Raw genomic sequence first — 56,088 nt, forward strand, 5'->3', positions numbered from 1 at the left:
TTGAGTTCAGCGGTTTGATTTCCAACGGCAACAAGTCATCGATCTTTATCGGCATTGGTGTTAACGAACGCGAATTCGATATGAAAGGACCGTTTTTGGACGTGCGCGAAGGGCAAACGCTGTCCAAAATTCATGCATCGCGTTATGACCCTACAGAGCCAGAAGTGATGCTTGGCGTTGATTTGGCGAACAACCTAAGCGTGCACGTTGGCGATTGGATTACCTTGCTGGCGACCACTACCGATGGCGCATTGAATGCGTATGACTTCAAAGTACGAGGCATCTACTCAACAGGCGTACCTGAGCTTGATAAACGCCAGCTTTACGTACACATCAACAGCGCGCAATCGCTGCTCGGTTCAGACAAAGTCAGCGCGTTATCTGTCTTTCTGTTCGATACCAGTTTAACTAGCCAAGTCGAGCAACAAGTGGCTTCGGTTTTGAGTAAGCAAAAGCAGAACTTTGGCGAGCAAGATATTGAGATTACGCCTTGGCAAGAACGTGCGTTCTTCTATCTCAAAGTGAAAGATTTGTACGACCGCATCTTCGGCATCATGGGCGCAGTAATGGCGTTGGTGGTCTTTGTCGCCCTGTTCAACACCATGACCATGTCGGTCACCGAGCGTACTCGTGAAATTGGCACCTTGTCAGCACTTGGTAGCTACCCTCGCGAAATCATTGCTGGGTTCTTGCGCGAAGCAGGGTTACTTGCGGTGATTGGCAGCTTAATCGGCGCTTTGTTTACTGCGTTAGTCACCGTCTTACTGATGGTCGTGGATGTGCAAATGCCGCCACCGCCAGGACGCACAGAAGGTTACCCATTAACGATTTACTTCTCTTGGGAGCTGGTGGCTATAGCAGGATTCGCAGTATTGATGATTTGTTTGGTTGCGGCGTTTTTCTCGGCACGCAAAGGGGTGAACAAGCCAATTACGGAGGCACTGATTTATGTTTAATTTCAAATCACTATTACCAATTGCATTGCTAACGGTAAATGGCGTTGCAAGCATGAATGTCAGTGCGAATGAAACAGCACTAGATGCACAGCAAGTTGCGCAATTGATTGAGAAAGCCGACAGCTACCGCTTGCAAGATGATTCCTCCAAAGTGGTGTCACTGGTGCGCTTATATCAAGACCAAGAGTTAGATAAAACCCGTCTTTACCACGTGTACACGCGTCCAAATCGAGAATCGCTGGTGGTATTCAAATCGGCGGTTGAAGCAGGGCAAAAGATGTTGATGATGGGCGACAACTACTGGCTACAAATGCCGAAGAGTCGCCGTCCGATTCGCATTACGCCAATGCAGAAGCTGCTTGGTGAAGCGTCTATCGGCGACATCTCAACTCTGACGTGGAGCCAAGATTATCAAGGTGAATGGAAAGCGACAGAAACCGTTTCGGTAAACGGGGAAAGTGTCGCGGCTTATCACCTTGCTTTAACCGCGAAAACCAAAGGGGCGAGCTATCAGAAGATCGACTTGTGGTTGTCTGAGCAAGATGCGTTTCCAATTAAAGCTGATCTTTACCTGCGCTCTGGCAAACTCGCCAAGCAAGCGCAATACGGACGTGCAACTGACAACGGTGAAGACTACGTCAGTGAGATGACCTTGCTTGATAGCATTCAGCCGAGCAAAAAGACCGTTATCGAGTACCAAGAAATCGTGCCTTGGCAGCTGGATAACAAGTTCTACAACCCAAGTTATTTGCCGAAAGCCAACACGACTCAGCTTTAGTCTGAGCTTCGTAAATAGAACCATGAAAACGAGCAAGGAAGTCACATGAAATCGCACCAGCCTAACCTTAACAAAAGCACCAGTTTGCTGATTGCTGCCTCATTGTGTGTGGGTGCGTCAGCCCCTGCTTTTGCCAATGACGAACTGAGTTTTGAGTGGGATTGGGCTGTCAGTTACGAAACTGCCAAGCAGCGTGACAGCGCATTTATGCAGGCGCAGGGCAGTTCTCGTGATTCACTTAATGCACTGTTGGATGTGCAGGTGAATTATCAGAACTTCAGTGGTTTGTTCGCTCTGTACAGCCAAGGTTTGTACCTCAATCAACAAGGAGAGAGTGAGTGGTGGAGTGAAGCTGATAACCAGTTGCTGATTCGTGAGCTGGCTTGGCTAGGGGAGTGGCAAGTCGGTGATACCACTCTTGATGTGAGTTTGGGTAAGTTGCGCGTGGATTGGGGCGTAGGTTATGGCTACCGACCTTTGGATCTGTTTAAGCCTTATCGACAAAACCCGGTTGGCTTAGTCGCAGAAGAGGGCGCGGGCGTGTTTTCACTCTCACACTACGATATGGCCGGCGAGTGGACGGTGATTGCAACTGATTCAAGCTGGGGGCAACAAGACCAAAGTGCACTTGATCAAGCCGCAGAGCAACAAGGTGTTGGTATTCGTCGTTATGCGCTAGTGGGTGACACCGAGTATCAACTTATTGGTTATTACGATGATGTGCGCCGAGGTTTACTCGGAGCCAGTGCCATTGCCGTGTGGGATGAATCCATCGCCATGCACAGTTCCATGCTGTGGCAAAAGCAAAGTGTCGGCTATCAGTTTCAGCAGGATGATCCTTACCAACCCGTTTCGGTTGAGGAGCAGGGAAGCGCATTTCAAGCCTTAGTTGGATTGAACTGGGCAAACCAAGCCGGACACAACGTGATTGCTGAATATTGGTACGACAGCCGAGCATGGTCGAAAAACGAATGGCAACAAGCAATAGAGCGTGGAGAATTACTCTCTCAGATCCCTGATCCTAACAACTCTTTGTTGGCTAACAGCGCTCTACTTGCGACAAGCTACGCCCAAGGGTTTCAGCACGCCAATATCGTTCAGCATAACGTAATGCTGCACTGGAGTTGGGATGTGGAAGCGTGGGCTGCATGGAACGGTAAAGCGGATATGGGCTGGCTAAGTGATGTAACCCCCACGTTGGATGTGATGTTGTCGCCCCAAGATGGTGGTGTGATTGTCACGCAGTGGCTTAACTACCAATGGATTGATACTGGCGATCAAAGTGTAGAAGTGGAAGTTGCCGCACGCTTTTTAACCGGAGACGACCAATCTGCTTACGCACAAATCAATGATAAGCATATGATTGTATTTAACATCAAAGGGAAATTCTAAATGTGTTCAGCAAAATCAGTGGTGAAAAGTGGATGGCCGCGTAGCTTATTAGTGACCACGGCATTTTGTCTCTTTATCGCAGCAATGACTCTCTCGGTTTGGGGCGGTCCATTTTACATTCATGTAGCGGTTAGCTTCGGATTTGGCTATTCGGCTATCTTCTTCTCATGGTTGATTGACCGTTTGTTTCCAACCCTCCCACGTATGATAGAAGTGGTGTGTTCGCTTGTTGCCTGTTTATTGTTTGGGGTGATTAATGCGCAATTTTGGCTCGGAGAGTATTTTGGTATCTCCGATATGATCCCTGTTGGCTTAATGGGATTACTGTTTAGCGGTATGTGTTATTTCTATTTTTACTCGCGTGAGAAAGAGGCGGTTGCTCAACGAGAGTTGGAAGCCATCAAGCGCGAGAAAGCAGAGCAAGACCGTGCGCTGTTGCTGAGTCAGCTTAAGCAGATGCAAAGCCAGATTGAACCGCATTTCTTATTCAATACTTTGGCAAATATCAGCGCGCTCATGTCGCAAGATGTCGATAAAGCCAAGCTGATGCTAGAACAGTTAACCGCGCTACTGCGTGCAACGCTAAAAAGCTCACGCGAAGAACACACCACCATAGACAATGAAACGGCGTTACTTGAGGCTTACTTAGGCATCCAACAAACTCGTTTGGGTGATCGACTCAGTTACAAGATTGAGGTGGAAGAAGGGCTAGGCAGAACCGAATTACCGCCGATGATGCTTCAACCCTTAATCGAAAACGCCATCATCCATGGTATTGAGCCGAAGCGAGAGGGTGGTGAAGTCAGCTTGCTCATCAAGCGCGAACAACAGAACTTGAAGATTGAAGTCAGAGACACGGGTGTTGGCTTGAATCACGTGAGTGGTCACATGGGCTCTGGCGTGGGTCTAAGTAATCTCAAGCAGCGAGTTGAAGCTTTGTTCGCAGGGCAAGGAGAGGTTTCTATCAGTGAGTCTGCTCAGGGGGGCGTATGTGTTCGCCTGAGCTGGCCAATGGAATCGTAATCAAGGAAGAAAGGAATGAATACAGGGTTTACTGCCATTATTGCTGATGATGAACCGCTATTGAGGCGTCATCTTGATAAAAGCCTAGCTGAAGTGTGGCCAGAGCTAGAGGTGATAGCCAAAGTCGCCGATGGTGAACAAGCGTTGCAAGCCATTGAGCAAAACCAACCTGACATTGCGTTTCTTGATATTCGTATGCCAGTTTTGGATGGCATGACATTAGCGCAAAAACTCAATCAACTCGCCAACCCGCCTTTGATTGTATTTGTTACCGCGTACGATGATTACGCCATAAAAGCCTTTGAGCAAAATGCCGCCGATTATTTGCTCAAGCCTATCTCGGATGAGCGCCTCCTGACGACGTGTGAAAGAGTGAAAGCACGCCTTGCTAAGCGAGAGCAAGAAAGCAGTAATGTGCAGATGAGCAGCCTGTTAGAACAGTTGCAGCAATTATCCGCTCCACAAACGCCGCAATATCTTCAGTGGATCAAAGCGACGCAAGGGGAAGATATTCATCTGATTGCTACGTCTGATGTGTTGTATTTCAAAGCGGAAGAAAAATACGTTTCTGTATATGCCCAACAAGGACAAGGCAAAGTGCAGGAGTATTTGATTCGTACATCGTTGAAAGAGTTGATAGGACAGCTTAACCCAGAACAGTTCTGGCAAGTGCACCGTTCAAGCGTGGTGCAAGTGTGCAAAATTAGCAAAGTAAACAAAGACTTTGCTGGCAGAATGTTTGTGCACGTTGGAGAAACTAAGCTCCCTGTGAGCCGTGCATCTCAAAGTTTGTTCAAAGGGATGTAATCGCTAGAACTGCTCACTATTTACACTGTAAACTCTCTACTCTTAACCCAAATTATCAAGGAAGATAAATGAGTTATCGCGTAACCCTGTTAAATGCGACGGGAGAGTTGTCCCCAATCTCTGAGTATTTACATCAGAAACTTGATGATCTGAGCTTACAGCTTTCTAGTTACTTTGATTTAAGTAACATTGACCTCACCGTTAGCCCGTTTGATCGCAATGACGTACCGCAGACGGGGATTGGCGGCTATTGCTTAAGTGCCTATCGTGTAGAGATTCTGCTTGATACTCAACGTGCTGATATTAAAAACGTTATTGAGAATGAACTAGCTGCGGTGTTAGCGCATGAGTTGCATCACCTGTTCCGTATGCGAGCCGGAGAGAATGACGTTGCACTTGGTGATGTGCTGATTATGGAAGGGTTAGCTTGTCATTTCGAACGTAAGATGAATGGCGGCGTCACTCCGAGCTTGTTTGAGCAAATCAAAGATCAAGATTGGCGCCCTTTCTATGCTGAGATGAAAGGCAAGTTGACCAGCTTAGATTACAACTTCGACGCTTACTTTCTTGGTAGCGATGAAAGCCGCTGGCCGAAATACATGGGGTATTGGGTTGGGTACAACCTTGTTGCTGAATATCTGGCTGATTTTCAAGGCTCTGAACTGGATTTAGTCGGAGCAAAAGCCGAGCTTTTCTATCAATAACTCCGACACAAGCCAAACTAATAGGCTGAGTCATAAAAACAAAAAGCGCCTAGGTCATAAGACGTTAGGCGCTTTTGTCGTTTTATAGCGACGATTTCTCCGAAGAGGCGAATGGGCTTATTCGCTGATCGTCACTTTCTCGATAATGATTGGATCGCATGGCACATCATCGTGACCAAGTTTAGAGGTCGTTTTAACTTTCGCGATGCGGTTTACGACATCCATACCCGCGGTCACTTTACCAAACACTGCATAGCCCCAACCTAGGTTGGTGGTTGCGGTGTGGTCTAGGAAATCATTGTCTTCCAAGTTAATGAAGAACTGTGCTGTTGCAGAGTGCGGAGCATCGGTACGCGCCATTGCGATAGTGCCAACAAGGTTCTTTAGACCACGGTTTGCTTCGTTCGCGATAGTGGCGCGCGTTGGCTTTTCTGTCATGTCTTCGGTATGACCGCCACCTTGAATCATAAAGCCGTCGATAACGCGGTGGAAAATGGTGCCGTTGTAGAAGCCATCTTCACAGTATTTTTTGAAGTTCTTTGAGCTAACTGGCGCTCGTTCTAGGTTCAGTTCAATCTCGATATCACCGAAATTGGTGGTCATAATAATCATCTGGTTTGCCCTTATGGGTGCTAAGTTGGCGGCATTATAGCTAAGTCGTATGAGGATAGCAGAAATAAAAACAGCGACGTTTTGGCGTCGCTGTTTGCATGGTGAATGGGTGAGGAAAGCTTTAAACCGTAAAGCGACCGACCAAGTCGTACAGCTCGTTAGCTTTGTGGTTTAGGTTGCCACTACCTGCGCGGTTTTGATTCGCAAGGTGTGCCGATTGGCTGCTTTGTTGAGAGATGACTTCGATGCGTTGTGAAATCTCTTGGCCAACTTGGCTTTGCTCTTCGGTTGCTGTTGCGATCAGGGTGTTCATGTCCATGATGTTAGCAATTGCGGCTTGGATTTCTTGCAGTGCGGCAGAGGCAGCTCGTGCTTCCTCAACCGTTGCTTCACCACGCGCTTGGCTTGAGCCCATGGCTTTCACTGCTGCATCCGAGCCAGACTTCAACTGCTCAATCATTTGGTGAATTTCGCCTGTGCTGTCTTGAGTGCGACTTGCCAGTTTACGAACCTCATCGGCAACGACTGCGAAGCCTCGACCTTGTTCGCCTGCACGGGCTGCTTCAATGGCTGCGTTTAGTGCCAATAGGTTGGTTTGCTCGGCAATGTCTTGAATCACTTCTAGCGAAGAAGAAATGTTTTGTACGTCGCTCTCTAAACGAGAAATTACCGTGCTGGCTTCCGACACCTCTAGCGCGAGCGCTTCGACGGAGTTTGCTGCGGAATCAACAATGTGTTTCGCTTGCTGTGAATTTTCATCGGCGTCTCTGGCTGATTGCGCTGCTTGGTTAGCGTTGTTTGAAATCTCGTGCGCCGTTGCTGTCATCTCGGTCATTGCCGCAGCGACCTGTTCGGTTTCTTCACGTTGACCTGAAGCTAACTCGTCCACTTGCGATGCACGCTGTGACATCTCGTTGGTCTCTGAAACCACTTCTTGTCCGACATGGCTAACACTCTTGATGATGCCTTGCAGGCTTTCAACGAAGATATTGAAGTTGCGGCTCAGCTGCGTGAACTCCGGCACGCTAGATTCTTCCATGCGCGCTGTTAAATCTGCATCGCCTTGTGCGAAAGAGTGGATTGAGGCATCAAACTGCTCAATAGGTTTCATGATGCTGCGGTTAACAAATACGGCAAAGACTGCAACTATCGCTGTTATCGAGGCACAAAACAGGGCTATCGCAGTTAGTGTGGTGTTGAGATCTTCGTGTGCGGCTTTTTCCATGTCTGCCACAATGGCGTCGATATCGTCCGTGTAGAAACCCGTTCCCAACATCAAGTCCCATTCAGGAATAAAGACTGAGTAGCTGAGTTTCGGTAGTGCTTCACTCTGACCGAGTTTCGGGAAGTAATAAGTCGTGAACTCACCAGTTTTGGCATTTTTTAGCAAATCCTGAATCAGGTAATTGCCTTTCTTGTCCTGCAAGTTATAGAAGTTTTCCCCGATGCCTTTGGTGTTTTTACCCACCACGACGCGAACGCCTTTTGAATCATAACCAAAGATGTAGCCGGATTGACCAAACTCTAGTTGTTTCAAGATAGGCAGAGCCTCTTCCAGTGGGGCATTTTGTGCGAGTAGTGGCTCGACAGCGGAACGCGCCATTTGCACGTAACTTTTGAGTTCGGCTTTTTTCATCTCCATCATTCGACTTCGAGTTTGCTCAATCTCGTGCTCGTTGTAGGCAGTGGTTTGTAGGTAGGTGAACCACATCATGCCTATTGCCATAGTTAGAATTGGAATTATTGAAAGGATATATAGTCGTTTTCTGATCGTCAGATTCATAGAGACGTCCTTCTCTCGGCGCAGCGTTACAAGTGACAAGCTGAATAAGCTTACCTGATAAAAGTGTTAATACTTATTGTTGTAATGCTTAGAGATTAACCGAGTTACTCAATCAGAAGTACTGGAAATTTGTAAATCTAGACGAAGGTCGTAGCATTTTTAAGCGGGATCACAATTAACGTGAACAAGACCCACTATTGCAACGAGAAGTCCCTGTTAACCAATATGAGACGCGATACCTATTCTTTGCGAATTTGAGGTAAAGCCAGTCAGCAACAGGTTTAACGAGGCGCCAACGCAGTGGAGCGTAGAGCCAACAGCGACCAACTAATTGCCACGCACGATGAGTCACGTCCAACCCAAGCAGAAGCTCCCCCTTTTCGTTGAGGGCGTGCAAAATGGTGTTGGCTTGTTCAGGATCGATCTGCGGATAATCTGCGAATGTATCACTATAGATATCGACGGTTTTGATGTGCTGCTTGGAATCGCGTTGTTTTAGCGCCTTCATCTCTTTGACACAAAGCGGGCAGGTTCCGTCATAAAATATGGTGAGTTTTGTCATTGCGGTCTTCTTATTTGAGATTTTCTAATCGCTTTTACGTGGCGAATTTTCTTTTGGTTCATTGTTTTGCAAGTAATGCAGCCAATTGTCGCGAATGTTGCCGTAATTGAATTGGCAGAACTCTTTGCGATCACGCAGGTAGTCTTTTTCTACTTCATCGAGTAAGGCTTTGTATTGCTCAGGATCACTACCGTACACCAAACATAACGTTGAAAAGTAACGCTGCAAATCAAAGCTGTGTTCGTCAATGTACTCGCCAAAATCGTAGTAGTCCGGTCTGTCGTCGGATTCGAATGCGAACATGTCGGCGGCGCTAATGGCCATATCTGCGCCATCTTCTAGGAAGTCAATCATTAAAATAGTGGCAAAATTATCGACCGCATCTTCTTCTTTTCCGAGAACAGGGATGCTTTGATCTTCGATGTAAGCATGTCCAGCTTCATGAAGTAAAGTGTGCAATAACGTATCTAGCGCCCCTGTTTTTGGGGATTTTCCGAAGCGTTCTTCATACTGATTATTGGAGAAGTAATTGAGCGACTCCAAATAAAAAGTGTAAGGAACGTATATTGTGTGTGTATCAGGATCATACATTGGACCATCTTCTCCGCCGTAAACCAGCGTGAGAGCTTGATCAAATGGAAAGTAGGCCTGAGACAGCTCAACAAAGATGGTGTTTACATCGCTGCTTTGAATAGATTGTTGGGCGATTTTTTCATGAGTTGTCTCTATGGGAGAATATTGAATACGAATGTTTTCAGCTGCTGTAGCTGATGAGACGATGCTGAGTAATAGCGCAGCGCAAAGCGAATGAATGTTCATGTGGGACTCTTGTTATTGAATAACTTGTATAAAAAATTATACATGTTTTTGTCTGATGCATAGTTGGGGGTGTACTCATTAGCCAAAGTCGGGACGTCGGTCTCGAAAAGCAATCATGATAACATCGCATATTTCGGCTGCTTGGTTCTCTAGGGCGTTTATCAAGACCTCTTGGATAAGAACGGCGGTGAAGTTATTAGCTATGCATCGTATTCTAAGAAGCTTACTGAGTAACTGTGCTTCGATTTTTATCTGTGAAAATGATAATAGGCAGTTAATCATTGCAAGGTTTAACTATGGGGTTGGTGAATGTCACTGAATTGAAGAAAATTATCAGCGATATGTTATAATCCTGCTCCGTTGTGACGAAAACGTTTGTTGCAGCCTGAGAGTTTCCTTGGATTCGGCTCGTTTATACACCATGAGCCAGAGTTGAAAAGCTACGACAGGAACAGGCAAACCCAATTGTTTTGAACGCGCTCTCGGCGTTTAGCGGTTACAACGGGAAGGAACTTTGTTTGATAGTAATTGACACATTCTGTTTAAGTAAGGGAGCCCGAAGTGGTTCAGAAAGTGTCACCCAGAATTTACTCACAACACAACACCCCAAGCGATAACGCACAGGTATTGCGAGGGGCCATTTGAAGGAGCTGTATCAGCTCCTTTCACATTTAAGGGCTTGCTAACAGCGTAAAAACTGACACATCGCTTAAGGAGCGCCCCTTAAACTAGCCTAAGGCGCATCTACACCAACTTTTTGAGTATTTTCGAAACAATAAAGCGAGAAAATTTGCTATTGAACGAAGGTTAAACTAACACTCATTCATTACGGAGAATGAAGAGAACAATAATAAGAGGCGATATGAATCATTTAATATCTGTAGGTGCACTGGAGTCCTTCTTGGTCGCAATTAGTGTGCTTTTCCTGGGGCATTTTATTAATGCTAAGCTACCGATTTTAAAGAAATTCAACATACCTGAGCCGATTGTAGGTGGCCTTATTGTGGCCTGCATGATTACTGCTCTTCATTTCAACGGCATCGATTTAGAGTTCGACTTGCCATTACAAAATACGTTTATGTTAATGTTTTTTGCGACAGTTGGTTTGGCCGCAAATTACACTCAGTTGATGAAAGGAGGTGCGAAGGTTTTTATCTTCTTAGCTGTCGCATCGTTTTACATCATCATACAAAACGGCGTTGGCGTTTCACTTGCGGCGGCGCTCGGTTTAGATCCTTTGATGGGGTTAATTGCTGGCTCGATTACTCTGTCTGGTGGTCATGGTACAGGTGCTGCGTGGTCACAAACCTTTCAAGACGTGTATGGATTGGATAACGTCTTAGAAATTGCAATGGCATCAGCGACTTTTGGTTTGATCATCGGCGGTATCATTGGTAGCCCTGTAGCGCAGCGTCTGGTGGAAAAGAACAGCATAGAGTCTGAGTATGGTCGTGGTGGTCGAGATGCCAAAACTCACGAGAAATTCCCGGAGTTGGTGACTTACAATGAATACGAAGAAGATAAAGTAACGGCGAAAAAAGTGGTGGAGAAACTCTTCTTCCTACTGATCTGTGTTACTGGGGCCAAGTATGTCGAGCAATGGGTAAGCACGTATGAAATCTCATGGCTGATGATTCCAGACTTCGTATATGCGCTATTCATTGGTGTGATCATTACGAATTTCTTGGAAGTGACCAAGATTCGTAAGTTAGATGCCGAAACGGTCGATATGTTAGGTACGGTATCGCTATCTCTGTTCTTAGCGATGGCTCTGATGAGCTTGAAGTTATGGAATATCTTCGATCTAGCGATTCCATTCTTGGTTATTTTAGCTGTGCAGTCTGTCGTCTTAGCTATCTTTACGTACTATGTTACGTTCAAAGTGATGGGAAGCAACTACGATGCTGCGGTTATTGCAGGGGGGCACTGCGGTTTTGGCTTGGGTGCAACCCCAACAGCCGTAATGAACATGGGTTCGATCGTTAACCGATTTGGCCCGTCGCCGCAGGCATTTATGGTGGTGCCAATTGTGGGGGCTTTCTTTATCGACATCGTTAACTTAATCATTTTACAAGGTTACATTTCATTCCTTGGTTAAATTTAAGTTCATGATCTCCTAAGGTCGAAATAAAAACGGTCACAACACAGGTTGTGACCGTTTTTTTATGGCTCGATTTTGGCCGTTTATCGGACGACGGATTATTGAATGGTTCGGCTGAACTTGAGGCTAGCTGTCCAACCAAGAATACCAATGAAGGCGTAAATGCCAACGTTTAACCAACCCGCTTGAGGAATGGTATTGAATGGGTTTGGTGTAATAATGGCGTGCAGCGGAAGGTAAAGCACTTCGGAGAAAAAGTGATCTAGCCCGTAGTAACCAAAAAGTGCGATAGGCATCCAACGTAGCGCATAAATGGCGATAAACAAAATGACCAGTGGTGAGTTCACTTTTTGTGAAATAGCCATCGCAGTTAATGCCAGCGGTAACAGCAGAATACCGGCGAACAACATTCTGATTAAAAACTCTCCCCAATGCAGCAGCACGTAACCTAACGAGGCTTGGCGGTACAATAAAGCCAATTGGTGATCAGTAGAGATGTTCAGCAACCACAACATTAAATTTGCAGCGAGTACGAGCACCGAGCAGACGAGCGGAATCACCAATAAGCCAAACCCTAGCTTCACTAAATGGGTTTTTATGTCACTGACAGGCATACTGCGCCAAAACATAATGCTGCCTTCCGCCCGTTCTTTGCGTAGCGTTCTTGGGAAGTACTGAACGGCTAACAAGATAGACAGCAGCCCTGCTCCTCCGGTAATCAACATATTGACGTCATCACCAAGCTCTCTGTGAATGTCACTGACATCGCCACCAAAGCTCATTTGGAAAAACATATTGTGTTGTAGAGTATCGTTACTCATTAAACTCACAAAGAGAATAACTCCACACGCCAACACAAACAGTGGAATACGTAAAACAAGAGGGTTTTCTAACCACTCTTTTTGCAACATCGCGACAACTGAACGCATTACGCTGCCTCCTTCTGCAATGCTAAAAATAGATCCGCTAACTTCACCCCATGGATGGAACCCATTGTTTCTGCTTGTTGGGCATACTGGGCTTTGAGTAACCATTTCGTTGAACCGAGGCCTTTTTGTGACGAGAGTGGGTTCATCGCTTCAATTTGTGTGCGGTGCTCGTCGTTGGCTTCAAGAATGAAATAGTCTTCACTGATACTGTCCATCGAGGTTTGCAGAACGGGGCGACCATGCTTAAGAATCAGAACATCTGTCAGCAAGTGCTCAATCTCTGATACTTCATGACTGGCGATGATCAACACGCGCTCGCCGTCGTGAAACCATTCCAATAAGTGACGATAAAACGTCTCGCGATACACGAGATCTAACCCGAGTGTCGGTTCATCCAATATGAGGATTTGGGTGTTGGTCGCGATCACAATCGCGAGGTGTAATTGCACCTTCATCCCTTTGGATAAAGATTTGATACGCGCACGAGGTTTGATGTCCGTTTGACGAAGTAGCGTATCTGCTTGGGCGCGATTGAACCCTGGATGCACGCCCTCGGTATAGTTAAGCAGTTGAGCAACGGTCATCCAATCTGGCAGAACGTTGACATCCGAGATGTAGGATAAGCTCTGCATTATCTTGTCGCGTTGCATAATAGGTTCAAATCCGTTGATACGAATAGTGCCCTGATATTCATGTGCACCGAGTAGGGCATTAATAAGCGTTGATTTACCTGCGCCATTATGGCCGAGTAAGCCAAGTACTTGTCCTGCATGTAGGTCGAAACTCACTTCATGCAGTGCTTCTCCTTGTTGCTGATATTGCTTGGAGACGTTGTTTACACTGACTAATGCGCTCATTGGTCACCTTTCAAGTGTGGTTTTAGTTGTTGAATGAATTCGTCGAGTGACATATCCAGACGCTGTATTGTGTCGGCTATCTGCGGAATTTGTTGCTGAAGAAAACGTGCCTTCTCGTCTGCGAGTAATTTGAGCTTTGCTCCTGAAGCGACAAACATACCTTGACCGCGTTTTTTCTCCACTAGCCCGTCATCAACAAGCAATTGATAGCCTTTCATAACGGTGAGGTGGTTAATTTTCATATCTGCAGAGATGCTACGGACGGAGGGCAGAGCATCGCCTTCTTGCCAGACACCTTGCAGTATTTGCTGCGTGATCTGGTCTGCCAACTGTCGAAATATCGGTTGGCGATCATGCCAATTAGTCATGAGTGAATCTCTTGGTTGAGATGGTGTTATATATATGTATAACACCTAGTGCGTTAGAGAGAAAGTAATAATTTAAAACCTAGTGTATCCGCCTGTCTTATTCGCTCTAAATATCCACCTATGTGGTCGTTGTTTTGAGGTTTTGTTTTATATGGAAATTAATTGCTTCTCATAAGTTGAGAAGTGTTGTTTTTCTCTTCCCATCAATACACTTATCGCCTGTTCTAAATGAATATTCTCACTGAATGATAATTAGCATAATTTTAGGTCTGCCTATTTCTTACTTGATGAGAATTGATGGTCAAAGAGGCCTAGAAAACAAAAGTTTCGAGAGGCAATCTGACTGGCTTAGGCACCTATCTCACGTTGAGCGCGTGCTCAATGAATGAGAAAGAGTAGAGTAAAGAGGTCTCATGAATCAGGTAATATCTATCGGCCCACAGGAGTCGTTCCTCGTCGCAATTTGCGTGTTGTTTTTAGGGCAGTTCATCAATACCAAGTTACCAACCTTAAAAAAATTTAATATTCCAGAGCCAATTGTTGGTGGTCTAGTGGTCGCTTGCGTAATCACGACGATGCACTTAAACGGTGTGGATGTTTCCTTTGATTTACCACTGCAAAACGTCTTTATGCTGATGTTTTTTGCAACCGTTGGCTTAGCGGCAAATTACACCCAACTGATTAAAGGCGGTGCGAAGGTTTTCATCTTCCTAGTTGTGGCATCGGTCTACATTCTTATCCAAAATGCGGTCGGCGTGTCCTTAGCAACAGCGTTGGGGTTAGATCCACTCATGGGGTTGATCGCCGGATCCATTACGCTTTCTGGCGGACATGGAACTGGAGCTGCGTGGTCGCAAACTTTTCAAGAAATGTATGGTTTGCATAATGTTCTAGAGGTGGCAATGGCTTCTGCTACATTTGGCTTGGTGATGGGCGGGATTATTGGCAGCCCTGTTGCACAAAAGCTACTAAACAAACACAACTTGGAATCGGAATACGGACGCACCAATCAAAGTCATCAGAGTTTCCCTGAACTGGTGACGTACAACGAACATGAGGAAGATCGTGTCACAGCGAAAAGAGTCGTTGAAAGCTTGTCCATCATTCTACTTTGCGTGACAGGCGCGAAGTATCTCGAGAGTTGGGTAAGCAGTTTTGACATCAAGTGGTTAATGATTCCCGATTTTGTTTATGCGCTGTTTATTGGTGTTGTTATCACTAACATCATGGAAGTGACGAAGGCGCGCAAGGTTGATTTAGAAACCGTTGATATTCTTGGCACGGTTGCACTATCTCTATTTCTTGCCATGGCCTTGATGAGTTTGAAATTGTGGAATATTTTCGATCTTGCGATCCCATTCCTTATTATTCTTGCTATTCAGTCGGCAGTGTTGGCGATGTTCACTTACTACGTAACATTCCGCATGATGGGAGGCAACTACGATGCGGCGGTGATCGCTAGCGGACACTGCGGTTTTGGGTTAGGTGCTACACCGACTGCGGTCATGAATATGGGCTCCATCGTGAGTCGATATGGTCCATCACCACAAGCATTTATGGTGGTTCCAATTGTCGGTGCATTCTTCATCGACATTGTGAATTTAGTGATTTTGCAAGGATGCATCGCTTTTATTAAATAACATTCGCTTTTTTACCGAAATAACAAAGCCAGCACCTATACGCTGGCTTTGCTATTTGTAACACGAAATCTTGTTTGCCTGACTTCAAGCCGTGAAATCAATGCGTTACTATGACGACATAGTGTTCAATTTTGCAGCAGCATGAGGTACCCACATGTCTGAAAAAATATCGACGTCGGCATTAGCGAAAATGCGCAAGGTAGAAGCTAAGCTGCTGTTTGCCGATCTCAAACGTGCAGGCTACATCGTTCGCCAAGATGAAAAGTGGATTTTGACCGAAGAAGGGGCAAAGTTTGGCGGTGAGTATGTGGATCACCCTAAATTTGGCCAGTTCATCGTCTGGCCGACCAACTTACATATTGAGCTGACTCCCAGCTCAGGGAAAACATTGAGCGCGACACAACTGGGTGAAAAGCTGAAATTGAATGCGAAGCGCATGAATCAGCTTTTGAGTGAACTGGGTTGGTTGACCAAATCCGAAGAGGGATGGAGTGTCACTGAAGCTGGTGTGCGCGCTGGTGGACAGCAAAGAACCGATAAAGAAACACAAAATACCTTTGTCGTATGGCACGATGTGGTGCTGCGTAACAAGCGTCTTAAGCAGTCTGTCATTGAGTTTTTAGGGCAAGACGCGGAGTCACATTCTACGGATAAATCGTACTCAAGCTTTCGCCAAAAATTTGAAGCCAAGCACCGAACATTAGATGGACATTACGTGCGCTCTAAGGGGGAGTTGCTCATCGACAACTGGCTGTACTTGGCTGGTGTTGTGCACGCTTATGAGCGTCAGTTGCCGATTGACCAAGATGTCACTAGCGATTTTTACTTGCCAGGTGGCAAAGTCTATTTGCAATTTTGGGGAAGTGACGATGGGGAGATGGCTCAGGCCGACCGTGAGACCATTCGTACTGTTTATGAGCAGCATCATTTCAATCTTATCGAAGTCGAACCGAGTGAACTAGACAAGTTGGATGAAGTGCTTCCTAAGCGTCTTCGTCAGTTTGGTATTAAAGCTTATTGACGACTTAAGCCCGCTGTTCAGATAAGAAAAAACCCGTGTTCAACACGGGTTTTGTATTTTTAGTGTGTTTCTAGGCTGCCATCCTATGGGCTAAAAGCCTTTGATGTTTTCTGCTTCTAGCTCAGAGAAGTACTTCACTGTCTTCACTTTCAGTTCTTGTTGAGCTGGTTCGTCGCATACGATCACCGCTTTAGGGTGAAGTTGAAGAGCAGAAACTGTCCATAGGTGGTTTACACAACCTTCCACGGCTGCTTCAAGTGCCTGAGCTTTGTTATGGCCAGTGACCAAGATCATCACTTCTTCTGAGTCTAGAAGCGTACCAACACCGATAGTCAGCGCGTATTTAGGCACTTGGTTGATATCGCCGTCAAAGAAGCGAGAGTTCGCAATGCGAGTGTCTTCAGTGAGGGTCTTGATGCGAGTACGAGAAGAAAGAGATGACGCTGGCTCGTTGAACGCGATGTGACCGTCGTTACCCACGCCGCCCATGAACAGGTTGATCTTGCCGTAAGACTTAATTTTGTCTTCGTAACGCTTACATTCTGCGTCGTGATCGTCTGTGTTACCGTTCAGTAGGTTGATATTTTCTTCTTGAATATCAATGTGATTAAAGAAGTTGTTGTACATGAATGAGCGGTAAGATTCTGGGTGATCCGCAGGGATGCCAATGTACTCATCCATGTTAAAAGTCACGACGTTTTTGAAGCTGACTTCGCCGGCTTGGTAAAGCTCGATTAGGGCTTTGTAGGTTGCTAGAGGAGTGCCACCAGTTGGTAGACCCAGAACGAATGGACGCTCAGCAGTAGGTTTAAAGTCGTTGATACGCTTAGCGATATGCGCAGCTGCCCACTTACCTACTTGTGCTGCTCGAGTTAACGGGATAAGTCTCATTTTGTGCCCCTAGTTATTGGAATTGACGATGTACTGAAACATTAATTCGCATTATAAAATAAGTAATGGCGAACTGCTATTGTTTTAGGTCAAAATTTTGCTTTTTCTTTAACCAATGTTGGTTTTGTAGACGATTTTTATATCTAAATGCTTTTATAAGACGATTTTTTACAAAGAAATTGCATTATGAAACTGACGAATCAATAGATAAAATTTATGATCTAAATTAAGTTCTGCCTTCGCACTTAACCTTGTTTTTTAACAACCTACAGAGTGCGAAATCGCACACGAACTTCAAATATTATGGGTTAGATATGGCATGGCGCTCATTCTTTAACCATAATTGAAATGTGTAAACCAGTGAGGAATTCGGTATGAAAAATGAGTTAGATCCGAGCAAAGTACTACAGGCTTACGAATGTGTGATGAACAACGGTACGCCAACCGAATTTGGTAAAATGTATGAAGGTGTAGAAGCGTTTTCTGACTACGATGGGTACAACGTTTTCTTGAGAGGAAATGGTGTTGAGCTAAAAATTGGCTTCCACAACACCTATCACTTGGAATATGACCAAGAGCATTTGAAAGAGAGCTTTCTGAAAAAGATTGCTACGCTCGCCAAGTAAACGGTCATCACCCAAATATTAAAAAAGCCCTTGGGAGAATGCCCCCTTGGGCTTTAGGAGAAGAAATGAGCTTGTCTTGCTCGCTCAGTAAAGTCAAACGAGCTTTCGCCTACTGCTAGAAAAAGGCGAGAACTAGGTTATTGGTTATTAATCGTCTTCAACCAAACTCTCTTCAATGTATTCTTCTGTGGCGTCAGGCTTGTTACGACCATTTAGCGTATGGAAGCGCTTGCGACCACGAGCAAGTTGGGTGTACTTTAGCCACGTACGCTCAAGTTTTGTTTTTGCTTTGCCCGGGTTTTCTAACACCTTGATGAAGTGTTTCTCTTCGCTGTTTTCAGGTGTTAATTCGCCTGACTCTAAGCCAAGCATTGTATCCCCATAAATTGTTAGGATTTCCTCTTCTGAAAGAGTAAAATCGCCAGACTTTGCAAAGCCGCGTGGGAATTTTACGTTATCGTAAAAACGTTTTTTGCCATGACGGAATTCAGTGTCAGACATGTCAACAGCCTCTGTAACCGTTATTGATGAATGTAGTGAACTTACGGCGAAAATTAGGCTTAAATCTAACAAAAGAAAAACAAAACTTTTTTGTCGTCATGATTTTAATTAGTTGTTAATCTGGTTTTATATTAACCAGGAGATGGTTTATGGATGTAAAAGTCTTTCGAACATTTTTAGAGCTGGCAAGAGTTCGTCACTTCGGACGTGCTGCTGAGAACCTTTATATTACCCAAGCCGCTGTGAGCGCACGTATCAAACAATTGGAAAGTTACTTCGATACGCAATTGTTTATTCGTGATCGAAATAACATAAAGTTGACCTCTGCAGGTGAGCGCTTAATCAGCTATGCCGAGGTAATGGTCACTACATTGCAACAAGCGAAGCTAGAATTATCGCTTGAAGATGGCAAAGCGCTGCAACTAACGTTAGGTGGCACGCCAAACATTTGGGACGCTTATTTACAGAATTGTTTAAGTGTCGTCACAGATTCGTTTGGTGGTTATGGCTTCATGGCAGAAGTGATGGGACGTGAGATGCTCAGTCGTAGCTTGCTAGAGCGCACGTTAGATATGGCATTTGCGTTCGATCAGATCAAAGCTGATGAGCTTAACTGTAAAAAAGTGGCAGATGTTGTTCTCGTTCTGGTATCAACTGAGAAAGATTCTTTAGACACCGTTTTCGAAAACAAATATGTGTACGTTGACTGGGGGACGCGTTTCTCCTCAGAGCATTCTGAGCGTCACCCTAAGATTCCGGCTCCATATTTACGCACTTCAACAGCGCGTATCGCATTGGACTTTATTTTAGAGAAGGGTGGAGCCGCGTACTTACCAATCTCTCTCGTGGAGCCATTTATCGCTAATGGGCAGCTTCACAAGGTGTCTGGAGTAGAAGATTGGTGTCGCCCTATCTATTTGAGCTATCGTAAAGCTAGCTCGTCTGTAGACGCGATTAAGCAAGTGGAAGAAATTGTCAAAGAGATCGATCCACTGACCGCTTACAGTTTTCAGCAAATTGGTTCTGGCACTTCCGACGAATAGCGTTGAATGAAAAGTCAGAAAAACGAAAAAGCCGCCTTGAGAAATCAAGGCGGCTTTGTTTTTATCTCGATGAATCGATAGTTATGGTAAGTCAAACAACAGGGCTGTTGTGCTTTCGTTTGATGTATTGCGCAAAACAACCTTACTCTGGTGTTCAACCTTCGCGCCGTCGCCAGCCGTCAAAGTGGTATTGTCGACACTAAGGCTCCCAGTCACTTGATGGATGAATAGATTTCGGCCCGACTCAATCTCAAAGTTTAGTTCGCTACTTGGCTCAAGAATTAACTGATGCAAAGTCGCATCTTGCTTAATAAGTAGCGTGCCGTTTTCTCCAGTTGGAGTTGCTATAGTCGTTAACCCAGGATTGCGACCAAAATCTTTTTGCTGATAACCTGGTTTGGTTCCAAATGTGTTCGGTTGAATCCAAATCTGTAGAAACCGCAGCGTATCTTGGTTCGATGCATTGTACTCACTGTGGTAAATCCCTTTCCCTGCCGACATGAGTTGGAATTCACCTGCAGGTAGTGTTTTGACGTTACCTTCACTGTCTTTGTGTGCGATAACACCTTCCAACACATAGCTGATGATCTCCATATCACGGTGGCCATGTGTATCAAAACCCGCGCCAGGCTTGACTACATCGTCATTAATGACTCTCAGCTCAGAAAAGCCCATATGTTGAGGATCGTAGTAGCTACCAAAAGAAAACGTATGTTTGCTATCAAGCCAGCCAAAGTTTGCTCGACCTCGGTCTGCTGCATGTCTTACCGTAATCATAAGGCCTCCTTAAGAGAGCTTTTTGTTTAAAAAGTTATCTAACGCTGCTTTACCTGCGCCAGAGAACGCCAGAGAAACGCTCGCTGCCAGTAATGCCAAGCCAAACTCGTAACCGTTGTTTGCCATGAACAGGCCATTCTCAAAGTGGACAGAGAATATCGCTACCACCATCGTGAACGCCAAAGCAACCGCTGCTGGTCGAGTTAGCAGACCAAGTAAAATGAACAAGCCGCCAAAGAACTCTGCGCTGCCCGCAAGTAACGCCATGAGTACGCCAGGACCTAAACCGATAGATGCCATCCACTGACCTGTGCCTTCTAGGCCGTAGCCACCAAACCAGCCAAATAGTTTTTGTGCGCCGTGCGCCATAAAGATAATGCCGATTGGAACGCGAAGTGATAGTGCGCTGTAACCTGCGTTTGATGTGGTAATTTTCTGTAATAGTGCTTTCATGATTCTGTCCTCTGACTCTTTTCAATGAGTGGGAAGCGTGTGCTCCCGTGCTGTTGAGAACAGTTTAGGTAGAGGCGAACATAAAAATAACGGGAGGATTTTGATAAACTCGTTCTAAAAAATTGAATGATTGGTTTTTATTTATTTAAATCAATGTCTTGATTTTTATATTCGGGTGTTTATTTGCCGATTATTGTCTGTTTTAAATCAAGGTCTGTCATTATTTTCGATAAACATTTTTGCTGTTAAACAAAAAAAGAGCACATGTACTGTGCTCTATTGCTTTCGCTTTTAACAAGGGAGAAAGGTGTGTTAAAGAAAACCGTCAGAGGTTCATTAAGCTCTCTAATGACTCCTCTACATTGTTGTAGTGATAAGTTCGAATATTACGTCCATCCGTCGCATTAATCTGAATTTCTGAGATCTCGTTATCTGAGTCTCTTTCGATAATTCCAATAGAATGATCTACGGATTTACTGGTAATAACCTTTTGGTTTCTTAATACAATTACGCAAGTATGTAAGTCCATGCCAATTCCCTTTAGCCGACGTTGTTGTGATGTTCTGGATCTAACTTTAGTGTACAAAAGCGCTAATGCCAATAAATCTCAATATTGAGTTCCGAAAATGGCTAATTGTGGGCGCTTAAGCAAGCTACAATAACACTATATTGAACGATGCCTATGAACAATAAATGACAAAAGGCATGAGCAAGGAAAGCACTATGTTTATTCACCCCCATACCTCACTGACCTTCGAGCAGTGTCACAAGGCGCGAGTCGCGCGAGACAGTCGTTTTGATGGGCGATTTTATGTGGCGGTAAAAACAACGGGAATCTTTTGCCGTCCGATTTGCCCGGCAAATTTGCCTAAAGAAGAAAATGTTGAGTATTTCGCTGATAAGACGCAAGCCCTTCAAGCAGGGTACCGTCCGTGTTTACGTTGTCGACCTGACAGCGCGCCTGGATCTTGGGCATGGAAAGGTGTCGAGACGACCTTTCAACGAGCGATTTCGTTAATTGATAGAGGGGAGTTGCATCACCATTCGGTGTCAGAGTTGGCTGAGCGTGTTGGGATTTCTGACCGTTACTTACGTATGTTGTTTGAGCAGTATCTAGGTATGTCACCCAAGCAGTATGCGCAATATCAGCAACTAATGTTCGCCAAACAGTTGCTTCACTCCAGCTCTATGTCGGTCACCGACGTGGGGTTTGCGTCAGGTTTTAACAGTACGCGCCGCTTTAACGATGCTTTTCAAAAGTTTCTCAAACTAACGCCTTCTCAAGTACGCCGTAAAGAGTTTGATGGTGCGGGTTGCAATCGAATTGCCTTACCTTATCGAGGTGAGTTGAATTGGTCGCACATGTTGGACTTCTATCGTTTGCGAGCGGTTGAGGGGGTTGAGCTGGTGAGTGATGAGAGTTATCAGCGCAACGTTTTTTTGGATAACAGCAAAGCCTGGTTTAAAGCGACAAAAGGTGAAGGATACTTAGAACTGGCGTTTGAAATTGAAGACGTAACGAAGCTGCAAAACTTGGTGTCTGACATTCGTCGTATGTTCGATCTTGACGCTGATATTTGTACTGTTGAGCAGCATTTGGAGTATGTCGCGCCTGGGCTCGTGTCGAGTAAAGGTATTCGTATTCCTGGTGTATGGAATGCATGGGAAGCAGGGGTTAGAGCGATTTTAGGCCAGCAGGTGTCGGTTAAAGCGGCGATTGGTCAACTTAACTTATTGGTGGCCACACTTAGTGGAGAGTCAGAAAAACGTTTTTTCCCGACTCCCAGTGATATTGCGAACGCCGACGTGAGCTTTTTGCGCATGCCGCAAAGCCGTAAAGAAACGCTAGTGCGCTTCGCCCAGTTTATGCAGGACAACTCAGAAGCTGACCCCCAGCACTGGCTAGCTTTGAAAGGCATTGGACCTTGGACCGTCAGTTATGCTCAACTGCGAGGGCAATCTCAACCCGATTGCTTTCTAGATAAAGACTTAGTGGTGAAAAAGGCGATGCAGCGTTACCCATCACTGAATACGCACACTGCGGCCCCTTGGGGAAGCTACGCGACGTTTCACTTATGGAATCAATCATGAAAACATTTTATACCGAAATGCCGAGTCCACTAGGAACGGTGACTATCCAATCGAACGCTGAGGGCTTACTTGGCATTTGGTTTGAAACATGCACCACTAAGCCGAGTGAGCTGGGGGTGCGAGACGAGCAGCATCCGGTTTTGCGCCAAGCTGTCACCCAACTGGATGAATACTTTGCTGGTCTGCGCAACGAATTCGACTTGCCCCTTGCAGCGACAGGCACTGATTTTCAAAATCAAGTTTGGCAGGCACTAACGACCATTCCATATGGGGAAACGTGGAGCTATCAAGATCTCGCGAATGCGATAGGTAACCCTAAAGCTGTGCGTGCTGTTGGGTTAGCAAATGGGAAGAATCCGATTTCTATCGTGGTGCCTTGTCATCGCGTTATTGGCAAAAGCGGAAAACTGACTGGGTATGCAGGTGGAGTGGAGCGCAAGCAACGTTTGCTCGCGTTGGAGCAAGGCACACCGCTTTAAGTGAGGCGATTCTCATATTGGGATTAAGCGTGCTACACAGGGGTAACGATAGTGTAGAGTTTCATATTCGTTATACGAACAGAAAAAGGACAATAAGGACATGCCTTTCAAAACGGATTTTGATGCCTTCATGAGTGAGTGTTGGCAGCATCACGAGGAAAATCCCGAACAAATTTATGCTCAGCTAGAAACGGCTCTGAGCGAGGTGGAAGACGTTACCCAAATCGAGCGAATATTCGCATTGATGCTGCATACCGCTATTGGGCATCTCCAGAGCCCAGAACAGTTTCTTACTTGTTTAGATCACTTTGATGAACGCAAGGTTGCCGAGAGTTTGGCATTTCAACGCAGTATTGCCGTTGCGCGCTACTTCGTAGATGGCACTGACAATATGGAATTATTGGAAGAGCAAGAACAACGCCGAGTTTACGCTTTGATTTCGAATGAACTTTCTGCACTTGTTCAGCTTGAACTGGCGAGTCAATGGTTGGTGAAGGCAGCGTTAGGAATGACGCCGAACGATGCAGAAGGGCCATTAGCGCGCGCTATCGCGATCACTGCGAACAACTTAGCATGTCAGTACGAAGCGCTGGCTGAGCGCACGTGCATGGAAAAATCGAAGATGTTAGAAGCAGCGACACTCGCGCTAGACTATTGGAAAGTGGCAGGGGGGTGGATGCAAGAAGAGCGCGCAGAGTATCGCTTAGCGATGAGCTTGCTTAAAGCGGATAAACCGCAAGAAGCCAAAGTGCATGCTGAGCGCTGTGAGGCTATTTGTCAGCAAAATGGTAGCGACGCGTTTGAGCTGTTCCACGCACATGACTTGTTGATGCAAGTACACTTCCATCTTAGCCAGAAATATAAAGCTAAATTGGATGAAGAGATGCAGCAGCACTGCAAAACGAGCTCGTTGACGTGATCTTAGCGTTGAATGAAAAAAGCCCCGAGCGACTGGCTGGGGGCTTTAGGGTTGTTGACTATGCAGCGATGATTATGCTGCTTGCGCTTTTGCTTGGTATCGTCCTGGTTTATGGTTCATCGCCAAAATCAAGTTCGTTGCGATGGCACCTAGAACAGATAGAGCGATAAGGTGCACATCTACAATGAACAGTGACATCACCACGATGGCACAATCTAACGCCATTTGAACTTTACCCGCTCGAACTCCAAAACGTTCCTGAAGGTACAACGCTAGAATGTTAAAGCCACCCAAACTCATTTTGTGACGGAAAATTACCAACATACCGATTCCAATCAGCCCACCACCCAAAAGTGCCGCATAGAAAGGTTCGATTCGTGAAATCTCAATCACATGATGCAGATGATCGACCGCAAAAGAGACAATCGAAACCGCAATAAAGGTATTGATAGTGAAGCGCCAACCCATGCGCATCACAGATAAAATATAAAAAGGGAGGTTAAGAGCGAAAAATATCTGACCAAAACTGAAGTCACTCACTTTGGTTAGGAAGATCGCCAAACCAGCCGTACCGCCAGTGAGCAATCCTACTTTGCTAAAAAATATCACCCCAAGTGACACCAACGCACTGCCGAGCGTCAGAGCCAAGAGGTTCTCTCTTAGGCTATGATCTTTGTCCATAAATTAATTTCCTTGGTTTAAAAACCGCGCCGGAGATAACACGTCTCACGGACGCGATAGACAGTCGCCAAAATAGCAACTAACAAATCGGCCAATAAAATGTCGCGAAAAGTGATGGATGTCGAGTTTTTGGACGAGATTATGATGATATTAACCTGTTTAACATAATGTACACAGATAGAAAAACAACAAGGAAAAGTTATGATTAAGAAAGTTGGCAACACCCAAATCAACAGATTACATCGACTGAGTTGTCACTGTGGAAAAGTTGAGTTGGAACTGGCGTTACCCAATGGTATTGAGAAACCGAGACGGTGTGACTGTTCTATGTGTCGACGTCGTGGCGCGATTGTAGCATCTGTACCTTTGAACGGTATTCGTACTGTGCAAGGCGAAGACGTCTTGAAGCAGTATCAATTTAATACACACACTGCGAAGCACTTTTTTTGTGGCGAGTGCGGTATTTATACGCACCATCAGCGTCGTTCTGACCCGAGTGAGTATGGCTATAATGTCGGCTGCTTAGAGGGCGTCAACCCATATGAGTTGGGAGCGATTGAAGTGATGGATGGCGTTAACCATCCATCCGACCGTTAGGTTACATTGCAAGTTAAGTGACTAATTCTAGGTGTTTTTAAGTAAATAAACCGCTATTCATCCACAAGTGTACCGCAATACTGGCGGCATAACCCAAGGCGATGACGGGAGCCCACTTTAGGTGGCCAAAGAAGGTGTATTGTCCACGCGCGGCTCCCATTAAAGCGACGCCTGCCGCGGAGCCAATGGAAAGCAAACTGCCACCGACACCTGCGGTTAATGTGACCAGTAGCCAGTTGCCCATCGACATGCTTGGTTCCATGGTCAGTACAGCAAACATAACCGGAATGTTATCGACGATTGCAGATAGGACACCAACCATTACGTTTGCCCAGACTGGGTTCCATTGCGTGTACATGACGTTTGAAACCAGTTCGAGGTAGCCAAGTAAACTTAAACCGCCAACACACATTACAACACCGTAGAAGAACAACAAGGTGTCCCATTCGGCTCGAGACACACGATGAAACACATCAAACGGAACCACTGAGCCTAAGCGCTTCAATGCCTGATCATCGCCATTGGCAATTGCCATAGCTGCTTTTTTTGCGAGTGAGTGTTTAAGAGTTTGACGCAAAAAATATCCGAAAAACTGTAAGTACGCCAAGCCCATCATCATGCCCATAACGGGTGGGAAGTGCAGCATAGCATGGAAAGAGACTGCGGTGGCAATCGTCAAAATGAACAACGCGACAATACGCCTTGCCCCGCGTTTTAGCTCAACGTGTTGGTGAATCGTATTCGGTTTTGTGTTTGGAACAAACAGTGACATCAAAAACGCGGGAACCAAGTAGTTCACCAATGACGGTACAAACAACGGAATGAACTCAGCAAAGCTGACATGACCGGCTTGCCACACCATCAGGGTTGTAATATCCCCAAATGGGCTGAATGCACCGCCAGCGTTGGCTGCGATAACAATGTTGATGCAAGCAAGATTGACGAACTTAGGATTATCACCAGAGACTTTCATCACTACAGCGCACATCAATAGGGCCGTAGTTAAGTTATCGGCAATCGGTGAAATGACAAAAGCGAGAAACCCCGTCAGCCAGAACAACTTTTTGAATCCAAAACCTTTACCGACCATCCACGCTTGTAAGGCGTCGAAGAGTTTGCGTTCTTCCATTGCGTTGATGTAGGTCATCGCCACGAGCAAAAACAGCAGCAACTCGGCATATTCCAACAAGTTGTGTTCTAGTGCGGATTTGGCGATTTCAGGCTGGTTGTGTTGAGCAAAGGTGTAGCCAATCAGAATCCAAATTAATCCTGCAGCGAGCAGCACTGGCTTGGATTTTCTCATTTTCAGATACTCTTCCAGCATAACCAGTATGTAAGCGATCGAAAAGATAATCAGAGCCGCGTAACCGACACCAGAATTAACAAGGTTCAGTTCATTGGTTGATGCAGCAAAGGTGGCGCTAGAGAACAACAAACAGCAGAAAGCCACAATTGGATAGATTGGCATAGACATTTCTCCTTTGTCTGGTTGGAGAAATATTAGCCACAAATGAATGAGTTAGTTGTGAGAGAGCTCGAATTAACAGTAGGAGTTAGGAAATGATAGTGTGCGCCACTATTTTCTGAGTGACGCAATGCTTGCTGCGCCGAATAAAACCGCAGCGGCATATAAACCGTAAGTTAACCAGTGACTAATCTCTAAAAAAGGAACGAGTCCTTGACCTGCCCACATACAGCCTCCGTTTAATGAGCAATGTTGTAATAGTCGAGCCAATTTAAAGGAAATGAACAATGTTTTTTGTGAGTGAAAGCAAATTCTGAAGGATTAGAAAGTCAAAAATTGGTCAGTGAGAGAGAAATCTCATTTTTAACTGGCTAGCTCTAACCCTTTTGAGTTAAAGCTAGCTATATCTAGAGCTGAATGCATTTAGCGTAGGAGCCATTTTTTCAACGGTGAAGTGTCAATTGCTTTCACAAGCAGTATGGTTGCAACAATCGTTGCAGGATAAATAAACACATCTTTCGCGAGGTGTTGCAGCCCGATAAATCCAGCGACATTCATCATGACAATTATGATAAGCAGATGGCTAACATATATCCCTAACACGCTAGGAGATAGTTTGAAGACCCAAGGCATGTCGCCAAAATGAGGGTGAGCCAAAAGCCACATAAAGACACCTACAGCCCAGATAACGGTACCGAATAGGAAGTCGTGCGAGTTGAAAGCGATGTCATGTTGCATCAGCCAGTAAGCTTCACCAAAATGCAGTGCCATGCCAAGAATAATGCATCGAACCGTATTGTTTCGCGACCACCGCCACTGCGCTTCTCGTGCGAAATAACCCAGAACAACTAGCAACGTGCTGAAAAAAGGCCCATTACGAGTAAAGAAAGGCGCTGGCAGGTCGGTAATGGTCGCGTAACTGCCAGCAAAGACCCCGTATATGTATAGCAATACTGCAGTTGGCAGTATCAGTTGCACCATATTGATATGCACGAGAAAGGCAATTAACGCTATGGCAATGACCAGAGCCGGAATAAACCACAGATGAACGAGTCCGCCTTCGATGAGTGAATTGATCGGGGTTGACATTAAGTACCCCCAATAACCTTGCCTTTCGGCGAGATACCCTGCCTCAGCGACCGTCTGCCATTGGAATGGCATCAGTAAACTGATCATGCTCCAAATGAGCCAAACCTTCATTAACGGTTTGGCGTAGTTCTTAAGAGTATCGATAGGTGAGTGACTCAACTTCGGCTGGATTAGATAACCCGAGATGAGAAAGAACAGCGGAACAGCAAAACGAGCCAGTTGGTTGAGCATATAGCCAACCCATGGTATCCCATTCCACTGCCAGTACGTCAGTGCCATCTGGCAATGCAAACCCACAATCGCAAGCATCGCAATGATACGTGCAAACTCTAAGCTGGCTATTTTTTGTTTCTTTGCCATTACATTGTTTACCTAAATAAAAAACTTAGGTGAAAATAGCAGGTTGTTACTGAAGTAATACGTGAAAAAGTCAACAGACTTGCGCTTACATTGAAGCTGTTTTGAAAATTAAGACTTACTTCAAACTTCTTAATTATTAACCTATTAACGCAATCAATACCTGATTCGTGAGTCGAAAATAGCACTGAATAATGGTTAGACCAGTTAACTCGAGATTGCAAAAAAGAACGATCGTGCTAAAAATAAGACTATGCAAAAAGGAAAAGTGACAAAAGAGTTTATTCTGCAGCGGGCTTTTGAGAACGCCAGCGAAGACGGATTAGAAAGTCTTACGATTGGAGAGTTAGCCAAGCAATGCGGTATGTCGAAAAGTGGTCTGTTTGCCCACTTTAATTCGAAGTTGAATTTACAGCTATCGGTGCTTGATCACGCCAATAAAGTGTTCGCTGATCGGGTTATTGAGCCTGCTCGAGAACTCGGGGATGGCAATATCGAGCGTAAAATTCGAGGGTTGCTCGACTCTTGGATGACTTGGAATCACGCATTCCAAGGCAGTTGTATGTTTCTTGACGCTTGGAATGATACGGCAGATAAAGATTGCCCGCTTCAGGCCGGACTGCGTAAATCCATAGACACTTGGCTGAGTTATTTGGAGATCCAAATAGCGAAAGGCAAAGAGAAGCAAGAATTTGCAGCAGACTTAGATACACGCCAAGCAACGTTTGATTTGTACGGTCTCTATTTGAGTGCGCATGTTTTTTACTCAATTAAAGGTGAGCAAGAAAGCTTGCGTCTGTTTTGGCAAGGGATCGACAACTTATTTTCTCGCTGGAAAGGCTAATATCGGTTATTCGCTTCCCAGATTCGTAGACATAAAATCACAAAGAGCGGCTGAGTTCGCTCTTTCTTATCAGTATAAAAAGCACGACCGTTCTATTTTGTGCAAAGCTGATAGTTAAGGACATGATTATGAGTGAAAAAATTTACTTTAATACATCGCAACGTTTCAGTATTAAGCGCAGTTTGGTGAACATTAGTACTCGGTTACACCATACACTGGCCCCGTCACATGCAAAGAAGACCGCGCGCAAGCTTCTTCTGACACCTGCTCGTACGCAACCTAAAAATATTGAGCCTCAAGGGCTTATCAAAGGTGAAATTAAAGGGCATGCAGGCATCATCAAAACCTATACTTTGGGCTCTGGACCTATTTGGGTGCTAACTCATGGTTGGTCTGGAACGGCAAGTCAGTTTTATCCACTGATGGAACATATTGCGTCGAAAGGGTTTACTGCTTTGGCGTACGATCATCCGGCACATGGTGAGAGTGAGGGGCAGTATGGGCACATTCCGGGGTTTGTCAGAGGATTAGAAGATGTGTTGGATACTGTCGAGGATATTGTTGGTCTAGTTGGGCACAGCATGGGCACCGCTTCTGCTCTTGAGTGTAGGCACAGTAAGTTAGAAAACAAGCCTTTGCTGCTTATTGCTCCGGTATTAAATTACGTAGAGAACTTATTCGGTAGCATTGCACGTTCCGGTTACTCGATGAAGCTTTTTAATGCTGTGGTTTCAGAAGTTGAAGACCAATTTGGTTATCCGTTACAGTCCATTGATCCGATGAAGCGTTTGTCTGAGCGTCCGTCTCACACCATTATTATTCATGATGAGCAAGACAAGTTCACCAAATACAGTGTCTCGGCAAAAGCGGCTGAAGAGATTAAAAACGTTGAGTTAGTGACAACACAAGGTCAGGGGCATGGTCGAGTGATGAAGTGTGAGCAAGTCTTCAGTAGTTTTGACCGTTTGCTCGATAGTGCTTGGTAACCCTTACTTTTACTGATTGATTCGCTCCGTTTTGCGCTAATTCGATTTGAAAGTAACACCTCAGATTTTTTCGTCTCTGGTGTTGCTCTCCTCGTTAAGAGGTTAAATCCAAAAAGGACAGCCGAAGCTGTCCTTTGTTTATTTAGCAGAACGTCTGCAAGGCTGAAATTAGTTACAGTTAGCTACGCCAACTTCTTTCCAAACGCCCCATTCGCCAGATTGGCTAGGATCGTCACCCTGAGTCCACCATTTCGCTTCCCACGTTTTACCTGCGTGAGTCACTTGGTTACCACCTGTGTACACTGCGCTCGCATCCCATGCGTTGTCACAAGTACCAGGGTTCGGATCGGTTGTGTGCTGTGCAACAACCACTGTCGCGCTTGCCGATGAAGACGCTTTACCGTCGCTCACACTTACAGTGAAGCTTAAGCTTGTGTCTTGCGGGTATTCCGCAGCAGTGAACGTGACTTTGGAGCCTTCAACCGTTGCATTCAGACCTTGAGGTAGAGTCCAGTTGAATGTCAGGGTATCGTTGTCTGCATCGCTAGACGCAGATGCATCTACAACCACAACGTCACCAGCGTTTGCTGTTGCTGGAGCAACAACTTGCGCTATTGGTGCGCTGTTCACTGGGTCAACAACACCTGCTGGTTTCACTGTTACTACAACGAGGTCAGATGCCGTTGCACCTTCGTTATCAGACACCGTCAGCTTGAAAGTTAATTGCTCTTCAACAATAACTTCTGCTGCATCAAAGCTTGCTTTCGCTGTGTTTGCACCTGTTAGTACCACTGCTGTGCCAGATACTTGTTCCCAAGCGTAGCTTGCGATGGTGCCGTCAGAGTCTTTTGACAGGCTGCCATCTAGAACCACATTTGCAGGACCTGTTACCGATTGATCTGCGCCAGCGGCTGCGGTTGGTTTACGGTTTGGTTGAGGAACCACACCACCAGCCATACCTTCGTGCATCGCGTTTAGAATGTCACCGTTATCCGCGTCAATTTCCCAAGAGAATAGACCAGCAAGACCAAGAGACTTCGCGTAGCTACCTTTTGCTAGCACTGAACGGTGGTCATCAAATGTGATCAACTCGCCCGTAGTACGGTTCCATACCCATGGTGCTTCTGCTTGTGCATCGTAGCCGTACTCGAAGCCGTTAATACCAGTGTTGTTTGCACCTAGCATGAATGACTTAATGCCTTTGTAGTCAATTACGCCATCTTCCCAAACACCTTGCGCTGTGCTGCCCTTCAGTTTACCTGTAGCAGTACCTGTCATTGGGTCGTTTGGATCGGTTAGTGTATCTGGAGTTACGCCTTCCCAGCCACGACCGTACATTGCTGTACCAAGTACTAGCTTGTTCGCAGGAACGCCTTGAGCAAGAAGAAGTTGGATGCCGTTATCTGCTGTGTAAGCAGGACCTTTGTACGGTTCGCCGTTCTCATCAACGCCACTACCGTCACACTGACCAGGACGCATGAATGAACCACAGTAAAGCGCAGTCTGGTGACCAGGAACGTTGTTCCAACCGCCGTAGAAGTCGTAAGTCATTGCGAAGATGTAATCCATGTACTGCACCGCATCTGCGTAGTCTACGTCTTCAATCTTGTCGTAACCGACACCGATAGCGGACGTTAGCTCGTAAGTACGGCCTGTCTCAGCTTCTAATTCATCAAGCATTACGCGCAGTTCACGCATCAGTGCGATGTATGCTGGGCCATCGTTTACAGGGTCGCCCTTATCGGCTGCTGCACCGCCGCCGCCAGGGAATTCCCAGTCGATGTCAACACCGTCGTAGAATTTCCAAGTTTTCAGGAACTTCTTAACTGATGCGACGAATGTGTCACGGTTTTTCTTGTCCACGAAATCGAAGAATGGGTCAGACAGTGTCCAACCACCGATCGATGGGATGATTTTTAGATCAGGGTTACGTTGTTTCAATGCCATTAGCATTGCGTAGTTACCCTTGATAGGCGTGCTGTATTCATGACCAGCTTGTGGGAAGCTCTTCTGATAAGCAGCCCAAGGGTCATGGATAACGACTTCATAATCAGGCACACCTGTACAAGCAGTTTGTAGCGCGTTGAAACTGTTGCCGCCAACAGACTTCACAGACTCATTTGGGCCACAAATTGGGATAAAACCGTAAAGGATGTGAGTCAAGTTGTCGACCGGCATATTATCGACTGTGTAGTCACGGCCATAGATGCCCCATTCAACAAAATACGTACCCATCACGACGCTTGGATCGGTATTGTAGGTTTTGTTGTTTGGATCAACATTCATCGTTAGTGGCTTCAGGTGAGAACCATCGGTATCTGCAATCGTGATTTCAGCTGGTGCGCTTTTCGCACAACCTGTCGCATCACATGCTTCGATTTCCATTTGGTATAAGCCACCTTGGCCGTATTCAAACGAAGCTGTCGTTTGGCTACCAGTGATAGGGCCGCTTGCTACTTTTACACCATCAAAATAGACGTTGTAAGTGTCACCAGGTGTGCCACTCCACTGGTTAAATTTAACAGTGATCTTCGCTTGCTCATGGTATTTCACCATGTCGTAGTAGCCTGACGTGGTTTCCATCGCGAGTTCAATTTTAGAAAACTGAAGGTTGTTGGAACCGTACATATCGATACTTGGTGCGGTTGGAGCCGCAACTGCAGCACCTGATAGCGCTAAAGCAACTCCAGCTGCACATAGGTTAAATCGAATCATAACTTCTCTCTCAATCCTTGGATTCATGTTCTACCTAGAACATAGGCTGCTCTTGCACCAGATAAGATGATTGGATTTACTCCACGTGCAAAAGCATCACACTCAGCATTTCAGAGAGTTTTTTTTCGTCAAAAAAAATTAAGACGGTTTTCGAGGCACTTGAGAGAACTTAACTAAAACTCGCACTCTGTTACACAGAAAGTGTCAGACTGAGTCAATAATTTATAAAATCTCAGCAGAAACTAAAATTATTGTTTACTCAGTAACGAGTTAGTTAAATGCGATGAAGGCCTTATTTTGTTGTTTATTAAGGTTTTGTTTCATTGATATAGAAAGAGAATTGAAAGGAAAAATAGCCGTGAAGACGTACTAGTCACGGCTGAAGTGTTCACTCAACGCGGCACGACGTTTAGAGGCTGCGCCGGTTTCTGAGCCCTGAACGGTATGCTCAAATCCTTTACGAATGAATCGCTGATCTGGAATAAGAGGCTCAATACGGCGTATTTGAGGTGAAAGATGAGAGCCCGAGATCTGATACGCGGTCTTTCCTAATCCGGTATTCAACGTGATGACCTTGCCATCGAATTCAAATTCCGTCGTAATAAGTCGATGGTTTCGGTATACCCCATCTTCAGTGAAAACGAGACGTTCTGTTTGGTAGGGTGGCGCGCCAATCTCAATCCATTCGCCGTACACCTTTTCCGGATCAATGTGGTCTTGATAGGAGAGGTGGATTTGATAGCCAAAAAACGTCAACAGACCCATCCCGAAGCAGACAAATGTACTCTTGAAGATTTTGGATTGGTGGCGAGCCAAAAGTGAAAGTTTTGGTTCTTGTCGTGCTTTTCGCCTTCGGCGAGTTGAGTCCGTCATAGATCTAATTTTCTCCACTTTTTTAACATGGTGGAAACCTTCCTTTTTAAAAACAAACAATCCCGCCATTGAGACGACGAAACTATGATCTAATGTCCACTTTTACATTCAGATACACATCTTATTGATGGTTTTGTTGTTTGCTCACATTCATTACTTCGCAGGTTTTCTTGCTCGGTTTAGGTCGCCTGATTAATCCTCGCGAAAAGAGGTTCTCGCTCAGTAGCAAAGGATGTGCGTTACTACGTTGAGTTTAATGGCTTTCAAAGCTTGAGTAACGGAAAGAAACAAGGTAAAAAAGAGCGGACTTTTGATAAGGAAACCAATAATGAATATTAAGGAAAATAGCTATTTTGCTGGTAGTGTAAAATCACTAGGCTTTAACCAGAAAGATCAGGATGTTAGCGTTGGTGTGATGCTTCCTGGTGAGTACACGTTTGGTACTCAAGCACCAGAGCGTATGACGGTTGTAAAAGGTGCGCTTGTGGTCAAGCGTGTTGGCGAGAGCGATTGGACGACTTATCAAAGTGGTGAGTTTTTTGAAGTGGAAGGTAATTCTTCATTTGAGCTTCAAGTGAAAGAAGCGACTGCGTATTTATGTGAGTACTTCTAGCGTTCATTTGTTGCTCGTCATAAAACCACCTTCGGGTGGTTTTTTCGTCTATGTGCTTCACTTATAACGCATCTTTTTGGTTATTTGGGTATATACTTAATAAAAATGTACCCATCGACCAGGGAGGAAGTGATGGCAGTACAACGCAAGCATTCTGATATCCCTCCTCGTTACGAGGACAAAGATCTCACCAATGAGCAAAGACAGCGCTTTACCGAAGTTGCCAATGCCGCTCATAAGAGACGTGAATTTTATCGACGTGCTCTAGGAAAGAGCTTAATGGGCAAAATGAAGCGCCGTGCGTTTAAAGATCACCCCACTCGTCAGCAAGACAAGCCGAACAGAACGTTGCAAGTAGTGTGGTTAATCGTATTCCTCGTTGTGGGGCTTTGGGTGATGCATGTGTTCGCTTAGTCATTAGCAAGCTTCTGGTACCGCTGGTGCATCAGATGTTGACTGTTCTTCCGTATTGCAGTGCTCATAAAAGGCGTACTGGTTTTTACCAGTATGTTTAGCTGCGTACATTGCTTTATCTGCACATCGAGTCAATTCAGACAAATCCTTTGCATCTTGCTTATAGATAGCAGCACCTACACTCATCGTTAACTCGTTAATCATATCGTAGCTTCGGTAACCTGTAGGAAACAGATTCACGATCCGTTTTAGGATGCTGTCGAGGTCATCTTTACTTTTTACATCGTAAAGCATGATTACAAACTCGTCGCCCGCAAATCGAGCGATGGAGTAGTCGTGTTTATCTGTTTTTCTGTCTTTGTTGCGAATGTTATTTTTTAATCGAGTGGCGAAGGCTTGAAGTACTTGGTCACCAATATCGTGCCCGTAGGTGTCGTTGATGTGCTTGAAGTTATCGATATCGAGAAAAACCAATGCGGTGATGCTGTCATCAGATGAGTGCTTGATTTCATCGAGCTTTGCGCGCGCCCAAGTCTCAAAGCTCCAGCGATTGGCAAGCCCAGTGAGCTGGTCAAAATATGCTAACTCCTCAATCCCTTCACGATACAGTGTTTGAATGTAATTGAGGACTTTCGTGTAGTAATACGAGAACGTGTGACACACAAACGCGGTCGCTATCAGGGTCAGCATCAATCTCCGCTCTATGATTTCTGTGGCTGTTGGCAGTCGATCTAAAAAAGCGACCCCAAAAAAGATCAGTAAAATGTAGGTGCCACTGAACAACAGACCGACCTTAAACTCATTAATTAATACCAGAGTGGCGACAATAGGATATAGCCATAACATTTTGCCTGACGGAGCATCGTTATACAGAAGTAACAATAACCCTTCGAACATTAAGACAGCACTTAGCCATAAGTCGGCGTATTGATGGTGCCGCTGGACTTTTATTACATAACTGATTGCTAAGCATGCCAAGGCACACAAAGCATGGAAAAAGCTTAAACCCCAGTTATTCTCAAGTGATTGAGCAATGGAACCATAAGTTAAACAGGCAGCGGCGATACTGGAGCATAAAAAGACAATTTTCTTTTTTCTTGTTGAGCGGATGTCCGCCATTTCTTCTAAGCGCGCCCCAGCCAATGTCGACATTACGTATCCTTGCTTAATTAACGTGTACGCTTATTCTAGGCGGTATTTTCGCGATAAATAGAACAACAAAGTTTCCAAATGTGATATCAGTCATTTTTAGTGCAAAGCCATCAGTGTGATTTGGTGCGAGTGTTCAAAGAGGAATGGTGGCGCATGCAGGTTTTCATGACGGTTCTTCATGGCTCTATATGGTTGGACTGATAACTCAAAGTAATGTATCTAGTTGGAGATATTTCTATTGATTATCCTGATTCTGTTCGGTGCTCGTTGATTGAGAGTATTGTTCACCAATCTCTGCTCTACGTATCGTCAAGGCATATGTCGTTTCGAAAATGCATTAGAAATATTTTTCCGAAACAGGGCGAAATATTGTTGTCGTTATGACCAATATGCGACTAGAATCCGCGCTAAATCACAACCTCATATCGAGCTTCGTTCGAGTCACTATTTTTAAACTGCTTCACAAATATTGTGAGGCAGTTTTTAGTTGTAGGAAAGGTTACAAGCATGCCTAAAAGCCAAAACATCAACCAACGAATGTCCATCGTGGCATTAGCTTGGCCAATTCTTGTCGAAATTTTGCTACGGACGGCTTTAGGAACCAGTGACGTGTTCATGCTGAGTGGCTACTCAGACAAAGCCGTATCCGCTGTTGGTGTGATCACGCAGATTACCTTCTTTTTAATCATCGTTTCGACCTTTGTCAGTAGCGGTACGGGGATTTTGATTGCCCAATACAATGGCGCTGGACGCGAGCAAGAGTCAGTGAGCGTTGGTGTTGCGAGTATTGCGTTGTCTGTGCTCGTCGGTGTGCTATTGAGTGTGATTGCCGTGCTTGGTGCGATATATCTACTCCCGTATTACGGCTTGGAAGCGCAAGTCGAGCAGTACGCTCATGAATATCTGCTGATAAGCGGTGCGATGACGTTTAACGTTACGATTGGCGTTGTTTTTACAACTATTCTGCGTAGTCATGGTTATTCACGTTCCCCAATGGTGGTGAATTTGATCTCGGGTGTGTTCAACATCATTGGTAACTATATTGCGCTTTACCAGCCATTTGGTTTACCTGTGTATGGCGTGCAAGGCGTGGCAATAGCAACCGTCGTCAGCCAAGTCATCGGTACGTTAATGTTATGGTTTATTCTCGCGCGCAGCAGCATTGAGCTACCAATGTCGACCATGAAACAAGTGCCCGTAGAGATTTACAAAAAGATCTTAAAAATCGGCGGCATGAACGCGGGTGAGGTGCTGTCTTACAACGTGGCGCAAATCTGCATTGTGTATTTTGTGGTGCAAATGGGGACGGCATCGTTAGCGGCTTTCACTTATGCGCAAAACATTGCCCGTTTCTCGTTTGCTTTCGCGCTGGCAATTGGTCAGGCAGCGCAAATTCAGACTGGTTACTACATCGGTAAAGGTTGGGTGAGCAGCATTTTAAAACGCGTACAAATCTACTTCTTAGTAGGATTTGTGGCATCAACGGCGGCAACCACACTGATTTACCTGTTTAGAGAAGAGATTCTGCGCGTATTTACCGATCAACCAGAGATACTCGCATTGGCAGGTTCGTTAGTCATGGGCTCAATTTTGCTCGAGGCCGGACGTGTGTTTAACCTGATTTTTATCGCGGGGCTCAAAGGCGCGGGTGACATCAAGTTCCCAGTGCAAATGGGGATTTTGAGTATGTGGGGACTAGGTGTGCTTTTCTCTTACATCTTTGGCATTCACATGGGGTATGGCGTTTTAGGGGCTTGGATGGCAATCGCACTCGATGAATGGGTGCGTGGTATCATCATGGCAAGGCGTTGGCGCTCTCAGGTGTGGACCAAGTTTAAGGTGAGCTAACGGTTTTCGGTATCGCGCATCACGCTTATTCTGTTGTTAGAAACCAAAAAAGGCACTGATAGTCAGTGCCTTTTTGTTATTTAAACTCGGGAAGACGTTAGAATTCGCACTCAGCTTTGAACACCATGCGCTCTTTGCTGTATGGATGATCCAGCTCTAGCATCTCAGCATGCAGGTGTAAGCGGTTGGCTTTTTCGCCGTATAAACCATCACCAACCATCGGCATGTTTAACCCCATGTGATGAGCACTGTGTACACGTAGTTGGTGAGTTCGCCCGGTTTTCGGATACATGTATACCTTGCTGCGCCCATCTTTGACTTCAATCAGTTGCCAGTAGGTTTCTGCATGTTTCCCGTGTTCAAAACACACCAGTTGACGTGGGCGGTCGTCGGGGTCACCACGCATTGGCAGTGAAATTTCCCCTTCAGGCTCGTTTAATACGTCTTCGAGCAGTGCCATATAACGTTTTTGTACGCCGCGAGCCATAAACTGTTTTTGCAGACTTTTGTTCGCGCGCTTAGTTAAGGCAAACACCAAAATGCCAGAGGTCGCCATGTCGAGACGATGAATCACAAACGGCCCTTCCACATCAGGGTACATCGCTTGTAGGCGCGTATAAGCAGAGTCCTTGATAGTTTTACCAGGCACTGAAAGTAAGCCCGAGGGCTTGTTGACGACGACCATAGCGTCGTCTTGGTAGATTATCTCTAGTTCTTTGTCTTCTGCCCAATTCTCCGCCAATGGATTAGGTTCGACATCCAGCCCTTGCATCATATGGCCCAAAATCGGCTGACATTTGCTGTTGCACGATGGGTAGAATTTTTTGTGTTGGCGAACTTCAGACTTTGGCGACACACCCCACCAAAATTCTGCCAGCGCCAGCGGTTTGAATCCGTATTTAAACGCGTATTGGAGCAGTTTTGGCGCAGCACATTCCCCTGCACCTGCTGGTGGTATTGGGTTTGTGGTGTCCGCAAAAATGTCCACCAAGTCGCGTGCTTCGCCATGGCTGTTTAGAAAGCGGTACTGTTTATGCAGTTTGTGCTGTAAAGCGTTGGAGAGCGTTTTGCGCTGTTCTTTCAGATGAGCAAGTTGCTGCTCTAACTCAGCCAAGCGCGCTTCTTTGATTGCAAGCTTTTCATCCCACGCTTGCTTTAAGTATTTGAGAACGTTTTTCTCGGCGACACTTTGCTTACCCAACTCATCCAATAAGATTTTGAGGTCATCGGCATTGAGTGTTTGCTCGCCCTGTTGACGCTCTCGTTTGCGTGCGGCGCGGCCGTCAATCATCACTTGGCGCTGTGTTTGCTCCTCTTGCTGATAAGCGGCGCGGTCGGCTTGGATTTGCGCTTTAAGATCCGCCAATTCCGGATTCGCGGCACAGGTTTTGTACTCCGTATTGGCGGCGTTGATGGCATCCGTTTCTGCGCGGAAGAAGCCTTCATCGGTCAGCATGTCGTACACAGGAGGGACAAATCCTGGAATCAAGTTTTGGTCAGCAATTTTGCCAGAAAACGCACTTAAAAAGCCGAGCTCGCCTTGAGGGCTTTCTACCAGCAATACGCCAAACATTTTGCCTCGCCCCGTTTCTTCATTAACCAAACCAAAATCGTGTTCGAAGTCGGTTTGCGCTAATAAGTGCTGTTGCAATTGCTTTGCGGCCATAACGCAAAGAGGATGCGGCGTGTAGTAGAACGGAAACGTAAACTGCGTTGGCAATTCATAGCCAGAAATATCAGCAGTAAAACGAGTAAAACAATGTTCAGGCGAGTGCATGGTGGGTATCCGCGCGAGTAAAAAATCGAGCGAGGATTGTACCTGTTTGAGTCAGGATTGCCATGTCGGTGTTGGCACTCGCTCTTGGATTAAGAACAAGAGCGAGTGGGGAAGAGCTTATTGCAGTTTTTGTAATGCAAGCTTCCACTGTGCCGGTTTGTCGTAGTAGGTCGAGTGCGGCAAGGTCAAGTACTCGCCATTTACTTCTGCAATCAGGGTTGGATAACCACCAACGTGTAACTGTCGCATCAATTGTCGGCTAGAGCGAATTCTCTCATCTAGTTCGGCTTCGCTTAACGCCATGTTTTGCTCCCACGCATCACTTGTTAAACCTAGCGATTCTGCAATGGCTTTGAGCGTCGATGCTTCATTCACTTTTAACCCGAGCTGATAATGCGCAGATTGGATGGCCTTTAGCATGTGCCATGGATTCAGCCCCATTTTTTCCGCACTCAAGATCGCTTGTGTTGGTAGATAAGAATCAAGAACAAACGCACCTTCGCTTTTCACGCGTTGCAGATATGCTTCACCAAACGTCGCTCCGGTTTCGGTTGCAATACGAGCGTCACTGTTGATGACGTGCTGACGAAATTCAGGTTCAATCGCGCGTTTCTCAATCATACCGCCGGGATGAAGCTCTACCTTAAATTGAGAGGTGTCCATCAAGGCTTCGATGAGTGGTGATGCCCCGTAGCACCAACCACACATGGGATCGAAGAAGTAATGCACGGTTACCATGACATTTCACCAGTATGCACTTTCGCACCGATTTCTAGCGCGATTGGCAATTGAGCTTCTGGGTATTTCGCAGACATGGTGTCAATGAGTTGAACGCTGTTATTGCTGTGTTTTTTCGCTTGCTGAAAATCCTGCAAGTATTGTTGCGAGTAGCGAATGGTGTCTGCGTTCAGCTTTGTGCCTGCTTTCATGTGACCAGGAATGACCACTTGAGGTTTAAGCGCAAGCATCTCGCTAAGTTGCTGCTCCCAAGCATTGATGGCGGTCTGGTCAGCGGCATCTGCCATCCACAAATGTACGTTTGAGTACACGGCTACGTTACCTAGAATCGCTTTGTTATCTGGAATCCATAGGTAAGGGCGGTGTGCTGATGTGCCATGGTTACCACGAATTTCAATCTTATGACCTTCTAGCTCCAATGATGCTTTATCGTACGCGACAGGGATCACTGGTTTTACCGGTGCGTTTGCGCCAAGCTTTGGTCCCCAGTACGCCAGCTTTCCAGCCAATTTCTCTTTAATAATTTTTTGAACCGCAGGCGTTGTGATGATCTGCGCATCAGGGAACTGTTGGTGTAAGGCCTCTGCGCCAAAGTAGTAGTCTGGGTCCGCTTGGCTGATAAAAATGGTTTTAAGCGTTTTGCCTGAGTCCAGCACTTTAGCGGCAATGCGCATCGCGTCAGCTTTGGTGAAGCCAGTGTCGATAACCATGGCGTCAGTCTCACCGTATACCAAGGTTGAGTTTACGTGGAAGCTGTTACCGTCGGCGTTGTAAACCTCAAGAGTAAGGGGAGAGTGGTTTGCCGCTAGAACAGGGCTTGCCATTAAAATGGATGCAGCAATCAAAGTGAATTTTTTCATAATAAGCTCCTAAAAAATTTGGGGCCAAGCGACCATGGCTTGGGAACGGGAGCTATATTAGGAAATTGATACGCTCGGAAAAATACACAATAATGTGCATCACTATTTCTTATTTCGAGCAAATGTATGGATAGAGTAACGGCAGCAAGAGTATTTGTAGATGTGGTGTATTCTGGCAGTTTTACCGCGACCGCCGAGCGGTTAGACATGTCTCGGCCAATGGTAACTCGTTATGTAGAGGCGATGGAGAACTGGCTGCAAACTCGTTTGTTACACCGCACCACGCGCAAGGTGTCCCTCACCACCGCAGGGGAGCGCAGCTTGCCTCAGATTGAGCGCTGGTTAAAACAGGCCGATACATTAACGTCGAACATTGCCGCTGATGGTGAGCTGTCCGGAAAAATCCGTCTTGCGTCTAGTACTTCATTTGGATTCTCACAGTTGATCCCCGTAGTAAACAGTTTTATGCAAAAGCACCCCAAAGTGCATATCGACATAGATCTGCAAGATTCAGTGAGTGATCTAACCGAACAACGTATCGATCTGGCGATCCGAATTGCGTCAGATCCCGATCCTTCTTTGATTGGTAAGCCGATTGCGGTGTGCGAATCGGTGTTGGTAGCATCACCGCAATATTTACAAACTCACCACGCGATCGCGCATCCGCGAGATTTATCTTCACACGACTGTTTGGGATACAAAAACTTTGAGCGCCACGTGTGGCATTTGTCTCAGGGCGACCAGTTCGAATCGGTGGGAATTGAGTGTCGCCTAACCAGCAATGAGGCCACGGCGTTATTGCATGGCGCTTTACAAGGCATGGGTATTTCGATGTTGCCAACTTACTTGAGCAATATCTATCTCAAATCGGATCAGCTTGAGTCGGTGTTGCCGGATTGGAAGCCAAATGATCTCAACATTTACGCGCTGTATTCATCACGTAAACACTTGTCTCCTGCGGTGAGAGCTTTCATCGATCACAGTGAAGATTACTTTAAACAGCATCCTTGGTAATAGCGAAAGGCGTCGTCATCCCGACTTGAGATTCATACAAGATCCTGTACCTTACATGGATATATTTTCGCAGCGTCATTTAGAGTTTTAGTTAATGTCACAAGTTCGCATCAAATTTATTGCTTCCGATATGGATGGCACATTGCTTGACCAATACGGTCGTTTGGATCCAGAGTTTTTCGATCTGTTTTTGCAACTGGAAGAGCAAGGTATTTTGTTCTCCGCTGCGTCTGGTCGTCAGTATTACAGTCTGCGAGACACGTTCGCGCCAATCAAAGACAGACTGTTGTATGTGGCTGAAAACGGCACCTTAGTGATGTACCAAGACAATGAGCTCTACAGTTGTACCATTCCTAAAGCGGAAGTGTTGGAGATTGTGAAAGCGGCTCGTGAGATTGACGGGGCGAACATCGTATTGTGTGGCAAGCGCTCGGCGTACATCGAAACGCATGATCAGCAATCGCTGGAAGAATTTCAAAAGTACTACCACCGCTGTGAATATGTGCCGGATTTGCTTGAGGTCGAAGACGAGTTTATTAAGGTAGCAATTTGTCACTTTGATGGTTCGGAAGAGCTCCTGTTCCCGACCATGAACGCAAAGTTTGGCGCAACGCATAAAGTCGTGGTGAGTGCAAAAATCTGGCTGGATGTGATGAATGCCGAGGCCTCTAAAGGCGCGGCCATTCAGCATCTTCAAGAGACGATGAATTTTACTCCGGCAGAAACTATGACGTTTGGTGACTACCTCAATGACCTCGAAATGCTGCAAGTCAGTGAGCATTCGTACGCGGTTGCCAACGCGCACGAAGAGATTAAGAAAATTGCTCGTTATTCTGCGCCAAGCAACCAAGAGGCTGGGGTACTCAAAGTGATTAAAGAGAAAGTGTTAGTGAAGTAACGCTCATTTTTTCGATGTTATTTTCTTCTTCACGTAAAAAGCCCCGCAGTACATGCGGGGCTTTGTTTTTTTTGGGAGAGTAAGGTTCCCGTTTTAGCGTACGTATTTGGCGGTTGCGCTGACTAAAAAGTGTTGCAATTTCCCGTCTGATTTTGGCACCCACAAGTCGTTATGATAATGGTAAATACGGCCATTGACGGTCACAGACAAGGTATTATCACCCGTTTGCTCCATGCGAATAAACTGATCCGAAGTGACCAAAAACGGCTCTTGCTCTTCAATGCTCTGGCCCGTTGCCAATACGAAGTAGCCGAATCGGTTGCCAGCATCCGGATCGGTTGAGTAGATTCGATGTCCAACGAGGCTGTAGTCGTCGTTGAGTGCCTGCTCAAGCGTTTTTTGCCCGATGGTTTCGTGCGATGGAATAAATACCCAAGCCAACACACCTGCCGCAATGACTGCCAGTAGAAGCAGTACTTGCATGAACTTTCTCATCATATATACCGTTTAACGTTGAAATTTCATTTTGTACATGCGCTTATCCGCTATGCTGATAAGAAAGTCAACATTGTCACTGTCTTTAGGGTATTGCGCTAAGCCCATGCTTGTTGAAAGTGTTGAGACTTTATCGGAGTTTAATATTTGTGCATCAAAGACGGTATTTATCTGCTCACGTACGTTCTCTTCATTGAGATGCTCACCTTCAAGGATAACCGCGAACTCATCTCCTCCCATGCGATAAACAGTAAAATCATTGAGTGTCATAGAATTAAGCCGCCTAGCGATTTCCCGCAGTACAGTGTCGCCAACTTGGTGTCCGTGTGTGTCGTTGACTTCTTTAAAACCATTTAAATCTAGAATCCAGAGAGAAAAGGGCCTTTTTTCTTGAGTAAATTTGTTTAGGGTAATGAATAGTGCATTGCGGTTCCCTAGGTTCGTTAAAGGGTCGCTGAGCGCCAATTTTCTATGAAAATGGGATTCACGATAAAAGAAATAAGTTAAAGAGATAATCGACAAAACGAACGTCGCAAACAACATATATTGTGCTTGCATTAAGCGCTGGGTTTGACCTTTTTGTGCTTCATAAGCTTTACTGCTTAGACGGAAGTTTTGATTAACGAAGTCTATTAAGCCTAAATATAGTGTTTGAGTTGAACGATAAAATGCAGCAGCAGCTTGGCTATCACCTGTTCTAGCTTCTACTAGTTGTTTTTCTAGCTCTTTGAACTCTTCAAAAAGGTTAATGAAGTAAAGGTGCATGTTGTTCCGAGAAAAGAACTTATTGGCTTTCGTGCTACTGGTCAATAAGTCAAAGCGACTCCACGCTAACTCGTATTGAAGCTCTGCACCATCAATATTCAATACGTTTTCATCTAACCGTCTGGCCTCGCCGACAAGTTCTGATAGTTCTTTGGAGAGTTGGAATAAAAACCAAGTCGCTTGTTTTTGTTCGTTATTAAAATTTTGTGAGAGTGAACGTGTTTGCTGTAAAAGCACGACATTCGCGAGAAGCAAAGAAACGGCAAACACCACCAGCAGCATTTTGCTGGTGGTAGAATATTGCAATATTCTTTGTTTCTTAGAATAGGGTTCTGATAACTTCATTCTTATTATTTTCTTTTATTTCATTTACTTGCCATACCATTTGCGCATGATATTTATTGTAGTTTAGCTCTGGATAGAGATTGAGTGGATATATCACCCAGAAAGGGCCTTTATTCCTGACTTTTATGTAATTCTGATCTTGTTGATAAGCCAGTATTGGTTTATATCGAAGAATATCTTGTCGGGACAATGTCGAGTGATAGTCGTTTAAGCTGCTGATATCAACCTGCTCTGGTACCTTTCCATAGACGTGTGTAAGAAGCGTGCTGAGTTTAACGCCTAAAAACTCTGACGAGGCAGGAAGCCAAGGCAATGTCATCGTGTAGCTAGTGGTAGGTAAAGCTTGGATCTCTTCCAGTTCCAGTATGACACTAGGCTGCTGGCTACTACTAAATACGATCGTATTTGCAGACAAGAATGGCGCAACAAAAAACAGACCTAGCGCGACTATCTTTTTCATCATATGCCCTTTTGAGTTTTATTCTTTTTTCTTAGCTAGGACAAAGGTGCTAGCGGTAATTTATTTATAATTATAGAGCCAACCGGATGAGATTTTATAATACGTTATGTTTCAAAAATAACTGTCGGTTTACGTCACGTCAAGGTTATTAAGTTGCTTCTTAATTAAAAGCTAAGAGTATTGGGATGATGGTAGAGTTTCGTAATGATTTCGCGGTATTTAATTACTTTTTAGTGCAACTTTGTATCATTTTTAATAAAGATACTGTGTCGGAAATGAGAATTTAATAAGGCGAGAAATGGGACGTCGAATTTGTTCTTAAGTTACATTATTTTACATATTTAAATCATCGATATTCAGATATGTATTTGTTAGTACGTAAAGAAAATAAAGTCACCTAGTTTTGGTGACTTTATTTTTTATTTCATGAGCTTACTTAATTTAACTATGCAAACAAATATTTTGCATGGAAGTTGAGGTGCTCTTCAATAAAGCTTGAGATGAAGTAATAGCTATGGTCATAGCCTGGTTGCATTCTCAAGGTTAGGTTTGAATCGTGTATTTGTGCCGCAGCAATCAGCGCTTCCGGTCTAAGCTGCTCATTTAAAAAGCCATCAGCATCACCTTGATCAACCAAAATTGGTAATGGTGATTGTTGTTGTTTTAGAAGTTCACTTGCATCGTATTGCTTCCAGCTTTCAAGCTCCTTGCCTAAGTAAGCAGTAAAGGCTTTTTGTCCCCAAGGGCATTGCATTGGGTTACTGATTGGACTGAACGCTGAAATAGAACGGTACTGTTCTGAATTTTTCAGACCAATGGTGAGCGCTCCGTGGCCGCCCATGCTGTGACCCGAAATCGACTTCACGTCAGAGACTGGGAAGTTACTTTCGATGATCGCAGGCAACTCCTCAGTCACATAGTCGTACATACAGTAATGCAGTGACCAAGGTGCTTGCGTCGCATTAAGGTAAAAGCCAGCTCCTTTTCCTAGGTCATAGCTTTCGTCGTCAGCGATACCTTCGCCTCTCGGACTTGTGTCTGGTGCAATGATCGCAATGCCAAGCTCGGCCGCCATACGAAATGCGCCCGCTTTCTGCATAAAGTTTTCATCGGTACACGTTAAACCAGAGAGCCAGTATAGCGCGGGTACGGGATTCGATTTCGTTGCGTTAGGTGGCAAGAATATCGCGAAGCGCATGGTGCAGTTTAGGGCATTGGATTCGTGTGTATATTGCTTGTGCCAACCGCCAAACACTTTGGCTTGGCTTACATTTTCAATGGTCATGAATAAACTCTCTAATTAGCAGAAGGAATTCAGGCTCCCCAAAAGGAGAGCCTGAGGCAGCATTATTGATCCATATGGATAACTGTTCGGATGCTCTTACCTTCATGCATCAGATCAAACGCTTTGTTGACGTCTGCTAATCCCATTGTGTGGGTAATGAACTCCTGTAAGCCGAATTCACCAGCCATGTAACGGTTTACGATTTCTGGAAGCTCAGAGCGGCCTTTAACGCCACCGAAAGCGCTGCCACGCCATACACGACCAGTTACCAGTTGGAATGGACGAGTTGAGATCTCTTGACCTGCACCAGCAACACCAATGATGACTGACTCACCCCAACCTTTGTGACAGCACTCAAGTGCTTGGCGCATCACGTTTACGTTACCGATACATTCGAATGAGTAGTCAACACCACCGTCTGTCATTTCAACAATCACTTCTTGAATTGGCTTGTCGAATTTTTGTGGGTTGATTACGTCAGTTGCACCAAGTTGTTTCGCTAGGTCGAATTTGCTTTCGTTGATGTCTACACCGATGATGCGGCTGGCACCAGCCATGCGAGCACCGATGATTGCAGAAAGACCGATACCGCCGAGACCAAAGATTGCCACTGTGTCGCCTTTTTCAACTTTAGCTGTGTTTAATACCGCACCCATACCAGTGGTTACGCCACAACCTAGAAGACAAACTTCTTCAAGTGGTGCTTCTTTGTTTACTTTCGCTAGTGAGATTTCTGGAAGAACCGTGTACTCAGAGAAAGTAGAACAACCCATGTAGTGGAAGATAGTTTCGCCGTTGATAGAGAATCGGCTTGTGCCATCTGGCATTAGGCCTTTACCTTGCGTTTCACGAACGGCCTGACATAGGTTCGTTTTGCCAGATTTACAGAACTTACACTCACCACATTCAGCAGTGTAAAGTGGGATAACGTGGTCGCCAACTTCAACGCTTGTTACGCCTTCGCCAACCATTTCAACGATACCGCCACCTTCGTGACCAAGGATTGAAGGGAAGATACCTTCTGGATCGTCACCTGATAGTGTGAATGCGTCAGTGTGACAAACACCAGTTGCTACGATGCGTACTAGCACTTCGCCGGCTTTTGGAAGTTGTACATCCACTTCTTCCATTTTAAGCGGCTCACCTGCAGCCCAAGCGACCATTGCTTTTGATTTTATGTGAGTTTGACCAGGTTTGATTTCAAGCGACATTGGATGTTTCCTTTATATTTTCAGTATATGGAGTGACGTAATAAGCGTAGTTAAGGTTTGCTTACCGCGCTTCGTCGTTTTGTTGGTGCTCATTTTAGGTGTTTCAGTAAAAATGATAATCCGTCCATTTTGAAAATGATTTTTACATATGCGTAATAATGATAAGGTGAGCGTGTAAAAAGAGTGCGATGCCTCCTTAAAGCGGAAGGGAAATGGAAAAGGTGATTGACCTGAAGTTAGATAGAGGGGCTAAAGTAGAAAACAGTCAAACCATCAGCTAAGTAAGAGTCATTATGAATAAGACGGATCTGAGTGCCTATTTAACCAAGCTAGGCTTGCCTAGTGAATTGCCCGCCGATTTGGAGTCATTGCACAGAATTCACGTGGCGCAGCATCGTTGCCTGCCGTTTGAGAATTTTGACATCGCATTGCAGCGAGGCGTCTCTGTTGAGATTGAAGATATTATTCAAAAAACCGTGTACCACTCTCGCGGTGGTTACTGCTTTGAATTAAATGGTTTAATGCTTGATGTGCTCAACACTCTTGGGTTTGAAGCGCGAAGTTTGCTAGGGCGTGTACATGTGTCTGGTACACCAACAGGTCGTAGTCATCAAATCACGTTAGTGACGTTAGAGGAACAAACATGGATTGTCGATGTGGGTTTTGGCTCCAATACCCCTCGAGCGCCATTGCCATTTATCCTTGACCAAGTGATTCAGACGGATTTACAAACCTTCCGTTTTGTCAAAGATGCTCAGTTTGGTTATTTCCTCCAAGTGCTTTCAACCGATGGAACGGACACGTGGAACAATCTATACAGCTTTGACCTAGAGTTTGTGTTTGCTGGTGACATTGCATGTAGCAACTTCTTTACCTCGACTTCGCCTAATTCGCGTTTTACTAGCGCAAGGGTCGCTGCTAGAGCGACAGAAAGTGGGTTGGTGACGCTGCTTAACTACACACTCAGATGCACAAATCATGAAGCGCTAACAGAAATAGAGCTAGAGCCAGGTCAAGCCTACCTGGATGCGTTGAAAGAATATTTTGGTATTGAGCTTGATGCGCAATACGACGATCTTCGTCCGTTACCTGACGCGTAAAGTTTTCCCGTTTTCAAAGCGTAGCTCGACGAGAACAATGTAATCACTATTTGTCTAGAAGAGGTCGACAGGAATACAGCATGGCGAATTGGGAAGGAGTCAGCGAGTTTGTTGCCGTAGCGGAAACTAACAGCTTTACAGCTGCCGCGGCTAAACTGAAAACGTCAGTGGCACAAATCAGTCGCCGCGTATCGGCACTTGAAGAGCGTCTTGCGGTTAAGTTACTGCATCGCACGACGCGAAAAGTTTCTCTGTCTGAAGCTGGACAGCTTTATTATCAGCAGTGCAAACACTTGGTCGAAGGGCTAGAACTAGCTGAGCTTGCTGTAACGCAAATGCAAACCGAACCGCGAGGTTTGCTGCGTGTGACAGCGCCTGTGACCTATGGGGAAATGAACCTCGCACCGCTCTTGCATCAGTTTTTGGAGAAGTACCCGCGTGTGGACCTCGATTTAGTTCTGACCAATCAAAAACTGGATTTGATAGAGCAAGGGGTAGACGTGGCGATTCGTCTTGGCCGCCTGCAAGATTCCAGCATGATCGCAAAGCGTCTTTCGTCGCGTCAAAATTACGTGTGTGCTAGCCCTATGTATTTGGAGCGATTTGGCGAGCCTCACACATTATCCGAACTGGCTCGACATCAGTGCCTAGTTGGTTCGGTCGATTATTGGCATTTTAAGGAAAATAAACGCGATAAGTCTTTGCGCGTATCGGGGAGAATTAAATGCAATAGTGGTTTTGCGCTAATGGGCGCCGCCAAACGTGGTTTGGGTTTAGTGCAGTTGCCGGACTATTACGTTCAAGAAGCTCTAGATAACGGTGAGCTAGTCGAGGTGCTGACCGATTACCGAGACGACCGTGAAGGCATTTGGGCACTGTATCCACAAAGCCGAAATTTATCGCCCAAAGTGAGGTTGTTAATCGACTTTTTAGCGCAGGAACTAGCGGATTAGAGTTTTCATGAACTTTAATACAACTGAAGTTGCTAAAACGCCCAGTGATGCCGGGCGTTTTTATTAGGATGAGAGCTGGAATCGAAAAGACATGAATCACTATTGGTTGGATTCCGCGTCTTCACGTTTAATCACTTTGTGCCCATCTTCAGACACGCCTTGCTTCCAATAGCTGCTGATGTAGATATTCTCGCGATCGACTTCTTTTTCGTTGCGGAAATATTGGCGCAGCGCACGCATTGAATCGAACTCACACGCACACCATACCGAAGCGTTACCATCTAACCACTCGAGTTCGCGAACGCTATCAGCCAAGGTTTGCTGTTCAGTTAGCCAAATCAACTCCATGCCTGCTGGCGCGTGTAGGGGTTGAATGTCGGCTGGAGACATCACGCTGATCACAGCGTAGCCTTTGGCCTCTTCTGGCAGCGTGCGAATTTTCGCAGAAAGTGCTGGAAGTGCCGTCATATCGGCAGCCATGAAGAACCAATCCGCCTCAGTATTTAAGTTGGAGATGCTACCCGGCCCTACGATGCTTATCGTGTCGCCTTTTTGCGCGGCCATTGCCCAACGCGCTGCAAATCCGCATTGCAGATCTTGCGTTACGTGTCGGACGAAATCCACTTCGATTGAACTGGTTTCTGGATGAAAGCGTCGGATAGTGTAGGTGCGCATGATTGGTCGGTCGTCTTCTGGCAGGATGCTCAGATCCGCGCCGCCCATATCGTTAAACAGTAATTTGATGTAACTGCCTTCGCAGTCACGAGGAAAGTGGCTCAGCGCCTCACCTTGCAAGGTAATGCGCTGCATGTTTGGAGTGATGGTTTCTGTGTCTGTGACAACAAGCGTTTTAGGTTGAGGCTTCTTTTTCATTGTTACTTTACTCGATAATTATTCTCTTTCTCATTTAAAGATTATCAAGTTCCCTAACAAGAGGGTAGCGTCTTTAAACAAATTTACACTGTGAATTAACGCCAAAGCCTCAAGCAAAATGCAGTATCTGTCCTTTCCCAATTACGTAAAGTGAGTCGTTTTTTAACCCAAAATAGACTTATATCATTGGAATCGTAGACAAAAGCAACAGCGCAGCCATACTGTAGTTGAACCCCTTAACGCGTTTATCGGTGGTCAACCAACGCTGCAATTGCATACCTGCCGCCGTCCAAAATGTCACCGATGGCAAGTTAGCTAAACAGAAGATACCGGCGATAAAAGTCAGTTCGAGCCAAGAACCGCCACTGGTGTATACCGTAATGGCCGTCAACGCCATCGACCAACCTTTTGGGTTCACCCATTGGAATGCAACAGCCCCTAAAAAAGACATCGGGCGAAAATCGTGTTTTGCTTCTGTTTTGTCGCTGGTGGCGATTTTGTACGTCAAGTACAGCAAATAACTCAAGCTCAATACTTTTAAAATCGAGTGGGTTAGCGGGTAGGCATGGAACAGGCTCATCAAGCCAATACCCACCAAAATTAGCATGGCACCAAAGCCGAAGGTAATGCCCAACATGTGTGGGATAGTGCGTTTAAAGCCGACATTTGCCCCTGAGGTCATCAACATAATGTTATTGGGACCCGGCGTAAAAGTGGAGACAAAAGCGAACAACGCCAAAGCGCCCAGTTGATGATATTCCATAGATTGTTCCTTGAATCAGTTCTCGATAAGTTGAGAACAACTATAAGTAGAACTGAGGTCAATATTGTGCTTTTATTTGATGATTAGAAACTAAATAAGCAATGAAACATCATCATGGATAGATTTGACGAAAGAATATTGCAAGTGCTCAAACGAGACGGAAGAATCTCCAATGTGGAGCTGTCGGAATGCGTTGGTTTATCTCCGTCTGCAACCTTACGCCGAGTGCAAGATTTAGAGCGTAAAGGCGTGATCAAAGGCTACCGAGCAGTACTGGATAATCAGCAACTTGGCGTGGGCTTTGTCGCTTATGTGTCGATTGGTTTGGCCTCGCACTCTAAGCAGGCACAGCTGGGTTTCGAAGAGCATGTGCGTTTTGTAAACGAGGTGGTGGAATGTCACAACATTACGGGATCTAACGAATATCTCATACGCGTAGAGACGCAAAATCTCGCCGCTTATAAAGCGTTCCATGCTGATGTGTTGGGTGAGTGCGAACACGTCAAGTCGATCACAACCATGGTGGTGATGGACACACCAAAAGACGAGCGATAGCCAAACGAGAGTGACAGTTTTTGTGGCACATGAATTTGAAGTGACTCGAAAGAGTCAGTCGAGTATGAGAATGGTTCACAACAAATGCTGGAAAGCAGATGGCACTCTTACAATTTCCATATTTATTCTCACCTTCTAAATAATCCCATCCTGCTAGTTTTGCTTAAACCGCTTGTGTTTCAGAGCGGCGAGTCAGCAAAATTAAGGATGAACGATGAAATCACATGTAACACTTCCTCTTTTGAGCTTAAGCGCTGTTGCCGCATTGAGCTCATTTAACGTCAACGCCCACGGCTGGGTAGAATTTCCAAGCGCTCGTCAGAATACGTGTTATTTAGACGGTGGTTTTTGGACCAACGAGATCCCTAACCAAGCGTGTAAAGCGGCTTTTGAAGAATCTGGCGCGTATCCGTTTGTGCAACGCAGCGAAATCGCGGCGAACGTACCAAATTACCGAGATATGGAGCATGTGAAAGCCGTGGTTCGCGACGGTGAACTGTGTTCTGCCGGCGATGCGGCTAAGAAAGGCTTGAACATTCCTTCTCCAAACTGGCAGCGCACCAATGTTACGCCAGATGCAAACAACCAGATTGAATTGGTGTTTTACGGCAAAGCGCCGCACAACCCATCGTACTGGGAATTCTATCTCACCAAGCCAACTTATGATGATTCAAAGCCTCTTACTTGGAGTGATTTAGAGCTGATCGACACCGCAGGTGATGTGTATGTTGATGCGGAAAAACGCTACCGTATTCAGGTGACTTTCCCTGCTGATCGTTCCGGCGATGCGGTGCTTTATACTCGTTGGCAGCGCATTGATGTCGCTGGGGAAGGTTTCTACAACTGTAGTGACATTACGTTAAACGGAACGAGCACGACGCCACCGACTGACCCTGTTGATCCAACCGAACCGGGCAACAATCTGACATCTCTAGGCTACTTTGTTCAGCAAGGTTTTGGGCCAGTAGAAGCGGGTGACACCATTCGTTTCCGTACGTTTAATGCGACAGGCAATGAAATTGTCGATATTTCACTACCAATCAGTGCAAACAATACGGCGACTTGGGCGGCAGAAATTGCGGATCAATTTAATGCGCAGCAAACGGGTGATTGGTACGTGGGCATTTGGCATCAAGAGATGAACCACTACATGTTCGATAGTAACAACGTGAATGCAAACCAAGTATTAGCGCCAAGCGCAGACTTCAGTTACGCGTTGTCACTGATCAAAGCGGATGTCACGCCACCAGTTGAACCAACCAACTTGTGGGACAAGACAGCCGTTTACAACCAAGGTGATGTGGTGACACACAATGGTAAAGAATGGACTGCCCAATGGTGGACGTCTGGTGAGGAACCAGGCACAACGGGTCAGTGGGGTGTATGGCGTTAAGCCATTTATTCGGGCCCTGAACAATAAAACCCTTCTCACATGAGAAGGGTTTGTTTTTTTCAGTCTAAAACGACCACTTTGGTTGAGTGGCTGTCTTGAAAATCAGAGCACATATCGTTATTCGCTTGCTCTCCACTCGCTCCAGTTGAGCATCGCGTAGTCTGCCAGTTTGAGCATCGGAATGTCTTCATGCGTATCACCGTAGGCATAAACAGACGCAAACTCGTCGAGCAAAAACGCCGCTTTCACGCGTGAGACTTTTCTTTCTAAACTGCAATCACCTTGCTGGTAAAAGCCACTCAGTTTTGGCTGTTCTGAGATCAGTTCACTGCACAGCAAGTGGTAACCGTTCGCCTCACACCAAGGCTTGAGATACGCATTGAGTGATGCCGACACCACTACGATGGTATCGCCTCGGTGTTGATGCCAAGCCAGCCTTTCCATCGCTTCTGGCCGTAAGTACAGCGGGATCACTTCATGGGCAAACTGAGTGCCAATCGCTTCAATTTTCTGCGTTTCTTTCCCTGAAAATGCAATAAAACTGCTGAGAGGGCGCATAACACGAGCGGGTAACACTCCGAGTTTGTACAGCGCATAAAATGGCATGATAGCGACCTTTCCTACTCGTTTGCGCAGGCCATAAGCAGAATAGTGGAGGAAAAGGCTAAACATATCCTCTCGGGTGATGGTGCCATCAAAATCAAACAGTGCCAGTGACGGCTTAGTAGTATCGAGCAAACTCAGCGCCTATTTTTGGGTTTAAGATCGTTTTGTGTTTATTGATAAAACACCGCCAACCAGATGGTTTCTTGCGTTGGGTCAGTCCAGCTCACTTTGTGTTTGGTATGAGCTGGAATCGTAACGTGATCGCCTGCCTCAAGTCGTTGCACTACACCTGATTCAAAAGTCAGCTCTCCAGATCCTTTAAGAACCAAGACCCATTCATGTTCTTCTTGGTCGTACCAGCCACTTTCGGGCGAGGTTTGCCCCGTTGAGACAATGCGTTCTATACGCAGGTTTTTGTGGGTCAGCAGGTCTTCGAACACTTCCTCGTCGAGGTTATTCGGTAAGTCTTTAAACAGGTTCATGGCCTTTCCTTAGAGAATGATCAGTCCAAAAGGCGCAAGCAATTGCTCTTGTTGCCAATCACAAATTTTAACACCAAACAGAGAAACGCGGCGAACATCCAGCCCGTCTAGTTCGACATGAGTCAGATCACATTGCTCAACGTTAAAGGTTCCCCATTGTTCTGGCGAGAATTCGCAGCGAGATAAATCCGAGCCTTTGAGAGTTGCCCCTGCGAGGTTCGCACCGTTCCAACGGTTTTCAAAGAGGTCACATTTTTCTAGTAACACTCGTTCGAAGTTACAGTAGGTGAGGTTGCAGCCAGTAATAAAAGCAGAACAGAAAAACATGGTGTTACTGACGCGATTAGCAAAGTTCGCACCTTGGAAGTTTGCCCCTTTGAGATCGCACTTACGCAGCTCCAAGCCCATACAATTTGCGCCGTTAAACAGGCTCATCGCCAACATACAGTTCGTAAAGCTGGCGTCTTTTAAGTTCGCGAAGCGAAAACTACACCCTTCTAGCGCTTTGGATTCGATAAAGCGACAGTCGATGAACTTAGCATCGCGCAGATCGGCATGGTCGAAACAGCACATATAAAAGTGGCAGTTTTTAAAGGTAGCATTCTGAAAATCGTGATGAGAAAAGTTTTCTCGTTCAAAAATGAGATCGGTTTTTAACATGTCTTCTCCTTAGCTGCGAGCAGACTAGCACTCCAAGTGACTGATTTTCCAGAAAAATAACTTCTTGTATTTCAGTGCTTTACAAACCCCTCAAATCGCGATTTTAAGGGGGCAAACGAGCGTTTTAAGTGGGTTGTTTTTTGAAAATAGAAGACGTAGAGGACGAAAAAAGTTTTTGCTGGCTACGAGCCTTAACGAGAGGATTCGCATTTATGGGTATGCATGGCAACTCACACGCACAGTTTGCATTACAGAATTGTATCCTATTTGCATAATTTGTTGATCAATATGGCGTTTCTCCATACAAAAAACCTATATTTTTCACAAATTGATTTCCATCAAAATAGTAGGGTTTCTATGTGCTAGATTGCGCACAGCTCAAAAAGATATAGATACCCGTGTGCTTCAAGGCGCTGAGTTTACTTGAAATCTCAGATCAGTTAACAGGCACCCCTTTGGGTACGACATAACGAAGCCCTACGAAAGGAAATAAAAATGAAAAAAACAATCTGCAGTCTAGCAGTGGTTGCTGCACTCGTGTCACCAAGTGTTTTCGCTCATAAACAAGGTGACTTCGTTCTTCGTGTTGGTGCGGCGTCTGTCGTTCCAAACGACAGCAGCGATAAGATTCTTGGTTCTCAAGAAGAATTGAAAGTGGATTCAAATACGCAGCTTGGTTTGACGTTTGGCTACATGTTTACAGACAACATCAGTTTAGAGCTTCTAGCAGCAACACCATTCAGCCACGATATTTCAACAGACTTGTTAGGTCTTGGTGATATCGCGGACACCAAACACCTTCCACCAACGCTTATGGTGCAGTACTACTTTGGCGAGCCACAAAGTAAGTTCCGTCCATACGTTGGTGCAGGTCTGAACTACACCATGTTCTTTGATGAGGGCTTCAATAGCACGGGTAAAGGCGCTGGTCTTTCAGATCTTAAGTTGGATGACTCATTCGGTCTAGCAGCGAATATTGGTGTGGACTACATGATCAACGATCAATGGTTCCTCAACGCCGCTGCGTGGTACGCAAACATTGAAACAGAAGCAACTTACAAAGCAGGTGGAGTGAAGCAAAAAACCGAC

At 45.5% G+C, this 56,088-nt stretch carries 58 protein-coding genes (2 of these 58 only partly in view); 27 read left to right on the forward strand and 31 right to left on the reverse strand.

The window, feature by feature from the left end; all coding sequences use genetic code 11:
• The 6 genes from R7O13_RS07890 to R7O13_RS07915 form a co-directional block, all read left to right on the forward strand.
• Nucleotides 1-956: the 3' portion of an ABC transporter permease gene (locus tag R7O13_RS07890; protein WP_239932114.1), read on the forward strand. It extends 313 nt beyond the left edge of the window; the window shows 956 of its 1,269 coding nt (coding positions 314-1,269); its start codon lies off the left edge, out of view; its stop codon occupies nt 954-956.
• Nucleotides 949-1,734, forward strand: coding sequence for an outer membrane lipoprotein-sorting protein (locus R7O13_RS07895; protein WP_104980294.1), 786 nt, complete (start codon nt 949-951; stop codon nt 1,732-1,734). Before R7O13_RS07890 ends, R7O13_RS07895 begins: the two co-directional genes overlap by 8 nt.
• Nucleotides 1,735-1,779: 45 nt before the next feature.
• On the forward strand, nt 1,780-3,126 hold the full coding sequence (locus tag R7O13_RS07900) for a hypothetical protein (RefSeq protein WP_239932113.1): 1,347 nt from the start codon (nt 1,780-1,782) through the stop codon (nt 3,124-3,126).
• The gene (locus R7O13_RS07905; RefSeq protein WP_239932112.1) at nt 3,127-4,149 is read left to right on the forward strand and encodes a sensor histidine kinase; all 1,023 of its coding nucleotides are present in this window, start codon (nt 3,127-3,129) and stop codon (nt 4,147-4,149) included.
• Between the two features lie 15 nt (nt 4,150-4,164).
• On the forward strand, nt 4,165-4,956 hold the full coding sequence (locus R7O13_RS07910) for a LytR/AlgR family response regulator transcription factor (RefSeq protein WP_038869875.1): 792 nt from the start codon (nt 4,165-4,167) through the stop codon (nt 4,954-4,956).
• 68 nt (nt 4,957-5,024) lie between these two features.
• Nucleotides 5,025-5,660: a DUF2268 domain-containing putative Zn-dependent protease gene (locus tag R7O13_RS07915; protein ID WP_206949188.1), complete on the forward strand. Its 636-nt coding sequence runs from the start codon at nt 5,025-5,027 to the stop codon at nt 5,658-5,660.
• Between the two features lie 117 nt (nt 5,661-5,777).
• Here the strand turns inward: R7O13_RS07915 and R7O13_RS07920 are convergent, their stop codons facing one another.
• From R7O13_RS07920 to R7O13_RS07935, 4 genes are all read right to left on the reverse strand, one after another.
• Nucleotides 5,778-6,272, reverse strand: a complete 495-nt coding sequence (locus R7O13_RS07920; RefSeq protein ID WP_239932111.1) for a peptidylprolyl isomerase — start codon at nt 6,270-6,272, stop codon at nt 5,778-5,780.
• Nucleotides 6,273-6,393: 121 nt separating this feature from the next.
• Entirely contained in the window at nt 6,394-8,055 is a 1,662-nt protein-coding gene (locus tag R7O13_RS07925) for a methyl-accepting chemotaxis protein (RefSeq protein WP_053303981.1), read from the reverse strand.
• 175 nt (nt 8,056-8,230) lie between these two features.
• Nucleotides 8,231-8,617 carry a thiol-disulfide oxidoreductase DCC family protein gene (locus R7O13_RS07930; protein ID WP_213907514.1) on the reverse strand — a complete coding sequence of 129 codons (387 nt, stop codon included), beginning with the start codon at nt 8,615-8,617 and terminating at the stop codon, nt 8,231-8,233.
• A 24-nt stretch (nt 8,618-8,641) separates the two neighbouring features.
• Nucleotides 8,642-9,436 (reverse strand): DUF4344 domain-containing metallopeptidase, encoded by a 795-nt coding sequence (locus tag R7O13_RS07935; protein WP_053303983.1) that lies wholly within the window; start codon nt 9,434-9,436, stop codon nt 8,642-8,644.
• 862 nt (nt 9,437-10,298) lie between these two features.
• Between R7O13_RS07935 and gltS (R7O13_RS07940) the strand changes: the two genes are divergently transcribed.
• The gene (gltS, locus tag R7O13_RS07940) at nt 10,299-11,534 is read left to right on the forward strand and encodes a sodium/glutamate symporter (protein ID WP_005374448.1); all 1,236 of its coding nucleotides are present in this window, start codon (nt 10,299-10,301) and stop codon (nt 11,532-11,534) included.
• A gap of 101 nt (nt 11,535-11,635) precedes the next feature.
• On the opposite strand, the gene R7O13_RS07945 is transcribed toward gltS (R7O13_RS07940), so the two are convergent.
• Genes R7O13_RS07945 through R7O13_RS07955 form a run of 3 tightly spaced genes read right to left on the reverse strand, consistent with a single transcriptional unit; the run spans nt 11,636 to nt 13,691 of the window.
• A complete protein-coding gene (locus R7O13_RS07945) occupies nt 11,636-12,466 on the reverse strand; it encodes a membrane protein (RefSeq protein WP_017633815.1) in 831 nt (276 codons plus the stop codon).
• Nucleotides 12,466-13,323, reverse strand: coding sequence for an ABC transporter ATP-binding protein (locus R7O13_RS07950; protein ID WP_005383221.1), 858 nt, complete (start codon nt 13,321-13,323; stop codon nt 12,466-12,468). Before R7O13_RS07950 ends, R7O13_RS07945 begins: the two co-directional genes overlap by 1 nt.
• On the reverse strand, nt 13,320-13,691 hold the full coding sequence (locus tag R7O13_RS07955) for a GntR family transcriptional regulator (protein WP_005374444.1): 372 nt from the start codon (nt 13,689-13,691) through the stop codon (nt 13,320-13,322). Before R7O13_RS07955 ends, R7O13_RS07950 begins: the two co-directional genes overlap by 4 nt.
• Before the next feature lie 413 nt (nt 13,692-14,104).
• Here R7O13_RS07955 and gltS (R7O13_RS07960) point away from each other — a divergent pair, with 413 nt between their 5' ends.
• Together gltS (R7O13_RS07960) and R7O13_RS07965 are read left to right on the forward strand one after the other, a co-directional pair.
• Nucleotides 14,105-15,331 (forward strand): sodium/glutamate symporter, encoded by a 1,227-nt coding sequence (gene gltS / locus R7O13_RS07960; RefSeq protein ID WP_025768732.1) that lies wholly within the window; start codon nt 14,105-14,107, stop codon nt 15,329-15,331.
• A gap of 154 nt (nt 15,332-15,485) precedes the next feature.
• Nucleotides 15,486-16,352, forward strand: a complete 867-nt coding sequence (locus tag R7O13_RS07965; RefSeq protein WP_005374442.1) for a hypothetical protein — start codon at nt 15,486-15,488, stop codon at nt 16,350-16,352.
• A gap of 90 nt (nt 16,353-16,442) precedes the next feature.
• On the opposite strand, the gene nagB is transcribed toward R7O13_RS07965, so the two are convergent.
• Entirely contained in the window at nt 16,443-17,243 is an 801-nt protein-coding gene (gene nagB, locus R7O13_RS07970) for a glucosamine-6-phosphate deaminase (RefSeq protein WP_005374441.1), read from the reverse strand.
• Between the two features lie 374 nt (nt 17,244-17,617).
• On the opposite strand from nagB, the gene R7O13_RS07975 reads away from it, so the two are divergent.
• Nucleotides 17,618-17,869: a DUF3081 domain-containing protein gene (locus R7O13_RS07975; RefSeq protein WP_005374440.1), complete on the forward strand. Its 252-nt coding sequence runs from the start codon at nt 17,618-17,620 to the stop codon at nt 17,867-17,869.
• A gap of 147 nt (nt 17,870-18,016) precedes the next feature.
• Here R7O13_RS07975 and R7O13_RS07980 read toward each other — a convergent pair whose 3' ends face one another.
• The gene (locus R7O13_RS07980) at nt 18,017-18,370 is read right to left on the reverse strand and encodes a DUF413 domain-containing protein (protein ID WP_005374439.1); all 354 of its coding nucleotides are present in this window, start codon (nt 18,368-18,370) and stop codon (nt 18,017-18,019) included.
• A gap of 149 nt (nt 18,371-18,519) precedes the next feature.
• Here R7O13_RS07980 and R7O13_RS07985 point away from each other — a divergent pair, with 149 nt between their 5' ends.
• Nucleotides 18,520-19,413, forward strand: a complete 894-nt coding sequence (locus R7O13_RS07985; RefSeq protein WP_005374436.1) for a LysR family transcriptional regulator — start codon at nt 18,520-18,522, stop codon at nt 19,411-19,413.
• Nucleotides 19,414-19,494: 81 nt separating this feature from the next.
• Here R7O13_RS07985 and R7O13_RS07990 read toward each other — a convergent pair whose 3' ends face one another.
• The 3 genes from R7O13_RS07990 to R7O13_RS08000 all read right to left on the reverse strand — a co-directional run bounded on the left by R7O13_RS07990 (nt 19,495) and on the right by R7O13_RS08000 (nt 21,172).
• Nucleotides 19,495-20,190, reverse strand: a complete 696-nt coding sequence (locus R7O13_RS07990) for a pirin family protein (protein WP_017821043.1) — start codon at nt 20,188-20,190, stop codon at nt 19,495-19,497.
• A gap of 9 nt (nt 20,191-20,199) precedes the next feature.
• Nucleotides 20,200-20,643, reverse strand: coding sequence for a DoxX family protein (locus tag R7O13_RS07995; protein WP_005374434.1), 444 nt, complete (start codon nt 20,641-20,643; stop codon nt 20,200-20,202).
• A 325-nt stretch (nt 20,644-20,968) separates the two neighbouring features.
• Nucleotides 20,969-21,172 carry a hypothetical protein gene (locus tag R7O13_RS08000; protein WP_017633816.1) on the reverse strand — a complete coding sequence of 68 codons (204 nt, stop codon included), beginning with the start codon at nt 21,170-21,172 and terminating at the stop codon, nt 20,969-20,971.
• A 194-nt stretch (nt 21,173-21,366) separates the two neighbouring features.
• Here R7O13_RS08000 and R7O13_RS08005 point away from each other — a divergent pair, with 194 nt between their 5' ends.
• The 3 genes from R7O13_RS08005 (at nt 21,367) to R7O13_RS08015 (ending at nt 24,132) form a co-directional block, all read left to right on the forward strand.
• The gene (locus R7O13_RS08005; RefSeq protein ID WP_085569478.1) at nt 21,367-22,734 is read left to right on the forward strand and encodes an AlkA N-terminal domain-containing protein; all 1,368 of its coding nucleotides are present in this window, start codon (nt 21,367-21,369) and stop codon (nt 22,732-22,734) included.
• A complete protein-coding gene (locus R7O13_RS08010; RefSeq protein WP_005374431.1) occupies nt 22,731-23,213 on the forward strand; it encodes a methylated-DNA--[protein]-cysteine S-methyltransferase in 483 nt (160 codons plus the stop codon). Before R7O13_RS08005 ends, R7O13_RS08010 begins: the two co-directional genes overlap by 4 nt.
• A gap of 100 nt (nt 23,214-23,313) precedes the next feature.
• Nucleotides 23,314-24,132, forward strand: a complete 819-nt coding sequence (locus tag R7O13_RS08015; protein ID WP_258475652.1) for a hypothetical protein — start codon at nt 23,314-23,316, stop codon at nt 24,130-24,132.
• Between the two features lie 72 nt (nt 24,133-24,204).
• On the opposite strand, the gene R7O13_RS08020 is transcribed toward R7O13_RS08015, so the two are convergent.
• The gene (locus R7O13_RS08020; RefSeq protein ID WP_005374427.1) at nt 24,205-24,813 is read right to left on the reverse strand and encodes a YitT family protein; all 609 of its coding nucleotides are present in this window, start codon (nt 24,811-24,813) and stop codon (nt 24,205-24,207) included.
• A gap of 201 nt (nt 24,814-25,014) precedes the next feature.
• Here R7O13_RS08020 and R7O13_RS08025 point away from each other — a divergent pair, with 201 nt between their 5' ends.
• A complete protein-coding gene (locus R7O13_RS08025) occupies nt 25,015-25,410 on the forward strand; it encodes a GFA family protein (protein ID WP_017633820.1) in 396 nt (131 codons plus the stop codon).
• A 37-nt stretch (nt 25,411-25,447) separates the two neighbouring features.
• Here R7O13_RS08025 and nhaD read toward each other — a convergent pair whose 3' ends face one another.
• Together nhaD and R7O13_RS08035 are read right to left on the reverse strand one after the other, a co-directional pair.
• Nucleotides 25,448-26,878: a sodium:proton antiporter NhaD gene (gene nhaD / locus R7O13_RS08030; RefSeq protein WP_005383238.1), complete on the reverse strand. Its 1,431-nt coding sequence runs from the start codon at nt 26,876-26,878 to the stop codon at nt 25,448-25,450.
• Between the two features lie 420 nt (nt 26,879-27,298).
• Nucleotides 27,299-28,324, reverse strand: a complete 1,026-nt coding sequence (locus R7O13_RS08035; RefSeq protein WP_318303485.1) for an acyltransferase — start codon at nt 28,322-28,324, stop codon at nt 27,299-27,301.
• Between the two features lie 250 nt (nt 28,325-28,574).
• Between R7O13_RS08035 and R7O13_RS08040 the strand changes: the two genes are divergently transcribed.
• Complete coding sequence (locus tag R7O13_RS08040) at nt 28,575-29,165, forward strand: TetR/AcrR family transcriptional regulator (RefSeq protein ID WP_151515209.1); 591 nt, start codon at nt 28,575-28,577, stop codon at nt 29,163-29,165.
• A gap of 128 nt (nt 29,166-29,293) precedes the next feature.
• On the forward strand, nt 29,294-30,151 hold the full coding sequence (locus R7O13_RS08045; RefSeq protein ID WP_017633823.1) for an alpha/beta hydrolase: 858 nt from the start codon (nt 29,294-29,296) through the stop codon (nt 30,149-30,151).
• A gap of 168 nt (nt 30,152-30,319) precedes the next feature.
• Here the strand turns inward: R7O13_RS08045 and R7O13_RS08050 are convergent, their stop codons facing one another.
• The gene (locus R7O13_RS08050) at nt 30,320-32,866 is read right to left on the reverse strand and encodes a glycosyl hydrolase family 18 protein (RefSeq protein ID WP_213871344.1); all 2,547 of its coding nucleotides are present in this window, start codon (nt 32,864-32,866) and stop codon (nt 30,320-30,322) included.
• A 369-nt stretch (nt 32,867-33,235) separates the two neighbouring features.
• The gene (locus R7O13_RS08055; protein WP_318303487.1) at nt 33,236-33,739 is read right to left on the reverse strand and encodes a DUF2850 domain-containing protein; all 504 of its coding nucleotides are present in this window, start codon (nt 33,737-33,739) and stop codon (nt 33,236-33,238) included.
• 328 nt (nt 33,740-34,067) lie between these two features.
• Between R7O13_RS08055 and R7O13_RS08060 the strand changes: the two genes are divergently transcribed.
• Together R7O13_RS08060 and R7O13_RS08065 are read left to right on the forward strand one after the other, a co-directional pair.
• Nucleotides 34,068-34,352, forward strand: a complete 285-nt coding sequence (locus R7O13_RS08060; protein WP_005383244.1) for a pyrimidine/purine nucleoside phosphorylase — start codon at nt 34,068-34,070, stop codon at nt 34,350-34,352.
• Between the two features lie 132 nt (nt 34,353-34,484).
• Nucleotides 34,485-34,766, forward strand: coding sequence for a hypothetical protein (locus tag R7O13_RS08065; protein WP_318303489.1), 282 nt, complete (start codon nt 34,485-34,487; stop codon nt 34,764-34,766).
• 3 nt (nt 34,767-34,769) lie between these two features.
• Here R7O13_RS08065 and R7O13_RS08070 read toward each other — a convergent pair whose 3' ends face one another.
• On the reverse strand, nt 34,770-35,918 hold the full coding sequence (locus R7O13_RS08070) for a GGDEF domain-containing protein (RefSeq protein WP_025768745.1): 1,149 nt from the start codon (nt 35,916-35,918) through the stop codon (nt 34,770-34,772).
• Nucleotides 35,919-36,425: 507 nt separating this feature from the next.
• Between R7O13_RS08070 and R7O13_RS08075 the strand changes: the two genes are divergently transcribed.
• A complete protein-coding gene (locus R7O13_RS08075; RefSeq protein WP_064354450.1) occupies nt 36,426-37,766 on the forward strand; it encodes an MATE family efflux transporter in 1,341 nt (446 codons plus the stop codon).
• A 97-nt stretch (nt 37,767-37,863) separates the two neighbouring features.
• On the opposite strand, the gene R7O13_RS08080 is transcribed toward R7O13_RS08075, so the two are convergent.
• The 3 genes from R7O13_RS08080 to R7O13_RS08090 all read right to left on the reverse strand — a co-directional run bounded on the left by R7O13_RS08080 (nt 37,864) and on the right by R7O13_RS08090 (nt 41,141).
• Entirely contained in the window at nt 37,864-39,543 is a 1,680-nt protein-coding gene (locus R7O13_RS08080; protein WP_318303491.1) for an RluA family pseudouridine synthase, read from the reverse strand.
• A gap of 117 nt (nt 39,544-39,660) precedes the next feature.
• On the reverse strand, nt 39,661-40,281 hold the full coding sequence (locus R7O13_RS08085) for a DsbA family protein (protein ID WP_318303493.1): 621 nt from the start codon (nt 40,279-40,281) through the stop codon (nt 39,661-39,663).
• The gene (locus R7O13_RS08090; RefSeq protein ID WP_017633829.1) at nt 40,275-41,141 is read right to left on the reverse strand and encodes an MBL fold metallo-hydrolase; all 867 of its coding nucleotides are present in this window, start codon (nt 41,139-41,141) and stop codon (nt 40,275-40,277) included. Before R7O13_RS08090 ends, R7O13_RS08085 begins: the two co-directional genes overlap by 7 nt.
• A 126-nt stretch (nt 41,142-41,267) precedes the next feature.
• Here R7O13_RS08090 and R7O13_RS08095 point away from each other — a divergent pair, with 126 nt between their 5' ends.
• Nucleotides 41,268-42,155 carry a LysR family transcriptional regulator gene (locus tag R7O13_RS08095; protein ID WP_137282903.1) on the forward strand — a complete coding sequence of 296 codons (888 nt, stop codon included), beginning with the start codon at nt 41,268-41,270 and terminating at the stop codon, nt 42,153-42,155.
• Nucleotides 42,156-42,249: 94 nt separating this feature from the next.
• Nucleotides 42,250-43,053, forward strand: coding sequence for an HAD family hydrolase (locus R7O13_RS08100; RefSeq protein ID WP_137282902.1), 804 nt, complete (start codon nt 42,250-42,252; stop codon nt 43,051-43,053).
• Nucleotides 43,054-43,146: 93 nt separating this feature from the next.
• Here R7O13_RS08100 and R7O13_RS08105 read toward each other — a convergent pair whose 3' ends face one another.
• From R7O13_RS08105 to R7O13_RS08125, 5 genes are all read right to left on the reverse strand, one after another.
• On the reverse strand, nt 43,147-43,551 hold the full coding sequence (locus R7O13_RS08105; protein WP_044129611.1) for a hypothetical protein: 405 nt from the start codon (nt 43,549-43,551) through the stop codon (nt 43,147-43,149).
• 9 nt (nt 43,552-43,560) lie between these two features.
• Nucleotides 43,561-44,658 carry a GGDEF domain-containing protein gene (locus R7O13_RS08110; protein ID WP_053303994.1) on the reverse strand — a complete coding sequence of 366 codons (1,098 nt, stop codon included), beginning with the start codon at nt 44,656-44,658 and terminating at the stop codon, nt 43,561-43,563.
• Nucleotides 44,633-45,118: an oxidoreductase gene (locus tag R7O13_RS08115; RefSeq protein ID WP_318303542.1), complete on the reverse strand. Its 486-nt coding sequence runs from the start codon at nt 45,116-45,118 to the stop codon at nt 44,633-44,635. The genes R7O13_RS08110 and R7O13_RS08115 overlap by 26 nt, the downstream gene beginning before the upstream one ends.
• 445 nt (nt 45,119-45,563) lie before the next feature.
• The gene (gene fghA, locus R7O13_RS08120) at nt 45,564-46,403 is read right to left on the reverse strand and encodes an S-formylglutathione hydrolase (RefSeq protein WP_318303496.1); all 840 of its coding nucleotides are present in this window, start codon (nt 46,401-46,403) and stop codon (nt 45,564-45,566) included.
• 62 nt (nt 46,404-46,465) lie between these two features.
• Nucleotides 46,466-47,614, reverse strand: coding sequence for an S-(hydroxymethyl)glutathione dehydrogenase/class III alcohol dehydrogenase (locus tag R7O13_RS08125; protein ID WP_017633834.1), 1,149 nt, complete (start codon nt 47,612-47,614; stop codon nt 46,466-46,468).
• 293 nt (nt 47,615-47,907) lie between these two features.
• On the opposite strand from R7O13_RS08125, the gene R7O13_RS08130 reads away from it, so the two are divergent.
• Both R7O13_RS08130 and R7O13_RS08135 read left to right on the forward strand, forming a co-directional pair.
• A complete protein-coding gene (locus R7O13_RS08130; RefSeq protein ID WP_005374380.1) occupies nt 47,908-48,714 on the forward strand; it encodes an arylamine N-acetyltransferase family protein in 807 nt (268 codons plus the stop codon).
• 80 nt (nt 48,715-48,794) lie between these two features.
• Complete coding sequence (locus R7O13_RS08135; RefSeq protein WP_017633836.1) at nt 48,795-49,667, forward strand: LysR family transcriptional regulator; 873 nt, start codon at nt 48,795-48,797, stop codon at nt 49,665-49,667.
• A 99-nt stretch (nt 49,668-49,766) separates the two neighbouring features.
• Here R7O13_RS08135 and R7O13_RS08140 read toward each other — a convergent pair whose 3' ends face one another.
• Together R7O13_RS08140 and R7O13_RS08145 are read right to left on the reverse strand one after the other, a co-directional pair.
• The gene (locus R7O13_RS08140; protein WP_062730859.1) at nt 49,767-50,540 is read right to left on the reverse strand and encodes a siderophore-interacting protein; all 774 of its coding nucleotides are present in this window, start codon (nt 50,538-50,540) and stop codon (nt 49,767-49,769) included.
• Nucleotides 50,541-50,718: 178 nt separating this feature from the next.
• Nucleotides 50,719-51,303: a LysE family translocator gene (locus R7O13_RS08145; RefSeq protein ID WP_005482872.1), complete on the reverse strand. Its 585-nt coding sequence runs from the start codon at nt 51,301-51,303 to the stop codon at nt 50,719-50,721.
• Nucleotides 51,304-51,417: 114 nt separating this feature from the next.
• On the opposite strand from R7O13_RS08145, the gene R7O13_RS08150 reads away from it, so the two are divergent.
• A complete protein-coding gene (locus tag R7O13_RS08150) occupies nt 51,418-51,858 on the forward strand; it encodes an Lrp/AsnC family transcriptional regulator (protein WP_318303499.1) in 441 nt (146 codons plus the stop codon).
• Between the two features lie 214 nt (nt 51,859-52,072).
• Nucleotides 52,073-53,251, forward strand: coding sequence for a lytic polysaccharide monooxygenase (locus R7O13_RS08155; protein WP_064369528.1), 1,179 nt, complete (start codon nt 52,073-52,075; stop codon nt 53,249-53,251).
• A 117-nt stretch (nt 53,252-53,368) separates the two neighbouring features.
• Here the strand turns inward: R7O13_RS08155 and R7O13_RS08160 are convergent, their stop codons facing one another.
• From R7O13_RS08160 to R7O13_RS08170, 3 genes are read right to left on the reverse strand one after another with little or no spacing between them, the layout of a single operon-like run.
• The gene (locus R7O13_RS08160) at nt 53,369-53,989 is read right to left on the reverse strand and encodes an HAD-IB family hydrolase (RefSeq protein ID WP_213901576.1); all 621 of its coding nucleotides are present in this window, start codon (nt 53,987-53,989) and stop codon (nt 53,369-53,371) included.
• Nucleotides 53,990-54,027: 38 nt separating this feature from the next.
• Nucleotides 54,028-54,339 (reverse strand): cupin domain-containing protein, encoded by a 312-nt coding sequence (locus R7O13_RS08165; RefSeq protein WP_206949208.1) that lies wholly within the window; start codon nt 54,337-54,339, stop codon nt 54,028-54,030.
• A gap of 9 nt (nt 54,340-54,348) precedes the next feature.
• Nucleotides 54,349-54,999 carry a Qnr family pentapeptide repeat protein gene (locus R7O13_RS08170; protein WP_005374358.1) on the reverse strand — a complete coding sequence of 217 codons (651 nt, stop codon included), beginning with the start codon at nt 54,997-54,999 and terminating at the stop codon, nt 54,349-54,351.
• 495 nt (nt 55,000-55,494) lie between these two features.
• On the opposite strand from R7O13_RS08170, the gene ompW reads away from it, so the two are divergent.
• Nucleotides 55,495-56,088, forward strand: the 5' portion of a protein-coding gene (gene ompW / locus R7O13_RS08175) for an outer membrane protein OmpW (RefSeq protein WP_025768755.1). The gene runs 51 nt beyond the window's last position; only the first 594 of its 645 coding nucleotides appear in the window; it begins with the start codon at nt 55,495-55,497; the stop codon falls past the right edge of the window.

It is taken from the genome of Vibrio sp. Y176, from assembly GCF_033438945.1.

Bases quoted from the DNA above. Each gene is read 5' to 3' on its own strand.
- R7O13_RS08055 (WP_318303487.1), bottom strand. From the start codon at position 33,739: ATGACGGACTCAACTCGCCGAAGGCGAAAAGCACGACAAGAACCAAAA.
- gltS (WP_025768732.1), top strand. From the start codon at position 14,105: ATGAATCAGGTAATATCTATCGGCCCACAGGAGTCGTTCCTCGTCGCA.
- R7O13_RS08150 (WP_318303499.1), top strand. From the start codon at position 51,418: ATGGATAGATTTGACGAAAGAATATTGCAAGTGCTCAAACGAGACGGA.
- R7O13_RS08020 (WP_005374427.1), bottom strand. From the start codon at position 24,813: ATGGACAAAGATCATAGCCTAAGAGAGAACCTCTTGGCTCTGACGCTC.
- R7O13_RS08090 (WP_017633829.1), bottom strand. From the start codon at position 41,141: ATGAAAAAATTCACTTTGATTGCTGCATCCATTTTAATGGCAAGCCCT.
- R7O13_RS07925 (WP_053303981.1), bottom strand. From the start codon at position 8,055: ATGAATCTGACGATCAGAAAACGACTATATATCCTTTCAATAATTCCA.
- R7O13_RS08070 (WP_025768745.1), bottom strand. From the start codon at position 35,918: ATGTCGACATTGGCTGGGGCGCGCTTAGAAGAAATGGCGGACATCCGC.
- fghA (WP_318303496.1), bottom strand. From the start codon at position 46,403: ATGACCATTGAAAATGTAAGCCAAGCCAAAGTGTTTGGCGGTTGGCAC.
- R7O13_RS08100 (WP_137282902.1), top strand. From the start codon at position 42,250: ATGTCACAAGTTCGCATCAAATTTATTGCTTCCGATATGGATGGCACA.
- R7O13_RS07965 (WP_005374442.1), top strand. From the start codon at position 15,486: ATGTCTGAAAAAATATCGACGTCGGCATTAGCGAAAATGCGCAAGGTA.
- R7O13_RS08130 (WP_005374380.1), top strand. From the start codon at position 47,908: ATGAATAAGACGGATCTGAGTGCCTATTTAACCAAGCTAGGCTTGCCT.
- R7O13_RS07995 (WP_005374434.1), bottom strand. From the start codon at position 20,643: ATGAAAGCACTATTACAGAAAATTACCACATCAAACGCAGGTTACAGC.
- R7O13_RS08040 (WP_151515209.1), top strand. From the start codon at position 28,575: ATGCAAAAAGGAAAAGTGACAAAAGAGTTTATTCTGCAGCGGGCTTTT.
- R7O13_RS08025 (WP_017633820.1), top strand. From the start codon at position 25,015: ATGATTAAGAAAGTTGGCAACACCCAAATCAACAGATTACATCGACTG.
- R7O13_RS07955 (WP_005374444.1), bottom strand. From the start codon at position 13,691: ATGACTAATTGGCATGATCGCCAACCGATATTTCGACAGTTGGCAGAC.
- R7O13_RS08075 (WP_064354450.1), top strand. From the start codon at position 36,426: ATGCCTAAAAGCCAAAACATCAACCAACGAATGTCCATCGTGGCATTA.
- R7O13_RS07945 (WP_017633815.1), bottom strand. From the start codon at position 12,466: ATGCGTTCAGTTGTCGCGATGTTGCAAAAAGAGTGGTTAGAAAACCCT.
- R7O13_RS07910 (WP_038869875.1), top strand. From the start codon at position 4,165: ATGAATACAGGGTTTACTGCCATTATTGCTGATGATGAACCGCTATTG.
- nagB (WP_005374441.1), bottom strand. From the start codon at position 17,243: ATGAGACTTATCCCGTTAACTCGAGCAGCACAAGTAGGTAAGTGGGCA.
- nhaD (WP_005383238.1), bottom strand. From the start codon at position 26,878: ATGCCAATCTATCCAATTGTGGCTTTCTGCTGTTTGTTGTTCTCTAGC.
- R7O13_RS08060 (WP_005383244.1), top strand. From the start codon at position 34,068: ATGAATATTAAGGAAAATAGCTATTTTGCTGGTAGTGTAAAATCACTA.
- R7O13_RS08170 (WP_005374358.1), bottom strand. From the start codon at position 54,999: ATGTTAAAAACCGATCTCATTTTTGAACGAGAAAACTTTTCTCATCAC.
- R7O13_RS08115 (WP_318303542.1), bottom strand. From the start codon at position 45,118: ATGAAAAAGATAGTCGCGCTAGGTCTGTTTTTTGTTGCGCCATTCTTG.
- R7O13_RS07915 (WP_206949188.1), top strand. From the start codon at position 5,025: ATGAGTTATCGCGTAACCCTGTTAAATGCGACGGGAGAGTTGTCCCCA.
- R7O13_RS08080 (WP_318303491.1), bottom strand. From the start codon at position 39,543: ATGCACTCGCCTGAACATTGTTTTACTCGTTTTACTGCTGATATTTCT.
- R7O13_RS08085 (WP_318303493.1), bottom strand. From the start codon at position 40,281: ATGGTAACCGTGCATTACTTCTTCGATCCCATGTGTGGTTGGTGCTAC.
- gltS (WP_005374448.1), top strand. From the start codon at position 10,299: ATGAATCATTTAATATCTGTAGGTGCACTGGAGTCCTTCTTGGTCGCA.
- R7O13_RS07900 (WP_239932113.1), top strand. From the start codon at position 1,780: ATGAAATCGCACCAGCCTAACCTTAACAAAAGCACCAGTTTGCTGATT.
- R7O13_RS08065 (WP_318303489.1), top strand. From the start codon at position 34,485: ATGGCAGTACAACGCAAGCATTCTGATATCCCTCCTCGTTACGAGGAC.
- R7O13_RS07920 (WP_239932111.1), bottom strand. From the start codon at position 6,272: ATGATTATTATGACCACCAATTTCGGTGATATCGAGATTGAACTGAAC.
- R7O13_RS08105 (WP_044129611.1), bottom strand. From the start codon at position 43,551: ATGATGAGAAAGTTCATGCAAGTACTGCTTCTACTGGCAGTCATTGCG.
- R7O13_RS07990 (WP_017821043.1), bottom strand. From the start codon at position 20,190: ATGATTACGGTAAGACATGCAGCAGACCGAGGTCGAGCAAACTTTGGC.
- R7O13_RS08095 (WP_137282903.1), top strand. From the start codon at position 41,268: ATGGATAGAGTAACGGCAGCAAGAGTATTTGTAGATGTGGTGTATTCT.
- R7O13_RS08010 (WP_005374431.1), top strand. From the start codon at position 22,731: ATGAAAACATTTTATACCGAAATGCCGAGTCCACTAGGAACGGTGACT.
- R7O13_RS08125 (WP_017633834.1), bottom strand. From the start codon at position 47,614: ATGTCGCTTGAAATCAAACCTGGTCAAACTCACATAAAATCAAAAGCA.
- R7O13_RS07935 (WP_053303983.1), bottom strand. From the start codon at position 9,436: ATGAACATTCATTCGCTTTGCGCTGCGCTATTACTCAGCATCGTCTCA.
- R7O13_RS08005 (WP_085569478.1), top strand. From the start codon at position 21,367: ATGTTTATTCACCCCCATACCTCACTGACCTTCGAGCAGTGTCACAAG.
- R7O13_RS08015 (WP_258475652.1), top strand. From the start codon at position 23,314: ATGCCTTTCAAAACGGATTTTGATGCCTTCATGAGTGAGTGTTGGCAG.
- R7O13_RS08145 (WP_005482872.1), bottom strand. From the start codon at position 51,303: ATGGAATATCATCAACTGGGCGCTTTGGCGTTGTTCGCTTTTGTCTCC.
- R7O13_RS07905 (WP_239932112.1), top strand. From the start codon at position 3,127: ATGTGTTCAGCAAAATCAGTGGTGAAAAGTGGATGGCCGCGTAGCTTA.
- R7O13_RS08135 (WP_017633836.1), top strand. From the start codon at position 48,795: ATGGCGAATTGGGAAGGAGTCAGCGAGTTTGTTGCCGTAGCGGAAACT.
- R7O13_RS07895 (WP_104980294.1), top strand. From the start codon at position 949: ATGTTTAATTTCAAATCACTATTACCAATTGCATTGCTAACGGTAAAT.
- R7O13_RS07985 (WP_005374436.1), top strand. From the start codon at position 18,520: ATGGATGTAAAAGTCTTTCGAACATTTTTAGAGCTGGCAAGAGTTCGT.
- R7O13_RS08110 (WP_053303994.1), bottom strand. From the start codon at position 44,658: ATGAAGTTATCAGAACCCTATTCTAAGAAACAAAGAATATTGCAATAT.
- R7O13_RS08045 (WP_017633823.1), top strand. From the start codon at position 29,294: ATGAGTGAAAAAATTTACTTTAATACATCGCAACGTTTCAGTATTAAG.
- R7O13_RS08165 (WP_206949208.1), bottom strand. From the start codon at position 54,339: ATGAACCTGTTTAAAGACTTACCGAATAACCTCGACGAGGAAGTGTTC.
- R7O13_RS08035 (WP_318303485.1), bottom strand. From the start codon at position 28,324: ATGGCAAAGAAACAAAAAATAGCCAGCTTAGAGTTTGCACGTATCATT.
- R7O13_RS07980 (WP_005374439.1), bottom strand. From the start codon at position 18,370: ATGTCTGACACTGAATTCCGTCATGGCAAAAAACGTTTTTACGATAAC.
- R7O13_RS07930 (WP_213907514.1), bottom strand. From the start codon at position 8,617: ATGACAAAACTCACCATATTTTATGACGGAACCTGCCCGCTTTGTGTC.
- R7O13_RS07975 (WP_005374440.1), top strand. From the start codon at position 17,618: ATGAAAAATGAGTTAGATCCGAGCAAAGTACTACAGGCTTACGAATGT.
- R7O13_RS08155 (WP_064369528.1), top strand. From the start codon at position 52,073: ATGAAATCACATGTAACACTTCCTCTTTTGAGCTTAAGCGCTGTTGCC.
- R7O13_RS07950 (WP_005383221.1), bottom strand. From the start codon at position 13,323: ATGAGCGCATTAGTCAGTGTAAACAACGTCTCCAAGCAATATCAGCAA.
- R7O13_RS08000 (WP_017633816.1), bottom strand. From the start codon at position 21,172: ATGGACTTACATACTTGCGTAATTGTATTAAGAAACCAAAAGGTTATT.
- R7O13_RS08140 (WP_062730859.1), bottom strand. From the start codon at position 50,540: ATGAAAAAGAAGCCTCAACCTAAAACGCTTGTTGTCACAGACACAGAA.
- R7O13_RS08050 (WP_213871344.1), bottom strand. From the start codon at position 32,866: ATGATTCGATTTAACCTATGTGCAGCTGGAGTTGCTTTAGCGCTATCA.